Below are 56,044 nucleotides of genomic sequence, written 5' to 3'. Positions count from 1 at the left end.
CGACGGTTACGTGCGCGAGGGCATCGACCGGCGCCGGCCCGACGTCTCGCCGCTCTACGCCGACCTGAAGGGCCTGCCGCCGGCCCTGTTCACGGTCGGCACCGCCGATCCGCTGCTCGACGACACGCTCTACATGTCGGCCCGCTGGGCGGCGGCCAACAATGGCGGTCACACGGCGGTCTATGCCGGCGGTTGCCACATCTTCGTGCGCTATCCCGGCGCGCTGACCGAGCGCGCCTTGGAGCTGATCGACCGCTTCCTGATGGCGCTGGCGTGACGCGGTGACGCCGCGCCGCGCACGTCGTACCTGAGCCGGGTGCCACCGCCCCCCGACCTCCCGCCGCGCTTCTCCGCGTGGTTCGCCTCCCGCGGCTGGTCACCCCGCCCGCATCAGCTCGAACTGCTCGCGACCGTCCAGGGCGGACGCTCGGCGTTGCTCGTCGCTCCCACGGGAGCGGGCAAGACGCTGGCCGGCTTCCTGCCGAGCCTGGTCGAGCTGAGCGAGCGGCAAGGAAGCGCGAGCAAGGGCGGCAAGGCGAAAGGATTGCACACCCTCTACGTCTCGCCGCTCAAGGCGCTGGCGGTCGACATCGCCCGCAACCTCGACGCGCCGATCGAAGGCATGGATCTGCCGGTCACGGTCGAAACCCGCACCGGCGACACCCCCGCGCACAAGCGCGCACGCCAGATCCAGCGCCCGCCCGATATCCTGCTTACGACGCCCGAACAGCTCTCGCTGCTGCTCGCCCACCGGGAGGCGGAGGCCTTCTTCGCCGGCCTGAAGACGATCGTGCTCGACGAATTGCACGCCCTCGTCACCTCGAAGCGCGGCGATCTCCTCTCCCTCGCGCTCGCCCGCGTTCGCCGGTTGGCGCCGGAGGCTCGCGCCATCGGCCTCTCGGCCACCGTGCGCGAACCGGAGGAACTCCAAAAGTACCTCGTCGGCCAAGTGCCGGGCGAGGACCGCCGGGCCGAGCTCGTCGTGGTGAAGGGCGGTGCCAAGCCCGACCTGCACATGCTCGAAGTGAACCGGACGCTCCCGCTCGCCGGCCACACCGCGTGGCACTCGATGCCGGCGATCTACGACCTGATCCGGGCACACCGGATGGTGCTCGTCTTCGTCAACACCCGCCTCCAGGCCGAGTACACGTTTCAGGAGCTGTGGCGGCTCAACGACGACACGCTGCCGATCGCCCTGCATCACGGCTCGCTCGACGCCACGCAGCGCCGCCGGGTCGAGGCGGCGATGGCGGCGGGGCAGCTGCGCGCCATCGTCTGCACCGCGACGCTCGATCTCGGCATCGATTGGGGCGACGTCGATCTCGTGGTCAATCTCGGCGCGCCGAAGGGCGCGAGCCGGATCATGCAGCGGATCGGCCGGGCCAACCACCGCATGGACGAGCCGTCGAAGGCCTATCTCGTCCCCGGCAACCGCTTCGAGATGCTGGAATGCCGCGCCGCCCTCGACGCGGTGGAGGAGGCGGCCCAGGACACGCCCGACGCCCGCCTCGGCGCCCCCGACGTGCTCGCCCAGCACGTGCTCGGCATGGCCTGCGCCGACGCCTTCGATCCGCTCGAACTCTACGACGAGGTCATCTCGGCGGCACCCTACGCGACCTTGTCGTGGGAGGATTTCGAAGCGGTGGTCGATTACGTCGCCACCGGCGGCTATGCGCTTCGCGCCTACGAGCGCTTCGCCAAAATCCTGCGCGGGCCCGACGGCAAATGGCGGGTGCGCGACGCGCGGGTGGCGCAGCAATACCGCATGAACATCGGCACCATCGTCGAATCGACGCACATCAAGGTGCGGATGGCCCGCAGCCTGCGCTCCAAGCCCGGCACCGTGCTGCCGAAGGGCGGACGGACGCTCGGCGAGATCGAGGAGGATTTCGCCGAGACGCTGACCGTCGGTGATACCTTCCTGTTTGCGGGCGAGGTGCTGCGCTTCGAGGGGCTCGCCGAGGACGAATGCCTCGTCACGCGGGCCGGGCCCGGCACCGATCCGGCGATCCCCTCCTATGCCGGCTCGAAATTCCCGCTCTCGACCTTCCTCGCCGCACGGGTGCGGGCGATCATCGCCGACCCGTTCGAGTGGGACCGCCTGCCGCGCCAGCTCGCGGACTACCTTGCCCAGCAGCGCCGCCACTCCGTGCTGCCGGGCGAGCGCGACCTCTTGGTCGAGACGTTTGCGCGGGCCGGGCGCCACTACCTCACCGCCTTCCCGTTCGAGGGGCGGCTCGCCCACCAGACGCTCGGCATGCTGCTGACCCGCCGCCTGGAGCGCGCCCGCCTGCGCCCGCTCGGATTTGCCGCCAACGATTACGGCATCGCCATCTGGTGCACCAAGGATCTGAGCGAGCGCGCCGCGCTCTCGCCCGGTTTCATGGAGGCCTTGTTCGACGAGGACATGCTCGGCGACGACCTGGAGGCCTGGCTCGACGAGTCGGCGATGATGAAGCGCACCTTCCGGCAATGCGCGGTCATCGCCGGGCTGATCGAGCGGCGCTTTCCCGGCCAGAAGAAGACCGGCCGACAGGTCACGATCTCGACCGATCTGATCTACGACGTGCTGCGCCGCCACCAGCCCGACCACCTGCTCCTGCGCGCCGCGCGGCAGGATGCGGCAACCGGACTCCTCGACGTGACCCGCCTCGGCATGATGCTGAGGCGTATCCGGGGGCGAATCACCCACAGGGCGCTCGACCGGGTCTCGCCGCTCTCCGTGTCCGTCATGCTCGAAATCGGGCGCGAGCGGGTCTACGGGGAGGGGGCCGACGAGATCCTGGCCGAGGCCGAAGCCGAGCTTCTCCAAGAGGCGCTCGGCTGACGCGGCGTGCCGCCTCCTCCGCGAAGCTTGGGACAAAGACGTTGGCACTCGGCCAGAGACTCGAGAAGACCGTGAAGGGCACCGACCTTGCGCTTGCCGGCGAGGCCTTGAGCCTCGACCGCACCGGCGTCCTGTGGCTGCCCGAACACCGCACCCTGGTGGTGTCGGACCTCCATCTGGAGAAGGGCTCGTCGTTCGCCGCCCGCTCCGGCCAATTCCTGCCGCCCTACGACACCCGCGAGACCCTCGCCTGCCTGCACGAGGTGGTTCAGCGGCTCGATCCGGCCTGCGTGGTCGCGCTCGGCGATTCCTTCCACGATGCCCGCGGCCCAGAGCGGATGGAGCCCGGCGACCGGGCGATGATCGCCGCGCTTCAGGAAGGCCGCGACTGGGTCTGGATCGCCGGCAACCACGATGCGGCGGTGAGCGAGGGCGTCGGCGGACGCTACTGCGAGACGGTTTCCATCGGCGGCCTGACGCTGCGCCACGAGCCGCTGGCGGGGGCCGAGGCGGGCGAGATCGCCGGCCATCTCCACCCCTGCGGCAAGGTCAGCATGCGCGGCCGCTCCGTGCGCCGCCGCTGCTTCGTGAGCGACGGCCACCGCCTCGTCATGCCGGCCTTCGGGGCCTATACGGGCGGCCTCAACGTGCGCGACGCCGCCTTCGAGCCGCTCTTCCCCAAGGGGTTCACGGCCTACCTGCTCGGCGACGGGCGCGTCTTTGCGATCGGCCGGACCATGCTCGGGCGGGATTGATACGATCTTTGCTTCGATCGAAGCGGAGATCGTATCACCGAGCCCGCGCGGCATTTGAGCGAAGTCCGAAATCCGCATTGCGAAGCAATCGATCGGATTTCGGTTGAACCGGGTCACGCTGCCACGAGCAGCGCCGCCCCGGCGACCGCCGACAGGGCCAGCCGCAGGCGGCCCATCCAGACCGGGACCATGCCGCGGCGGGGAAGATCCTGATCGACGATGCCCCACAGCAGCACGAGCGCGCCGAGGGTCCGGAGATCCCAGGGGCGGCGGCGCGGCGAGCGCCGCCCAGGCGAGCAGCGAAGGCACGATCGCGAGCCCGTAATCGCGCCAGCCCGCCCCCCGTGCCGCCGCCGCCCCCCAGCGAATGCCGCCGAGGAACGAGGCGATCACCGCGCCGTAGGCCGAGAGGATGGTGCGCGGCGACAAGCCGATGGTGCCGAGCCCGACATCCGTGCCGCTGACCGATAGGGCCGCAAAGCCCACGAACGGAATCAACCCCGCGATGCCGAGAAGGACCGCGCTCGCGGGTACCGTGGTCAGCCGCCCCATGCCGTCTCCCTGGCTGATTGCCGCGTGGCCCGGTTCCCCGGATTCACGCCTCGCCCGCGTCGACCGCCGGCCGTTCGGGACCCGGCATGGGTCACGGCAAGCCGGAGGTGTCATGAAGCATTCTAAACGCGCAGATCCTCATCCATCTCGCAACCGAGACCATTTGTTGCAGCGCCCGGCCTCGCCTTCCACACCGGAAGGGACGTTCGCGCCGGATCATCGCGCCGCGGCGATGGCTCCGCGCCGATTTCACCGCCAGGGTGCAGGCGACACGGCCCATCCCTTGCGTGATCCGCCCCCATGCCGCTGCGACCCACGGACCTGAGACCCGCCCTGTCGCGGCTGCGCGGTGCCTCCGGCGATGCATGGACGACCTGGCGCAGGCGGAGCCTGTTCCTGGTGGGCGGCGTCTGCGTTGGCTTGGCGGCCGTGCTGATGGCCAAGGCGGCCGATGCGGCGCAGGAACTCTTCCGGCACGGGCTTCACACCTCGCCGGCCCTGGCGCTTCTGCTGTGCCCGGCCGGCTTCGCGCTTGCCGCGTGGCTCGCCCGCACCGTCTTCCCGAATGCCCAGGGCTCGGGCATCCCGCAGGTGATCGCCGCGCGCGCCCTGGATGCCGGGCCGGCGCGCCGTGCGCTGGTCTCGCTCAAGGTCGCCGCGGGCAAGATCGTCGTGATGTGCCTCGGGCTGCTGTGCGGCGCCTCGATCGGCCGCGAAGGGCCGACCGTGCAGGTCGGCGCGGCGATCATGGCCGCCTTCGGGACTTTGAGCCCGGAGCGGATGCGCGGCCTGCTTCTGGCGGGCGGCGCGGCCGGGGTGGCGGCGGCCTTCAACACGCCGCTGGCCGGCATCGTCTTCGGCATCGAGGAACTCGGCCGGGCCTATGACAGCCGCGGAAGCGCGCTGATCGTCGCCACCATCATTGCCGCCGGCCTGACCTCGCTGGCGATCCTCGGCGACTACACCTATTTCGGCACGTCGGACGCGCGGCTCTCGCTGGCCGCCGGCTGGCTCGCGGTGCCGCTGCTCGGCGTGGCGGGCGGCCTCGCGGGCGGGCTGTTCAGCCGCATCGTCATCGCGTTCGGCCGCGGCCTGCCGGGACGGGTGGGCGGGATGATCGGGCGCCGTCCCGTCCTGTTCGCCGGCCTGTGCGGGCTCGGCGTCGCCCTGTGCGGGCTCGCCTCCGGCGGCACCGTCTACGGCACCGGCTACGAGGAGGCGCGGGCGCTCCTCCACGCCGGCAACGACCCGCGCTGGGATTTCGCCCCGCTCAAGTTCCTAGCGACCGTCCTGTCCTCGATCAGCGGCATCCCCGGCGGCCTGTTCGCGCCGTCGCTGGCCGTCGGCGCCGGGCTGGGCGCGGAGGCGAGCCTGTTCCTCCCGGACGTGCCGGTCGGCGCGCTGGTGCTGATCGGCATGACCGCCTACCTCACCGGCGTGCTCCAGGCGCCGATCACCTCCTTCGTCATCGTCACCGAGATGACCCAGAACCACGCGATGATGATTCCGCTGATGCTCGCAGCGCTGGTCGCGGATGCGGTCTCGAAGCTGGTCTGCCGCGGCGGCCTCTATCACACCTTGGCGGAGGTGCTGGTGCGGCGGGCGGCCGGAGAACGAAGCGCGTAAAGCGCGGACCGCGACGGAACGCCGCCGGGTCGTTGGCCGTTACTGCTCCGCTTTTGTTTCGGAGTGAACTGCCATGACGCTTCTCAAGTGGGCTGCTATCGCCTTCGTTATCTCGCTCGTCGCCGGCGGCCTCGGCTTCACCGGCATCGCCTCCGGCGCGAGTTCGATCGCCCGCATCCTGTTCGGCCTGTTCCTGGTGGTCGCTATCGTCATCGTGGTGATCGCACTGGCCGTCGGTCAGGTGGTGTTCTAGCCGCCGGCTCCAACCGTGCGCCTCGACGGTCGCACCGCCCTCGTCACCGGCGCCTCCTCCGGGATCGGCGCCGAGACGGCCCTCGGGCTGGCCCGCCTCGGAGCGCGCGTCGGCCTCGTCGGGCGCGACCGCGAGCGTACGGAACGCGCCGCCGCGCAACTGCGCCGGGAGACCGGCGGCGCGGCGGACGTCTTTCTTGCCGACCTGTCGAGCCAAGCCGAGATCCGCCGGCTCGCGGGCGAGGTGAGGGCGCGCTACCCCGCCCTCGACCTCCTCGTGAACAATGCCGGCGCGATCTTCTCGGAGCGCCACGTCACGGCCGACGGGATCGAGCGGACCTGGGCCATCGACCATCTCGCCTACGTGCTGCTGACGCACGAGCTGCGTCGCCCGCTCGAAGCCGCGCCCCGTGCCCGCATCGTCAACCTCGCCTCCGCCGCCCATACCCGCGGGCGCATCGACTTCGACGATCTCGGCGGCGAGCGCCGCTACGCGGCGATGAAGGCCTATGCCCAGGCCAAACTCGGCAACGTGCTGTTCACCTACGCGCTCGCCCGGCGGCTGGCCGGAACCGGCATCACCGTCAACGCGGTGCATCCGGGCGTCGTGGCGAGTGACTTCGCCAAGAACACGAGGGGCGGGCTCGGCTTCGCCTGGAGCTTGATCCGCCCGTTCCTGATCTCGACCGAGGCCGGCGCCAGGACCTCGCTCCACGTCGCCACTGCGCCCGAACTCGACGGCGTGAGCGGGCGCTACTTCGCCAAGAGCCGCGAGACCGCCTCGTCCGCCCGCAGCCGGGACGAGGCTTTGCAGGAGCGGGTCTGGGCTCTGAGCCGGCGCCAGACCGGGATCGAGGCCTGAACCGGCTTGCCATTGGTGGCCGTGGTGTCCCTCATGCAACGCCCGCTGCGACGCCGTGATCGGGCGTTTTTTGGGCCGCGATCAGGCTTCAGGCCGCCAAGCGGAGAGGACGCTTCAGAAGTGGCTGAACGAGGCGCGGGCGACGTCCATCGCGCGCCCGTGCGCGTCGTGAAAGCGAGGCGGTGCGTCGCCGGCTTCCACGCTACCGATCTCGGCAACGGGCACCCCGGCGGCCCGGGCCTCGGCCAGGAACGCGCCTACGGAACCGGGCGGCACCGCGCAGAGGATCTCGTAATCGTCCCCGCCGGTGAGAGCCGTATCGAGCCGGCTGGCGTCGCCGGAGATGGCCGCCTGCGCCGCCGGGGAGAGCGGCACCGCCGGCACGTCGATCCGCGCGGTCAGGCCGGTGCCAGCGAACATCTTCGTCAGATCGCCCGCCAGTCCGTCCGAGACGTCCATGGCCGCGCGGGCGTGGGCGCCGCAGCACGGGGGCGAGCGCCAGCCGCGGGCGCGGGTGAAGGTAGCGATCGAGGAGCGCATCACGGTGGACGGGCGCCAGCGCGGGATCGGGCGCGAGCCGCAGGGCCAGGCCCAGAGCCGCGTCACCGATGGTGCCGCTGACGCAGAGCCGGTCGCCGGCCCGCGCCGCCTGCCGCCGCAGGATCGCACCGGCCGGCACCTCGCCGAAGGCGGTCACGCCGATCAGCGCCGGGCCGCCGGAGCGCACGGTGTCACCGCCTAGCAGCGGGCAGCCATGTGCGCGGCTTGCTTCACCAAGACCCTCGGCGAAACCCGCGAGCCACGCCTCGGTCCAGTCGTCCGGCAGTGCGAGGGTGAGGAGGAAGCCGCGCGGAGTGGCGCCCTTGGCGGCGAGATCCGACAGGTTCACGCCGAGCACCTTGCTGGAGATGGAGCCGGGCGGGTCGTCGGGAAAGTAGTGAACGCCGGCCACGATGGCGTCGGCGGTCACCACGAGGTCGTGGCCGGGCGTCGGCGTCAGGCTCGCGGCGTCGTCGCGCAGGCCCTCGGCGCCGGGGCCGCTGAGCGGCGCGAAGTAGCGCGCGATCAGCGCCTCCTCGCCCGCGCGGGCCATTCCGGTCAGCCCTTCTTCGCCGGGCCGGGAGCGGCCGGGATGCCGAACTCGGTGGAGCGCACTTCGCGGCCGACCCGGTCGAGCACGGCATTGACCATGCCCGGCTCGTCGCCGCCGTAGAAGCTGTAGGCGACCTCGACATATTGCGAGATCGCGGCGCGGGCCGGCACGTCGCGGCGGAACATCAACTCATAGGCGCCCGCCCGCAGGATGGCGCGCAGCACCGCTTCCAGCCGGCGCAGCGGCCAGCCCTTCGCCAGCGCCGTATCGAGCTTCGGGTCGATGGCGCGCTGTTCCTCCACGGCACCACGGAGCACGTCGCGGAAGAACGCGATCTCGGCCGGCGGGTGGACGACGCCATCGACCTCCTGACCGATCCAGAAGGCCTCGAACTCGGCGAGCGCCTCGATCACGCCCTTGTCCGAGATCTCCATCTCGTAGAGCGCCTGCACCACGGCGAGGCGGGCGCCGGTGCGGGCGTTCGGCTTCGGTTGGGCCGGTGTCGCGGCGGGGTCTGTCATCGGGCGGGTTCCAGATTGGCGGCGCGCTTGATGGCGAGGAGGCTCAGGGCCGCCTCCGCTGCACCGCCGCCCTTGTTCATGTCGGAGACCCGGGCGCGAGCGAGCGCCTGCTCCATGGTCTCCACGGTGAGGATGCCGTTGCCGAGCGGCAGGTGCTCAGCCACGGAAAGGTCCATCAGCGCGCGGGCGCTCTCGCCGGCGACGATGTCGTAATGGCCGGTCTCGCCGCGGATGACGCAGCCGAGCGCCACCGCCGCATCGTAGGGGCCGCCGGCCTTGCGGCCGGCATCCATCAGGATCGCGATGGCGGCGGGGATCTCGAGGGCACCCGGCACCGTAAAGACCCGCGCCTCGGCGCCGACCGCTTCGATCGCCGCGCGGGCGCCCGCCAGCAATTCGTCGGCGATGTCGTCGTAGTAGCGCGCCTCGACCACGAGCACGCGGGTGCCGGCGAGGCTTTCGAGGATGCTTTTGGGGCTGTCCTTGGGCGCGTCCGCGTCCCGGCGTTGGGAGACCATGCGACTGTCGTTCCGGGGCGAGTTCACGAATGTTCGGGGCGGGCCGGAGGGTTAGCCCAAGTGCCGCGGGCTCCACAAGCGGCACGGGGCGCGGCGGGTGCGCGACCGGGGCGCATGTTCCGGCCCGGAGAAGCTTCGCCTTTCGGTTGGCCCGGGAAGGTTTGATCAATCAAATCAGGCGGAAGTACCGCCGCCACAACCTGCGGTGCCCCTTATTAACCGGACCGAAGTCTGTCCCGGCAATAGACTGTCGAACGCAAGTTTGCGGGCCTTCGACCATCGATCCCGCACTGGAAACGGGGGTTATCCAGCATGGCGACGGCGCATGCGCGAAGGGCGGAGGCGGCCCCCATCCTGATCGAGGACGCGGCCTCGGCGTTGCGGCCGGTGCCGCTGGTGATCGACCTCGACGGCACGCTGCTGCGCACGGACCTGCTTCTGGAAGGGATCATCGCGCTGCTGCGGCGCAACCCGCTGATGCTGCTGGTGATGCTGCTGTGGCTGCCGCGGGGGCGGGCCTTCTTCAAGCGCCGCATCGCGGAAGGCGCCGTGCTCGACGTCGCGACCCTGCCGTCCAACGCGGCTTTGCTCGCCCATATCGAGACGCAAAAGGCGGCGGGCCAGGAGATCGTGCTTGCCACGGCCGCCGACGAGCTGATGGCCCTGCGCGCCCTGCGGCGTTTTCCCGTCTTCGACCGTGTGGTGGCGAGCGACGGGGTGCGGAACCTCAAAGGGGAGGCCAAGGCCGCGCAGCTGCGGGCGCTCTACCCGCAGGGCTTCGATTACGCGGGGGACGCCGCGGCCGACCTCCCGGTCTGGGCCGCAGCCCGGCGGGTGATCGTTGTCGGAGCCTCCGGTTCCGTGCTCCGCGCCGCCCGGCGGCTCGGCAAGCCGGTCGAGGAATTTCCCGCCGCCTCGCGTTCGCGCGCATTGCTCAAGGCCCTGCGCCTGCACCAATGGGCCAAGAACGCCCTGGTCTTCGTGCCGCTCGTTCTCGGCGGCCGGGCCGGGGACGCGCAGGCCTGGGGGAGCGCCGGCCTGGCCTTCCTCGCGCTCGGACTCGTCGCCTCGGCGAGCTACCTGCTGAACGACCTGCTCGACCTCTCCCACGACCGGGCGCACTGGTCGAAGCGCGAGCGCCCCCTTGCGAGCGGCCGGCTTCCCATCGCCACCGGTCTGGCGGCAATCGTGCTCGGCCTCGCGGGCGGGCTGGCGGTTGCGGCCTGGGCCGGGGCGGCGGTGCTCACCGGCGTGCTCGCCTATCTCGCCCTGACGCTGACCTACTCCGCGTGGCTGAAGCGAGTGCCGATGCTCGACGCGCTGACGCTCGGGAGCCTGTTCTCGCTGCGCATCGCGGTCGGCGTCGCGGCGGTCGCGGTGGCGTGGTCGCCCTGGCTCCTGACCTTCTCGATGTTCCTGTTCACTTCGCTGTCCTTCGCCAAGCGCCACACGGAGCTGCGCGGGGCCGCGCGGCGCGGCCAGGCCGGCACCATCGCCGGGCGCGGCTACGAGCCGGCGGACGAGCCGGTGGTGCTCGCCTTCGGCATCGCCTCGGGGCTCGCCAGCGTCGTCATCTTCATCCTGTATCTAGCCAACGAGGCGTTCCGCCACGCGGCGCTCGCCGCGCCGCTGGCCCTGTGGAGCTTCCCGCTGATCCTCGTCCTGTTCATGGGCCGGGTCTGGCTGCTGGCGGGCCGCGACGCGCTCCACGACGACCCAGTCGCCTTCGCGGTCAGGGACCGCCCGAGCCTCGTGCTCGCGGGTGTGGCCGGGCTCGCCTTCGCGGTAGCAGCCTTCGGTTTACCGCCCGGCCTCCTGCCACAAGGGTTCGGGCTGTGATGCGAAGCGAGGTCGTCCGCTTCCTGATCGCCGGCGGCTCGGCGGCGGCGATCAACTGGCTCGCGCGGATCCTGCTTTCGTTGGTGCTGCCGTTCGAGGCCGCCCTGATCGTGGCCTACGGCATCGGCATGGCCGCCGGCTTCTGTCTCTACCGCGCCTTCGTGTTCCGGGCGGCCTCGCACGGGTCGCTCTCCGGGCAGCTCGCCTCGTTCCTCGCGGTCAACGCCGTCGGCGCCGCGGTGGTCCTCGCGGTAAGCACGCTGATGATCGACGGCCTGACCGGCCTGCTGCCGGATCTGAAGCCGGCCGTGGCGCAAGCCCTCGGCCACGGCGTCGGCATCGCCGTCGGCGCCGTGGCAAACTATCTCGGCCACCGGCTTCTCACCTTCGGCGCAACCCTGCGGCCTCAGCCTCAGAGCCGGTAGAGGGCCAGCAGCGTCACCACGGCGAGGTTGGCGACGACGCCCCAGGTGACGAGGATCGGCAGGGCGGCGAAAGCCGGCGGGCGTTCCCCACGCGCCATCAGCACGATCAGGATCGGCAGCCAGTCGAGGGCGTAGCGCTGGGTCGCGATCTGCTCGGCGCCGTTCGAGTGGTAGAACAGGGTGATCCCGGCGATGACCGCGATGGTTGCCGCCCCGGCGGCGAAGACCCGGTCGAGCCGCGCGTAGAAGGCCAGCAGCAGCCACGGGCTCGCCACGAGGAGTGCCGTACCGGCCTTGTCGAAGCCGACGAGTTCCGTCAGCCGGGGGCCGCCGAACTCGAAATGGATCCCCTGCAGGAACAGGTAGAGCGTGTTGAACAGCAGGTAGTCGCGCGAGAACAGGCCGCCCTCGGTGATGCGCCGCCAGATGAAGCTGTCCTGGCCGGGATTGTGGATGAAGGCGTAGCCGGTCTCGAACGGGCTTCCGAAGCGCGCGGCGTTGTAGGCGCAGTAGACGGCGATGGCCGCCGCGACGGACAGGCCCGCCAGCATCGCGGATTTCGCCACCGAAGCCGGATTCGCCAGCAGCGGGCGCCCGCGGGGCAGGGCCAGAACCAGCAGGAACAGCGGATAGAAGATCGCCATCTGCCGGCACAGGAAGGCGAGGCCGACGAACAATCCGGCGAGCGGCAGCGAAGCCCGGCAGATCACCGCCCACAGGCTCAATGTCATAATCAGGAAGCCGACGGTCTGGGAGAAGAACCAGACGCCGTCGGAGCGCAGCGTGACCTGATAGAGCGGGCTCGCGAAGGCGAGCGCGGCAAGCAGCCACAATGCCTGCCCGCGCTCGATTTCCAGCGCGCGGAAGATGCGGCTCCAGGCGAGCAGGCTCAGGGCCGACAGGCCCAGGCCGAGGAGCACGAAGCCCTTGAAGCCGGGAAAGCCGAACAGGGCGACGAACGGCGTCAGCAGCAGTGCCGGCAGCGGCGGAAAGATGATGTAGGTCCGCCCCTCGAACACGGCGCAATCGATCTCGGGGCATCGCTCGACCCAGAGCCGGCCGTGCAGGAATGCGTCGGCCAGCGCCCCGTGCGAGTTGAAGCCAGCATCGCGCAACGCGCCCCGTCCCAGAAGGACGGCGAGGAGGAGGGCACCGCTCAGCGCGGTCAGCGCCGCCAGCACCCGGTCGCGGCGTCCTGTAACCGTCATGGTGGCGACCGCCCTTTCACGAAGCGAATCCGAATCGACGCGGAGGATTCGATGGGAAGGGTTAAGTCTTCCTCACAAATGATCCGGTGACCTTCTCACGAAAACTTGTCGAACCGGAGAGGCATCCTGCGGGCACCCAATGCGGAGACCCAATCGACACGATTTTCGGGGCGCTCGGTCGCGGCGAAAAGGTTTCTGTCGATTTGGGACGGTCGTGCATTGCCGAAAACCGCGACCAACGGCAAGTCTAACGCCGGCTCGTTCACAACGAGGCGGGCCGACAGGGGATATTTATGACAATCGGATCGCCGAAATTCTTGGCCGGCGCGGCACTCGCCTTCTTTCTGCTGGCCGGCAGTGCCGCCCTCGCCAAGAAGGTCACGGTCGTCCCCGGAGATCGACCGATTTCCGTCGAGATCCCGGCCGCGTGGAAGGTGACCACGATCGACCGTGGCGTCCAGGCGCGGACCGCGGACGAGGAAATCTACCTCTGGTTCGAGAGCTACAAGCCGGCCCAGTTCGACACCCTGCTCGGCGAGCACAACGCCTACTTCAAGGAACAAGGTGTCAAGGTAACGGGCGAGGGCCAGTCGAAGGAGGTCGATTTCCCGACCTACGCCCTCAAAGTCACCGAATATCCGGCGACCTATGAAGGCAAGCCGACGGTGCTGCGCTACCTCTCGGTCGTGCCGAAAGCCGAGAGCCATCTGCTGGTGAGCTACTGGGCCTCGCCGGAGGGTGACAAGAAGTACGACGCCGAGACGAACCAGATCATGAACAGTCTCGCCGCCTCCTACGACGGCAAGTAAGCTGGACCGGTCCTTACGCCGGCAACAACCCGCGCGTCTCGGCGAGGCGCGCGGCGTAGCGGGGCGAGCAGATCGACCTCCAGATTGATCCGATCCCCCTCGCGGCGCTCCTCCCAGGTCGTGACCGAGAGGCTGTGCGGGATCAGCAGCACCGAGAAATCGTGGCCCGAGACCGCGTTGACGGTGAGTGAGGTGCCGTCGAGGCAGATCGAGCCCTTCTCGGCGATGAAACCTGCGAGCGCGGCCGGCGCCCGCAGAGTGAAGCGCTCGCTCGCGCCCCAGGGGTTGTCCTCGCCGGTCACCGTCTCGCGGGCGAGGATCTCGGCGACGCCGTCGACATGGCCGGTGACGAGGTGGCCGCCGAGTTCGTCGCCGAGCTTGAGCGAGCGTTCGAGGTTGAGCCGCGTGCCCTCGCGCCACGCGCCCACGGTGGTGCGGGCGAGCGTCTCGGCGGCGGCATCGACCGAAAAGCGGCAGCCCGCCCCTTGCGGCTCCACCGCAACGGCGGTGAGGCAGGGGCCCGAGCAGGCGATCGAAGCGCCGAGCGCGATGCCGGCAGGGTCGTAGGCGCTCTCGATCACGATCCGGCGCAGGCGCTCCGAGCCCTCCACCGAGACGACGCGGCCGACATCGCTGACGAGTCCGGTGAACATGTCAGATCCTCTCGTAGGTGACCGCCGTGTCGGGGCCGTAATCGCGGGTCTCGACCATGCTCAGGGAGCCGTCGGCGAGGCGGCGGGCGAGGTTGGCCCCGAGCGCCGGCAAGCCGCCGGCCTCGCCCAGCGTGACGGAGCCGGTGATGAGCGTGCAGGCATCGATGACATCGTGCGCCGCGAGCGCGTCGGCAAGCGCCGGCCCGCCCTCGCTGCAGATCCGGGTCAGGCCGCGCTCCGCCAGCGCTTTCAGCGCGGCGGGCAGATCGATGCGGCCCTGCGCGTCGGTGGGGACGAAGGCGATCTCGACGCCGAAGGAGGCGAGCATCCGCCGGGCATGGGCCGGGGCGCCGCGCCCGGTGAGAACCAGGGTCGGCAGGTCGCGGGCCCCGCGCACGAGGTGGCTGGCGGGGTTGAGGCGCAACGTCGAGTCGAGCACGATCCGCAGCGGCGAGCGCGCGGCGAGCCCCGGAAGCCGGACGGTCAGCGAGGGGTCGTCGGCGCGAGCCGTCCCGATGCCGACCATGATCGCGTCGGCATGGGCCCGCCACAGATGCACCGCGCCATCCGCGACCGAACCTGTGATCTTCAGCCGCTCGCCAGTCGAGGGCGCGGCGAAGCCGTCGCGGGTCCGGGCGAGCTTGAGGTGCAGGCTCGGGCGCCCGCGCGTCACGCGGGAGAAATGGCCGCGATGATCGCGGGCGGCCTCTTCGCGCAGCAGGCCGGTTTCCACCGTGATCCCGGCGGCGCGCAAACCTGAATGGCCGCGCCCGGCCACCCGCGGATCGGGATCTTCGATCGCGGTGACCACGCGGGCGATCCCGGCGGCGATCGTCGCGTCGGTGCAGGGCGGCGTGCGGCCGTGATGCGAGCAGGGCTCGAGGGTGACGTAGAGCGTGGCCCCGCGCGCGGCCTCGCCGGCCATGGCGAGCGCCAGCGGCTCCGCATGCGGGCGACCGCCGACCGCCGTCACCGCCTGCCCGACGATGCGGCCCTCGGCCACGACGACGGCGCCGACGCTCGGATTCGGCCAGGTCCGGCCGAGATTGCGCCGCCCCAGGGCGAGGGCGAGGCGCATGGCGCGCCGGTCGAGGGCTTGCTGCTCGGACAGGTCCACGGCTCGCCCCGTCACGCCCGCTTCCGGGCCGGACGGCCGCGGCGTGGGGCGGCAACCGCCTCGTCGGGAGGGGTGGGCACAGCGTCCCCCTCTTCGGGCAGGTCGCCTTCGCCCTCCAACCGCTCCCCGAGAGTGCCGAGCAGATCCTGGAAGTCCTGCGCCTCGCGAAAATTCTTGTAGACCGAGGCGAAGCGGACATAGGCGACGTCGTCGAGCCCCTTAAGGCCCTCCATCACCGCCTCGCCGATGGCCTCGCTGGTGACCTCGCCCTCGCCGCCGCTCTCCAGGCGCCGGGTGATGCCGCTGACGAGGCGCTCCACCCGCTCGGGATCGACCGTGCGCTTGCGCAGCGCCACGTCGATCGAGCGCTGGAGCTTGTCGCGATCGAACGGCACGCGCTTGCCCGAGCGCTTGAGCACGACGAGTTCGCGCAACTGCACCCGCTCGAAGGTCGTGAAGCGACCGCCGCAATCCGGGCAGACGCGGCGGCGGCGGATCGCCGAGGAATCCTCGCTCGGCCGCGAATCCTTCACCTGGGTGTCGGGACCTCCGCAGAACGGACACCGCATCGCGCGCTCACCACCTCATCCCGGACGCTCTCAAAAGCCGCCCCTCTCTGCCCCACCCGCCGCTCAATTGCCAGGAGCCGCTCAATTGCTAGGAGTCGGATCGGTCGGAACGGGCGCGGCGGGCGTCGCCCCCCCGTCTCCCGGCTCGGCGCGGAAGAGGGCGCGGAGTGCGGCTGCTGTCGGCCCGGCCACCACGTCGGCGAGGGTGAGGCGGTCGAGTTCGAGGAAGAACGCCTGCTCCGCCGCGTCGAAGGCCCATTTGAGACGGCACCGGCCCAGGAGCGGGCAGGGGTCGCGCCGGCAATCGACCACGGTACCGACCCCCTCCAGATCGGCGACGAGCCGTCCGAGCCGGATCTCGCGCGCGTCCCGTGCGAGACGCACGCCGCCGGAACGACCCTGCCTCGCCTCGACGACACCGGCGCGGACCAGCGTCTGGGCGATCTTCTGGAGGTGGTGCACCGAGATGTCGAAGCGTTGCGCGACGGCCGGGGTCGCGACCCAGACGCCCCGCTCGGCCAGCGTCAGGTGCATGAGCAGACGCAGGCCGTAATCCGTGTGAAGCGAGAGATGCAGGGTCGCCCTCCCGAGCGGTGCCGCGCAACCTTCAGGTGAAGGATGGCTCGACCCACATCATTTCAAGGATGCAACGACGTGTACACTCCCCGGAACGACAAACCTTACGTGGATTAACTTTGAGGCGGCTCCGAAACGACAGCGGCCGCGGATCGGGAGATCCGCGGCCGCACCGGCCCGCGTCACGGGCCGGAGGTGTTTTTCGTCAGGCTCAGGCGTAGATCGGGAACCGATCGGTGAGGGCGTGAACCTTCTCCTTCACCGCCGCCTCGACCGCCGCGTCGCCGCCATCGCCCTTCTCGGCGATGCCATCGAGCACCTGAACGATCAGCGAGCCGACCTGCTTGAACTCGGCGACGCCGAAGCCGCGGGTGGTGCTGGCCGGCGTGCCGAGACGGATGCCGGAGGTGATCGTCGGCTTCTGCGGGTCGAACGGCACGCCGTTCTTGTTGCAGGTGATGTCGGCCCGGGAGAGCGCCGCCTCGGCCGCCTTGCCGGTGAGGCCCTTCTTCTGAAGGTCGACCAGCATCAGGTGGTTGTCGGTGCCGCCCGAGGTGATGTCGTAGCCGCCGGAGATGATGGTGTCGGCCAGCGCGCGGGCGTTGTCGATCACCTGCTTGGCGTAGATCTTGAACTCGGGCTTCAGCGCCTCGCCGAAGGCCACCGCCTTGGCGGCGATGACGTGCATCAGCGGGCCGCCCTGGAGGCCGGGGAAGATCGCCGAGTTGAACTTCTTGGCCAGCGCCTCGTCGTTCGTCAAGATCATGCCGCCGCGCGGGCCGCGCAGGGTCTTGTGCGTCGTCGTGGTGGCGACGTGCGCGTGCGGGAACGGCGAGGGATGCAGGCCCGCGGCGACGAGGCCGGCGAAGTGGGCCATGTCGACGAAGAAGTAGGCGCCGACGGAATCGGCGATCTCACGGAACTTCGCGAAGTCCCAGTGACGCGGGTAGCCCGAGCCGCCGGCGATGATCACCTTCGGCTTGTGCTCCTGGGCGAGGCGCTCGACCTGCTCCATGTCGATGCGCTGGTCCTCGCGGCGCACGGTGTAGGAGACCGGCTTGAACCACTTGCCCGAGACGTTCGGGGGGGCGCCGTGGGTGAGGTGGCCGCCGGCCGCGAGGTCGAGGCCGAGGAAGGTGTCGCCGGGCTGCATCAGGGCCATGAACACGCCCTGGTTCGCCTGGGAGCCGGAATTCGGCTGCACGTTGGCGAAGCCGCAGCCGAACAGGCGCTTGGCCCGGTCGATGGCGAGTTCCTCGGCGATGTCCACGAACTGGCAGCCGCCGTAGTAGCGCCGGCCCGGATAACCCTCGGCGTACTTGTTGGTCAGGACCGAGCCCTGCGCTTCGAGCACGGCGCGCGAGACGATGTTCTCGGACGCGATCAGCTCGATCTCGTGCTGCTGCCGGCCCAGCTCCTGCGAGATGGCCTTGGCGATCTCGGGATCGGTCTCGGCAAGATGAGCCGAGAAGAAGGAGTCGAGGTCGGTGGTGTCGGTCGCAGTTCCGGCGCTCATGAGCGTAGCCTCTTTTCGTTGTTTACGGGCAAACCCACCCGCTCTCCCGTCGGCGTTCACGGGGGTGTTTTTCAGGCACTATTCGTACACGCCGCGGCAGCACAGGCCAAGCACAGGTGATTTTTCGCCTGTCTTCAAAATTTTTAACGGGATCAGCCCCGTTCTGCGGCACCGCAGCGCATTCGGCTACCCCCACACGCGAAAACACCCGGCAGGGCCGGGTGTCGCAGGACCGATCAAGTCGGTAACAGGCCGGCCCGCGAGCACGTCCGCGAACCGTAGCGGCTCCGATCGCTGCCGCTTGCCGATTTGCGCCGTGCCCTTACCGAAACCCGGCAAGGGCACGTTCGATCGGAAGCGTCAGGCTCAGGCCTGAAGGCGGCTCTTCACGTCGCCGAGGCTGGCCCGGAGGAGATCCTGTGCCGCGGCGCCCTGGAGGCGCTCACGCAGCAGGGTCTCGGAGACCTTCACGGCCGCGTCGGCCGCCGCGGCCCGAACCTGGGCGGAGGCCTGCGCCTCGGCCTGGGCGATCTTGGCCTCGGCGCTCTTGGTGCGGCGCGCAACGAAATCGTTGAGGCGGGCATGGCCCTCGGCGGCGATGCGCTCGGCATCCTCACGGGCACCGGCGATGATGGCCTCGGCCTCACGCTCGGCCTCGGTGCGGCGGCGCTTGTAGTCGGCGAGCACGGCCGCGGCTTCTTCACGCAGGCGGCGGGCCTCGTCGAGCTCGTTGCGCACGCGCTTGGCGCGGCTGTCGAGCCCGTTGGTCATCATCGAGAAGCCGCCGACCCGCCAGACGATGACCAGGAACGCCACGAAGGCGACGGCGACCCAGAATTCCGCGGTCAACAACATGTCGGTCTCAAACCCTTGATCGGCCCTCCGCCCGGCGGGCCGGGGCGGGGTCGGATGGGAGGGGCCGGCAACGGGCCGGCCCTCGGATCAGTGTACGGCGGGCGTCGCGTCGAGGGCGCGGTTCAGGCTCGCCTGGTCGGGGGCCTGGCCGGTCAGCCGCTCGACGATCGCCGAGGCGGTCTCGCCGGCAATCGCGCGGACATTGCCCATGGCTTCCGTCGTGCGCGTGCGGATGGTCGCCTCGGAGGCGGCGAGCCGCTGGTTCAGCTCGGCCTCAAGCGTCTTGCGCTTGGCGTCGGCCTCGGCCGAGAGGGAGTTGCGGGTCTCTTGGGCGATGGCCTGTGCCTTCGCTTGGGCCTCGCGCAGAGACTTCTCGTAGGCGGCGCCGGCGGCGTCGGCCTCGGTCTTCATGCGCTGCGCCTCGGTCAGATCGGACGAGAGCCGGCCGGCGCGGTTGCCGAGGATCGCCTCGATGCGCGGCAGCGCAACCTTGGACATCAGGTAGTAGAGCAGGCCGAAGGCCAGCGCGAGCCAGATCAACTGCGAGAGGAAGGTGTGGCTCTCGAAGGGCGGAAAGGCACCGCCATGGCCGCCGGAGGGCTGCTCGGTATGGGTGTGCGGGCTTCCCGCCGGGACAATCGTCGTGTCCGCGTTCGGGGAGGGGGTCGTGAGGGGATTCTTCTGCTCGGCCATGGCCCTGTCCGGTGACGTCGGAAGGCCGGCTCCGCGGGCGGAGCGGCCGGATCGGTGTCTCTCACGAAACCTCCTCTGCGCCGCCGTGACGAAGGACGGACGACAGCGCAGAGGAGGTTTCGCGAGGCACTCTCAACGAGCGGGGGAGCGCGGGGCGGACTCTCTAGCCGGCCCGCGCTCCCCCGAAGAACGACGCGTCAGACGGCGAAGAGGAGCAGCAGCGCGACGAGCAGCGAGAAGATGCCGAGCGCCTCGGTGAGCGCGAAGCCCAGGAGGAGGTTGGTGCGCTGGCTATCGGCGGCCGACGGGTTGCGCAGAGCGCCCGCGTAGAACTGGCCGAACAGGTTGCCGAGGCCGATGCTGGCGCCCGCCATGCCGAGGCAGGCGAGACCGGCGCCGATGTACTTCGCAGCGACGGGATCCATGAAACACTCCTGAAGTTCGAACGGGGTTCGTTGAGGGCGGAAGGGTCCGGCCGGGACGGATCAGTGGCCGGGGTGGAGGGCGTCGGCGAGATAGACCGCCGTCAGCGTCGCGAAGACGTAAGCCTGAAGGGCCGCGACGAGGAACTCGAGAGCCGTCAGCGCAATGGTGAGCGCAAGCGGCAGGGGCGAGAGCACGCCCCAGGCGCCGGCAACCAGCAGCTGGACCACGAAGAAGGCGAAGATCTTCAGCGCGATGTGGCCGGCCAGGATGTTGGCGAAGAGACGAACCGAGAGGCTGATCGGCCGCGACAGGAACGACACGATCTCGATCGGCACCATGATGAGCAGCAGCGGCTTCGGCACGCCCGACGGCACGAACACGCCGAGGAAGTGGGTGCCGTGCTTGGCCACGCCGTAGATCACCACGGTCAGGATCACGACCAGCGCGAGGCCGAAGGTGACGATGAGGTGGCTGGTCACCGCGAAGGCGTAGGGGATCATCCCGAGCAGGTTCAGGATGAGCACGAACATGAACAGGGAGAACACGAGCGGCAGGAAGCGCTTGCCGTCCTCGCCGGTCGCTTGGTGCACCGTATCGGCGATGAATTCGTAGAGCGTCTCGGCCAGCGCCTGGAGACGGCCCGGAACCACGGAACGCCCGGAGGTCGCCACGATGGTCAGCAGCGCGATGATGCCCACCGCGGCGAACATGTACAGAGCCGATTGCGTGAACGCGAGCTGCTGGTTGCCGATGTGACCCAGCGAGACGAGCGGCTGCAGCTCGAACTGGTGGATCGGGTCGATACTGACCGCCATGTGCCCGCTTCCGCCCCTTTGTGTGTCGCGCGAGGAAGCCTTTGCGGCTCCCGTCTGTCGCGCGTCGCCCTTACACGATGCCGGGCGAGTCTCAAGACCCCTGAGGCGTCTTGGAGACCGTTACCGGCGATCTTTCTCAGTTTTCTTGGTGCTGAAGCCGCTGACCCGCATGACGTTGTAGATCCCCGTCACGAAGCCCAGCATCAGCAGCACGATCATGCCCCACGGCTTGGAGCCGAAGAGATGATCGACGATGTAGCCGAGGATTCCCCCGGCGATCACGCCCGCGATGAACTCGGTCGAGAGCCGCATGGCCTGACCGAGCGGGGCAGACCCGCCGGACGTGCCGGTGCGCGCAAGCTTGTCGGGCCCGGCGCTGGGCCGCTTGCCTTCGAGCTGCGTCTCGAGACGCTTGAGCCTCGCGGAGAGATCGCCGTCGGCGGGAGCCTTTTCCGGCCCGCTCCCATCATCTGCCGGGCCGCCACTCACGGGCGACCCCACATGTCGTCGGGAGCGGAGGGAAAGGTTTCACCCCCTCGGCGCGGCGCACCATAGTTTCGCCAACCTTGAGTGTCAAGGCGGCCAAACTGCCTGTTAAGCTGTTGATGAAACAACATAATTCTTCATTTTTCCACGGCTTTCGGAAGCCGGATCAGGCCCCCAGGATCGGCTTGATGATCTTCTCCATTTCCTCGATCGAGAGGGCGCCGGCGCGCTTCTCGCCGTTGATGAAGAAGGTCGGCGTCGATTCGACCTTGAGGGTGTCGAGGCCGCGGGTCTTGACCGCGTTGATGGCGGCGTAGGTCTTCTGGTCCTTCAGGCAGGCCTCGAACTTCTCCTTCGAGAATCCGGCCTGACGCAGGAGCTGCTCCAGGGCATCGACGGGCGATTGCGGCTTGCGCACGAAGGCCCAGTTCTGCTGCTGGTCGAACAGCAGATCGGTGATCGGGTAGTATTTCGCCTCGCCGTCGCAGCGGGCCAGCATGAAGGCGGCGGTGGCGAGCGGATCGAGCGGGAACTCGCGCAGGGTGAAGCGCACTTTGCCGGTGTCGATGTAGCGCTCCTTCAGCACCGGCCACGTCGTCGCGTGGAAGTGCGCGCAGTGCGAGCAGGTCATCGAAGCGTATTCGATGATCGTCACCTTGGCGTCCGCCGGCCCGAGCCAGACATCGCCGAGGGGGCCGGGCTGCATCAGCGCGGCCGTGTCGGCCGATTGCGCCAGCGCCTCGAAGGTCAGGCGGGGGAGCAGGGCGGCGGTGCCGAGGGCAAGGCCGGTCAGTTTCAGGGCGTCGCGCCGGGTGATCATGGCAGGGGCGGGCTCCGTTCGCGGGCCGCATTCGGCCCGATACCGCGCAGGATAGGACGGAACGGCTCCGTCCGGCCGGGGGACGCGTCGCCGCACGGCCTTTCGCGAGCCGCTTATCACGCCGCGCCGCCGCCCGCACGTCCTTGCATTGATGCGCCGTCAAAGCATCGGTCCGAAAGGTGGTGCCGGCTTTCGGCAGAAAGACGGTGCCACAACGAGAGTCCCGAGCCTCGTCCCGGCTCAGGTCCTCCGCACGAGGCTCCGGCCCGCGTCGCTATCGTCGCGCGACCACGGCGATGCCGAGCCGGTCGAGAGCGTCGCGCAGGCGCTCTTCCTCGATGCGCGCCACTGCCAGCGCCACCTCGCCGCGCCGCGCCGGGTCGAGGGTTTTCTGCGGGACGCGGCGTGTGGCCCGATGCACGCGGTCCTGGCGCATGACGATCTTGCCGATGCAGGCCCAGCCGTAATGCGCGTTGACGCGCTGGATCACGATCGGCGCGAGATGCTGGAGTTCGAGGGCGAAGGCACCCTCCACCCGCACCACCAGGGTGCCGGGCTCCGGCCGGCCCTCCGCGTCGCGGCGGGCCCGGCGCGGCCATTCGAGCTTGACCGGCTGGCAGGCCTCGGAGAGCCGTGCGCCGACGATGTCCGGCCACGCGGCGAGGATGTCGGAGGAGGCGAAGCCCTGCGCGGCGAAGGCCGGGCCGATGCAGCCCTCGATCAGTTCGCTCAGCGGTTTGACGCGCGCCATCGGCACTCCGGAACACAAGGGCCGCATAACGGACGCGCCCCATTCACAACCTACCCGAATTGCGGCCGGCACGGGAGTCGGGAGCGCCGCACGAGGGAGCGAGGACGCCGCCGCGTCACATTTCGGCAAGGCGCTGTTTTCGCAGCCGCGCTCCCGCTATGGACGGGCCATGCCCGCCGCCTCGGCCGCCGACCTCCTCACTTGGTACGACCGCCACCGCCGGGCATTGCCTTGGCGGGCGCTGCCGGGTGAGACACCCGACCCTTACCGGGTCTGGCTCTCGGAAGTGATGCTGCAGCAGACCACCGTCACGGCGGTCAAACCCTACTTCGAAAAATTCCTGACGCTGTTTCCCAGCGTCGCGGCGCTCGCGGCCGCGCCGGAAGAGGCGGTGATGGCGGCCTGGGCCGGGCTTGGCTACTATTCCCGCGCCCGCAACCTGCATGCCTGCGCCAAATCGGTCGCGAGCGCCGGCGGGTTTCCCGACACCGAAGACAGCCTGCGCAAGCTGCCCGGCATCGGCGCCTACACGGCCGGCGCCATCGCCGCGATCGCCTTCGACCGGCCGGCGGCGGCGGTCGATGGCAATGTCGAGCGCGTAATGAGCCGTCTCCACGCCATCGAGACGCCGCTTCCCGCCGCCCGCGCCCAGATTCGCCTGTTCACCCAGGCCCTTGTGCCAGACCGCCGGCCGGGCGATTTCGCGCAGGCGCTGATGGATCTCGGCGCGACGCTGTGCACCCCGAAGCGGCCAGCCTGCGCCCTCTGCCCCTGGATGCTGCCCTGCCGCGCCCGCGCCGAGGGTTTGCAGGAGACATTTCCGCGTAAAGTGAAGAAGGAGAAGGGGATTTTGCGAAAGGGCGCGGCCTTCGTCGCGCTGCGGGCCGGCGACGAGGCGGTCCTGCTACGCACGCGGCCGCCGGAAGGCCTGCTCGGCGCCATGGCCGAACCGCCGACAAGCGATTGGCTGCCCGATTACGATCCGGCCAAGGGCCTGCTCGACGCGCCGCTCGATGCCCGCTGGAAGCGCCTGCCCGGCGTGGTGAAGCACGGCTTCACCCATTTTCCGCTCGAACTGACGGTGTTTCTCGCCCGCGTCGCGGCGGACACGAAGCCGCCGGAGGGCATGCGCTTCACCCCCCGCGATGCGCTCGAGACCGAGCCGCTGCCCGGTGCGATGAAGAAGGTGCTCGCCCACGCGCTCACCGGCCCGGTGCCCGTGGTGGCGCCAAAGCCGGTTCCGGTCCGCGAACCCGATCTCGCCACGATCCCGGAGCCCGAGCCGCCGCCGCGGCGTGGGCCGATCCCGAAGCTCGCCTCGTCGCGGCCCTCGGATCTGGCGCGGATCGTGAAGAAGGCACCGAAACCGGTTCGAACACGATAAAAAGATGCAGGGCTCTGCCCTGCACCCGCGAAAGGACTTGTCCTTTCGAAACCGAGACGAGCGCTAAGCCCCGGCTTGGCCCCGCATCTCAGTCCGAAAATCGTCGATGCAGACGAGTTTTCCGCCGCGCTCGGCGTGCCAGAAGGTCCAGCCGTTGCAGGCGGGCAGGCCCTGCACCAGGGCGCCGACCTTGTGGATCGAGCCCATCGCCGGCCCGACGCTGAGCTGGCCGTCCGGCCGCACCGTCGCCCGGAAGCGGCGGCGCTCGTCGGTCAGCGTCTCGCCGGGGCGGACATGGCCCGCTTCGACCACGCTCAGGAACGGGATGCGCGGCTCCGCCCGCTTGGGCGTCGCGAGCGCCAGCGAGGCGGCGGACAGCTTCTCGATGCCGTCGATCCGAGCCCGCGCCGCGGTGGCGTAAGTCGGGTCGCGCTCGCAGCCGATGAAGTGGCGGCCAAGGCGCTTGGCCACCGCGCCGGTCGTGCCGGTGCCGAAGAACGGGTCGAGCACCACGTCGCCGGGATTGGTCGCCGCCAGCAGCGTGCGGGCCAGAAGAGCTTCCGGCTTCTGGGTCGGGTGGACCTTGCGGCCCGCCTCGTCCTTCAGCCGCTCCTCGCCCGTGCAGAGCGGGATGAACCAGTCCGAGCGCATCTGAAGGTCTTCGTTGCCGGCCTTCAGGGCATCGTAATGGAAGGTGTACTTCGCCTGCGGCGAGCGCGAGGCCCAGATCAGGGTCTCATGCGCGTTGGTGAAGCGCTTGCCACGGAAGTTCGGCATCGGGTTGGCTTTGCGCCAGACGATGTCGTTCAGGATCCAGTAACCGAGATCCTGCAACGCGCTGCCGACCCGGAAGATGTTGTGGTACGAACCGATCACCCACAGCGTGGCGTTCGGCTTCATCAGGCGGCGCGCGGCTTTCAGCCAGGCGCGGGTGAAGTCGTCATAGGCGGAAAAGCTGGAGAACTTGTCCCAGTCGTCGTCGACGGCATCGACCACGCTCTGGTCGGGACGGGTCAATCCCGCCTCGCCGAGCTGGAGGTTGTAAGGCGGGTCGGCGAAGACACAGTCGACGCTTTCCGCCGGCAGACGATCCATCGCGGCGATACAGTCGCCGATCAGGATTTCGTCGAGGGGTAAGGTGCTGGGAAGACGCTGAACGGAGGGTGCAAGACCCATCCGCGGCGCCGACGCGATCCGCCCGGTACGCGAGACTTGATTCCGGGCGGTGGCGCCGACGACCGCGGTACGCGGGGAAGCCATGGCAAACACCGGTTACGCGACTGACAACCGGACCATGGCCCGATCACGGTAAAGGTCGCGTTTGCCGTCGCCGTACGGTTGCGTCTCGATATGGGGCGGCAGTTTTTGCCGGGTTTCGCCATGCATCAAACGCAAGGGTGCGCTGCCGCTCGGGCAAGCGCGCCCGAAGCTTTGTCAAGGCTTTCCCGGCCGCGTGCGGAGCGGCGCTGAATTCTTTCGCGACAAGTTTTGTGGATATCGAGAGACCGAGCGCACGCGTCGAGCCAAGTAATCAATTCTTGCCGCGACGGGAAACCCCGAAACCGCGCTCGATAGTCTGATTCAGGGCTCATGCCGCGGCGCAAAATCCCGGTCTTATTTTAGCCGGGATCGGGCTCATTTTCCGCGGCGCTCACAACACGTCGCAAAAACAAGGGAATGCGATCCTCGATGAAGGTTTCTATCCGGACCGCTGCCGTCTGCCTCGCCACCGTCATCGGCGCCCTCTCGGCGCTGCCCGCCCAGGCCCAGGGTGGCCGGGCCTCCTGGTACGGAAGCGGCAAGAAGACGGCCAATGGGGAGCGGTTCAACCCCAACGGCTACACCGCCGCCCACCGTAGCCTGCCCTTCGGCACCCGCGTCCGCGTCACGAACCAGTCCAACGGCCGCTCGGTCGTGGTGCGCATCAACGATCGCGGCCCGTTCATCGGCGGCCGGGTGATCGATCTGGCCCGTGGCTCCGCCCGCGCCATCGGCATGTCGGGCGTCAGCTACGTTTCGCTCAACGTGGTGCGCTGAGGCGAACACCGCCTCCGTTCCATCCGGCGTTGCCGGGGAACCGCCCCCTTCCCATCTTCGTCTCAATCGATGACGCGCAGGCCCGGAACGCATTTCGATCCGGGCTGCAAAGGGATGAGGAGCCGAGATGGCGAAGCCGATGGTGGTCGAGATTCCGCATGAACTCGGCCGCGACGAGGCCCGGCGGCGCATCGACGAGGGCACCGTTCGCGTGCGCGAGGCGCTCGGCAAGAGTGGCATCGCCATCAACACCCTGGCCTGGACCGGCGACCGGCTCGACTACTCGGTCACGGCCATGACCCAGACCGTGGACGGCCAGATCGATGTCGGCCAGGACGTGGTGCGCGTCGAGGTGCGCATGCCGTTGCTGCTCTCCATGTTCGCTCAGAAGATCCAGAAGATCGTCGGCAAGGAGGGCAACAAGCTCCTCCTGACCAAGAAGTAGCCGGAGCCGGGAGGTCGCGGGAACCGAGCCACGGGAACCGGCCCGGCGACGCCTCGTTGGCGTGACACGGCGGCACGGTGCCCGCCGCCAGCGAGGCTTCGACCCCTATGGCCAATCCCGGATCGATCCCGGAGACTCCCGTGCCCGGCCCCGAGACGCCTGGACCGGAAACGCCCGACTCGCCCCAGATCCCCGAGCCCGGTCCCGGCCCTGAAATCCCCGGCGGAACGCCCGCCGAGGCTCCCAGCACCACGCCGACCGAGATTCCCGTCGAGAGCCCCGGCCTGCCGGATTCGATCCCGACCGGCCCGGCCAACCCGACCGCTTGAACGCGTCACCCGAAGCAACGCCGGCCCCGCGCGACGCGAAAGCCTGAATCGGCGGAGGCGGGTGCTGACAACCGGGGCCGGTAAACAGTCAGGGCTATCGCTTTCCGGCGATCGCCCTGAAGGCCCGGCCCACTTGCGTTGTTCCGAAGTGCGGCTGCTGCCATAAGCCCGGCATGGCCGCTCCCCCGCTTCTCACCCTTCAAGACGTTGCGCTCACCTTCGGCGGAACCCCGCTGATCGAACGCGCCGAGCTGACGATCGCGCCCGGCGAGCGCGCCTGCCTCGTCGGCCGCAACGGCTCGGGCAAGTCGACCCTGATGCGCATCGCCGCAGGCTTGGTCGAGCCGGATCGCGCCGTGCGCTTCGTGCAGCCCGGCACCACCATCCGCTACCTCGCGCAGGAGCCGGACTTTTCCGGCTTCGAGACGACGCTGGCCTTCGCGGAATCCGGCCTCGCGCCGGGCGACGACGCGCACCGCGCCCGTTATCTCTTGGAGAGTCTAGGTCTCGACGGCACGGAGAACCCCCAGCGCCTGTCGGGCGGCGAGGCGCGCCGGACCGCACTCGCCCAGGCGCTCGCGCCCGAGCCCGACATCCTGCTGCTCGACGAGCCCACCAACCATCTCGACCTCCCCGCCATCGAGTGGCTGGAATCCGAGCTGAAGCGCACGCGCTCGGCCCTCGTCATCATCAGCCACGACCGCCGCTTTCTTTCGGCCCTGTCGCGCTCCACCATCTGGCTCGACCGCGGCGTGACCCGCCGCATCGAGCAGGGCTTCTCGAGCTTCGAGGCGTGGCGCGACGCCTTCTTCGAGGAGGAGGAGCGCGACAAGCACAAGCTCGACCGCAAGATCGCTGACGAGGAACACTGGCTGCGCTACGGCGTGACCGCCCGGCGCAAGCGCAACGTGCGTCGCCTCTCCGACTTGCAGACCCTGCGCAAGCAGAGCCGCGACCACCGCCGCCCGGTGGGGCAGGCGGTGCTGACGGCGAGCGAGGGCGAAGCCTCCGGCACGCTCATCGCCGAAGCCAGGCACGTCTCGAAGTCCTACGGCGGGCGCCGAATCGTCCACGACCTGTCCCTGCGCGTCCTGCGCGGCGACCGGCTCGGCATCGTCGGCCCGAACGGGGCGGGCAAGACCACGCTGATCAACCTGCTGACCGGTGCCCTCGCGCCCGATTCGGGCGAGATGCGCCTCGGCACCAGCCTCAACATGGTCCATCTCGATCAGGCCCGTGCCGTGCTGGAGGGGAGCGCGACCGTCACGGAGGTGCTGACCGGCGGAAGCGGCGACAGCGTCACGGTAGGCGGGCGCAGCCGCCACGTCATCGGCTACCTCAAGGACTTCCTGTTCGCGCCCGAACAGGCGCGCACGCCCGTGAGCGTGCTCTCGGGCGGCGAGCGCAACCGGCTGCTGATCGCCCGAGCGCTCGCCCAGCCCTCCAACCTCCTCGTGCTCGACGAGCCCACCAACGACCTCGACCTCGAAACCCTGGACCTCCTCCAGGAGATGCTCGGCGACTATGCCGGTACTCTGATTCTGGTGAGCCACGATCGCGACTTCCTCGATCGGGTGGCCGGGACCGTGCTGGTCAGCGAGGGGGAGGGGCGCTGGGTCGAGTATGCCGGCGGCTATTCCGACATGCTGTCCCAGCGCGGGCGCGGCGTGGAGGCCCGCAGCGACGGGCGGGAGAAGCCCGCCCGCGAACGGGCCGAGCCGCGGGAGAAGGCGACGCGGGCGGAGGCTGCTCCGGCGCGCAACAAGCTCGGCTTCAAGGAGCAGCACGAGCTGAAGACCCTGCCCGTCCGCATGGCCGAGTTGGAAACGGGAATCGCCAAACTGCGCGAGGTTCTGTCCGATCCCGGCTTGTATAGCCGCGATCCCGGCCGCTTTCAGAAGGCGACCGCCATGCTCGGTGCGGCCGAAGCCGAACTGGCCGCGGCCGAGGAACGCTGGCTGACTCTGGAGATGCAGCGCGAAGCACAAGGCGGCTGACCATCCCTCGACGGACCTTCTACGATGCCTCGATTCGTGGAAAACTTTTGCTAGCGGACGGGGATTAAGTTGCGATGCTGCAACAGAGTGCAGCGGAAGCAGCTTTGTGTCAGCTCCAAGACAGTCATCTCTGTTGCCCGTAAGGCCACGCTCGCTCATGGTGCCGCTGCGGACGGGATAACCCCGCTGCGGCTTGGCCGATAACCCGGAAGGGAAGGGCCAAGCTCCAAGGGAAAAAGGACAAGCCGGAACGACCACGGAATGGTGGGCGCCCGGCCAAAACAGAAGTCCGATCCCGTGGGTCTCGAAACTTCTGGAGGGTATACCATGAAGCTCGTGAAGAGCCTTCTCCTTGGATCGGCAGCGGGGCTGGCCGTCGTGGGTGGGGCTCAGGCCGCCGACCTGCCGGTGAAGAAGGCCGTTCCGATCGAGTACGTCCGCGTCTGCACCGCTTACGGCGCCGGCTTCTTCTACATTCCCGGCACCGATACCTGCCTGCGTGTCTCCGGCCGCGCCCGCGCCGAGTACGGCTATATCGGCACCGACAATCGCAACGTCCCCGGCGGCGGCGATATCTCGGGCTTCACGGGCCTTGCCCGCTTCAACTTCGATGCCCGCACCCAGACCGGCTACGGCACCCTGCGCGCCTTCCTGCGCCTCGACGCCGCGAGCCGTACCGGCAACACGAAGTATTCCTCCGGCACGAACCTGCGCGGCGCCTACGCCTTCTCCGGCACCGGCCAGGACCAGCTCGGCCGCGTTCAGAACTTCATCAACGTCGACAAGGCGTTCGTGCAGTTCGCCGGCCTGACCGCCGGTCGCGCCTCCTCGTTCTTCGACTTCTACGCCCACGACTTCGAGATCATCGGCTCGTCGCTGGGTTCCGACCTGCCGTCCACCAACCTGCTCGCCTACACCCAAAAGTTCGGTGAGGGCTGGTCGGTGACGCTGTCGATGGAAGACCCGAACTACCGCAAGAACCCGCTCTACTCCGACGCGGCCGGCAGCACGGCCCTCGTTCCCGGTCAGGCTGGTCTGAACAACGTGTTCACCACGGCCCCGACCCCGATCATCCTCGGCACCAACGCCGCCGGTAACGCCACCGCCGTGGCCTTCATCGACGCCGTCCAGCGCTCGCGCCTGCCCGATTTCGTCGGCTCGCTGCGCTACGACGCCGCCTGGGGCTCGGCTCAGCTCTCGGCCGCCGTCAAGGACATCAACACCGGCGGCTTCATCGCTGGCTCGTCGATCGGCGTTCCCGGCACGGGCGCTGCGCTCGCCGGCAACACGGCAGCGGCTCTGGCGGCGCGCGGCATCAACGCCGGCGCGCAGACGGAGTACGGCTGGGCGATCCAGGGCGGCATGAAGTTCAACCTGCCCTTCATCGCCCCCGGCGACGGCCTCTACCTCCAGGGCGCCTACGGCGAGGGTGCTTCGTTCTACACCGGCATCAACCGCTTCACCGCCGGCTACCTGAGCAACGCCTCGGTCTACGCGGGCAACCCGTTCAACCAGTACCTCTCCGACGCGATCGTCAACCCGCTGACCGGCCGCATCGAGCTGTCCAACAGCTTCACGGCGGTGGCGTCCTACCTCCACTACTGGTCGCCGGAATGGCGTTCGGCCTTCTACGCCAGCTACGGTGAGATCTGGTTCTCGCAGGGCGCCCGCCAGGCGGTCAGCCAGGCGAACTCGGTGGTCGGCGCGGCCTCGACCGTGGCACCGCCGTCCTACCTCACCAACGCCGTCGGCTACAGCCTCAGCCCCGCCCTGCGTGACACCTATCAGGTCGTCACCGGCGCGAGCCTGATCTGGTCGCCGGTCAAGGATCTCGATATCGGCGTCGAGGGCCAGTACATCAAAACGGGCGTCAAGAACGGTCGCGTCTCCGACAGCGACAAGGGCGGCTTCGTGAACAACATCCCGACCCGCACGGTCAGCAGCGAAGACGTGTTCCAGGCCCGCTTCCGCGTGCAGCGCGACTTCTAAGCCGAACCGCCCCCCGCCCGCGCGGGAGGCTGGACACGACGAACACCTTCCAGACCCCGGCCTCACGGCCGGGGTTTTTTGTTGGCCCGGGACGAGTCGGACCCACGGGCCGCACGAATCACCGCCCGTCGGCGCGCAATGGGTGCGGCCTTCAAAGCGCCCCGATGGGCCTGTCTTCTGGCCATCATCGCCGGCCGCCGAGGAGGTCGAGCCCATGTCCACGCCTTCGATGCCTTCGCAAGTACCGCCGCACGGCCGCGCGCTCCGGTCTCGCCTGATTCGGGCCGGCTGGATCGTCGGCCTTCCGCTTCTCGCCGTGATCGCCGCAGCGGCTTATTTCGGCATGCTGCGCGTCACGGAACGCCTCGAGCGGGAGGCGACGGCGATCGCCGCCGCGACCGGAGAGGGGCAGCCCGAGCCCTGGCTGCGGGTTTCGGTGGCGGGCCGCGACCTGACCGCGACGGGCGAAGCGCCGGGGGCGTCCCAGCGCGAGGCAGCCGTCGGCCGGCTCGCCGCCATCGATGGCATCCGCCGCCTCACCGACCGGACCGGCGTGGTCGAGGAAGTTTCCCCCTTCGTCTGGTCGGTGGAGCGGCCCGCCGCCGGCCGCGTCGAAGCTACCGGCAGCCGCCCGGCCGAGGTGGGTGCCTTCGAACTGGCCCAGCGCCTGAAGCCGGCCCTGCCGCGTGACGCCACCTTGAGCGACAACGCCCGGGCCGCACGGGGCGCACCGCGCGACTTTCCCGATGCCGCGGCCTTCGCCGTGGAGCGGCTTCAGGATCTCACCACCGGCGCCGTCGCCACGCTCAACGACACCGTCATCTCGATTCGCGGCGAAGCGGCGAGTCTGGCCGCCTACGATGCCCTGCGCACGGCGCTGGCAACCCTGCCGCAGGGCTACACCCTCGGCACGATCGAGATCACGCCGCCCGTCGTCGGCGACTTCCGGTTCGGTGTCTCCCGCCGGCCGGACGGCAGCCTCGAACTGAACGGCCATGTCGCCTCGGAAAGCGCCCGCGAAGAGATCCGGGCCGCCGCCGCGGAGGCCGCGGAAGGGGCGGCCGTCGATGATCGCCTGCGCGACGCCCGCGGCCTGCCGCCGGGCATCGACGGCCCGGCCCTGGCGCGCTTCGTGTTCCAGCTCGCGGGGCTCCTGCACGAGGGGCGCGTCAGCTTCGAGGGCGAGGCGGTCTCGGTCGAGGGCAATGCGCTGGATGCCAGTGCGGTCGCCGAGGCGCAGACGCTGATGCGCGACGCCCGGCCCCCCGGAATCGCCGCGGGCCGTGTGGCCCTCTCCGCCCGTCCCATCGTCCCCTACGTCCTGCGCATCCGCCGCGGCAGCGACAGCGTCACGGTGAGCGGCCATCTGCCGGATCGGGCGACGCGTGAGGCGCTGCTCGCCCGGCTCAACCCGCGTTTCTTCCGCGAATCGATCCACGATCGCACGCGGCTGGCCGAAGGTGCGCCGGCCGCTCTGGGTGCGGCTCTTGCGGCGGCGGTCGATCCGCTCTCGACGCTGGCGAGCGGGGAACTGACGATCACCGGCACCAGCCTGCGCCTGACCGGCACCAGTCTCTATCCCGAGAGCGCCGCCCGCCTCGCTCAATCCCTGCCGAAGGCGATGCCGGCGGGCTGGAGCGCCACGGTCGCCGTCACGTCGGACGCGGCCCCCTCGGCGGCGGCCGATTTGGGCCCGTGCGGACAGCGCCTCGCCGAGCGCACCGCCGGGCATACCCTGCGCTTTGCCCCGGGCAGCACGGCGCTGGCGCCCGAGTTCTATCCGGTGCTCGACGCGGTGGCGGCGCTGGCACGCGCCTGTCCGGCGGAGCGGATCGAGGTCGTGGGTCATCTCGACCCGGCGGGCGTGAAGCCCGAGACCCAGGCCGACCCGGTCGCCGACGAGGCCGCGAAGGAGACGGCCCCCAAGCCTGCCAAGGCGGACACCAAGAAGGACGCGAAGGCCAACAAGGGCAAGGCCAAGGCCGAGACGAAGCAGGAGGCGTCCAAATCCGAACCAAAGCCCGAGGCGAAGCCCGAACCGAAGCCCGAGAAGACAGAGCCCGAGCGGGCGGATGCCGGCGCCGACCTCGCGCGGGCACGAGCGCTCGCGGTGGTGGATTACCTCCAGAAGGCCGGTGTGCCGCTGGAACGCGCGGCCGCACCGACGGGCGTCGCACCGCTCTCCGACCGCCAGGGAATCGGCCTCAGCCTGCGCTCGTGACGCGCCCGTCGTCTCGCTCCGGGCGGGCTCGGGCGCTCCGCCTCACGCCATCCCCTCCGATTCCGGGGCCAAACCCCAGATCCGCTGCTTGCGCCCGACGCCGCGCAGGGCGAACTCGCCAACCGGGACGAGCGAGGCCCCGCAACGCCGGGCGAAGGCATCGGAGAGGAGCAGCGAGCGATCCAAGCCGTCGCAGAGCCGCTCGATCCGGCTCGCCTCGTTGACCGCCCGGCCGATCACCGTGAAGTCGAGGCGCCGGTCGGTGCCGACATTGCCGGAGACGACGCGCCCGTAATGCAGCACGATGTCCGCCTCCAGGGGCGGCAGCCCATCCTGGCGGCGGGACGCGTTCAGCCGGTCGTTGCGCGCGAGCGCCTCGCGCGCCGCATCAAGCGCCCCCGTACAGGCCGGGCAGGTGAGGGCGTCCGGCTCGGCGACGGGGAAGACGGCGAGAAAGCCGTCGCCGAGGAATTTCGAGATCTCGCCGCCATGGCGCTGCACCGGCTCGCCGAGCGCATCGAAATGCTCGTCGAGCCAGCCCACCACCTTCAGCGGATCGTCGCGATCCGCCACCGCCGTGAAGCCGCGCAGGTCGGCGAGCAGGATCGCGGCGTGGACCACCGTGCTCTGTCCGCGCCGCATCTCGCCCGCAAGCACCCGCGCCCCCGTCGCCGGGCCGAGATAGGTGTCGAGCATCTCGCGAATCGCGTGCGACAGGCTGAGCTTGGCCGTGACCAGGGCGATCACCGGCACGAGTCCGGCGACCACCGCCTGCTCCGCTTGCGAGAAGCCGCCGGGCCGGTCGGTGGCAAACGAGATGCCGACGCCCTCCATGGCGCTGCCGGGCGCGAAGGCCGCGGCATGGAGCAGATAATCGGTCCCGCCCGCCTGCCTCAGTGCGTCGAGAAGCGGGAGATCGGGACAGCCGTTCGATTGCTCGAGGCGCCAGCGCACGAAGGAGAGGTCGTTCGCCCGCAGCCAGCCGACGGGGCTGCGCAAGAAGGTGTCCTCGCCCTCCGGCCCATGCACGGTCGGGAACACCGCCATGCCCTGCCCACGCCGCCACGCGACGCTCACCCCGCGGAACAGGGGATCGATCACCGGCACCGCGAGGCTGAGGCGCCAGAGCGGGAGACCGGCCGCGGCCAGCGCCTCGCAGAACTCCGCGATGATGGCCTCCGCCTCGTCCGACGCGGTCGCGCGCGCGATCAGGTGGGCTTCGATCCTGCGGAGGTCAGAGGCTGAGATCGGGTCCGTGATGGCCATGGCGGACCCACTCTATCGGCGCCCCGGCGGCGATCCAAAAGCACCGGGCAGGCGATGTCTGTGGGAAATCGACCGCATAGCCGCCTTGCCCGGGCGTTCCGAACCCTTCAACCGTGCTGGCAGATGCCGGGACCAACGACATGGACGACGTGACCGACGACACTTCCACCCTCGCGCACCGATTCGCGTTTCTCGCCGAGATTGATGGGCTCAAGGCCGTGCTGCGCCAGAACCGGACCATCGGCGAGCGTCGCCGCGAGAACTCGGCCGAGCATTCGTGGCACTTGGCGATGTTCGCGCTCGTTCTCGGCGATCGCGCGCCCGGCCTCGACCTGAACCGCGTCATCGCGATGCTGCTGGTGCATGATATCGTCGAGGTCGATGCCGGCGATGTGCCGATCCACGGCGCCTACGACGCCGCTGCCCTGGCGCTGGTCGAGGAGGCTGCGGCCGCGCGGATCTTCGGGCTCCTGCCGGAGCCGCAGCGGGACCGCTTCATCGCGCTATGGCGGGAATTCGAGGCAAGCGAGACGGCGGAGGCGCGCTTCGCGAAGGCACTCGACCGGCTCCAGCCGCTGCTGCTCAACACGCTGACCGAGGGCGGCACCTGGGTCGAGAACGGCCTCACCGAGGCGCAGGTGATGGCGCGATACCAGCCGGTGATCGAGCGCGGCATCCCTGGTCTCTGGCCTTTCGTGGAGGCGCTGGTTCGCAGTCACTACCAGAGGCACGCCACAACGGCGTGACCGGCACTACCAGGGTCACGCCACTAAGGCGTGACCGGCTGCGCCTCCGCGCTGACGGCGGTGCGGGCACCGCGGGCGAGGTCGCGCTCGATCATCAGCGCGCTCTTGCCATCGAGGCGGTTGCGGTAGACCTGCAGGTTCTCCATCACCCGCTGCACGTAGTTGCGCGTCTCGGTGAAGGGGATGCGCTCGACCCAGTCGATCGGATCGACATCGGGCCGGCGCGGGTCGCCATAGGCATCGACCCATTTCTTCACGTTGCCGCCGCCCGCGTTGTAGGAGGCGAAAGCGAGGATGTAGGAGCCCTTCCAGTCCTCCATCAGCTCGCCGAGATGGGCTTGGCCCAGCCGCGCGTTGTAGGCGGGATCGCTGGTGAGCCGGTCCGTTTCGTAGGAAGTCGAGACGCGCTTGGCGGTGCGCTGGGCGGTGGCCGGCATCATCTGCATCAGCCCCCTGGCGCCGACGCCGGATTGGGCGCGGGGATCGAACTGGCTTTCCTGCCGGGCGATGGCGAAGACCATGGCGCGCTCGACCTGCGGCACCGCGGTGAAGGTCTCGTAATTCGGGATGCCGATGGTCGGGTAGGCATGGGTGTCCAGTGCCAGCCCCCGCTGCGTGGCGAGCTTGCCGATGGAGACCAGCGCCCGCGCATCGCGCATCTCCACCGCGGTCTCGCCGAGCGCGTTGACCTGCGCCTCCTCGGTCAGCGAGCGCGCGGCGTCGATGTAGAGCGGCAGCGCCAAGTCCTTCATCTGGGCGGCGGCCAGAAGCTTCAGGCCGCGCATGAAGAGCCGGTCGTCGAAGGCGGCGCGCGCCGTCGGGCTCAGCTCGGCGGCCCGGCGCAGGGGCAGGCTGTGCTGGCCGAGACGGGCACGGGCGAGCTGCCCGTAATAGGCGATCGGCTGAAGCGCGGCGCGCTCGTAGAAACCCTTCGATTCGATGGTCTTGCCCGCGGCTTCCGCCGCACGGCCCTGCCAATAGGCGGCCCGCGCCAGGGAGATCGGCGTCTCGGCGACACTCGCGGCTTGCGCGAAGTGCCGCTCAGCCGCGGCGGGGTCGGCCATGAAGCGGAGCGCGATCCAGCCGGCATGGAACTCGGCTTCGATCCGCTTCTCGGAGGTGCGGGCGGAATGCGCGGCGGCCACGGCGTAGGCGGTCTTGGTCTCGCCCGCATCCATCAGCTTGCGGGCGACGATCCGGCGCTCGACCCACCACGTGTCACCGTCGGCGAGAACCTCCGGGTTGGTGGGCGCGGCGAGCAGCACCTTGGCCGCCTCCGGCGCCTTGTCGGCGCGGCGGAAATACTGGGCGCGCGAGAGCAGGTAGGACGAATCGTTGCGCAACGACGGCGGCACCGCCGCGAGCGCGGCCGCCCGCCCCGGCCTTGCCCTGCACCGACCGGCGGGCGCGCACGAGGCTGGCATAGGAGCCGCCGGCATAGTCGGCCGCGCGCGCGGCGGTGGCCCAATCCTCCTTCAGGAGGGCGCGCTCCATCCGGTAGCGGTGGTCGATCACCGTGAGCACGCCGGGGAAGGCGTCGGTGACCTTGGCCTCGAGGCTGCGCCCGAAACTTTCCTCGCGCCACAGATCATGCACGAGTTCGGCCGCATCCGCGTCGAGCCCGTCGGCGCGCAGGGCCAGGGCCAGGGCGAACTTGCCCGGCGCGCTCGCCGGCTTGGCGCTCGCGAAATAGGCGCGCACGATCGCAGGGCTCTTCTTCTCCGTGAGCAGCCGCTCCTCGGCCCGGCGGCGCAGCAGGGGGCCCGCCGGCCAATCGGGATTGGCGCGCGAGAAGGCGACGACCCGCTCGAAACTGACGCCGGCGCCCGCACGGATCGCGACCCATTCGAGCAGCGCCCGTGCCGCCGGATCGGAGAAGCCTGCGGCGAGCCGGTCGCCGTCGGAGACCTTGCCCTTGCGATAGAGGTCGATCGTCTCGCGGAGTTGGCCGAGATCGGTCTCGCCGAACGCGACCGGCCGGGCCGGGTCCGGCACTTCAGGGGAGGGGGCGGCCGGCGACACGGCCGCATCGGGCAGCGGGAAAGCGACAGGGCCATCCGATTCGGTGGAAGCGTAGGAGGACGCCGCGGCGGGCAGCGGCTTGTCGGAGGCGGCCTCGCCGGAACTCGGATCGAGGCGCAGCGCGTCCGCCGCGACGGGATCCGAGGCGGGGCCCTGGCCGTCGCTCGGCTGCCCGGCGGGCGCGGTGGCGTCGCTCGCGGGGGCGGCGGGGGCGGAGGCCGGCTGCGGGTTGCGGAGTTCGATGGCCCCGCCGCGCTGTGGCAGCACGGCCGTGCCGGACAGCAACAGGCCGAGGAGCAGGGGCAGGGAGCGTGTGGGCAACGCCATGATCTGAGACACCCCGACCGGAGGCCAAGCCTTAAGCTGGGCCTCGGTCCGTTAAGATGGCATTAACTGCGCAAGCGAAGCGTTTGCGCGCGGACGGGGGAGGGCCTATGTCTCGCGCGTCCCAAGCGCGGCCCGTACGCGGCCGCAGCCACCGGGGCACGCCAGAAAACAGGCAAGAAGAACGGCCGGGAACGCCAGGATGACCGATACCCACGCCCGCCTTCGCGGCTCGATGACCGCGCTCGCGACCCCGTTCCGCGACGGCGAGTTCGACGAGTTGGCCTTCCGGAAATTCGTGAACTGGCAGATCGATCAGGGCACCCACGCCCTGGTGCCGACCGGCACGACGGGCGAGAGCCCGACGCTGAGCCACACCGAGCACGACCGCGTGGTCGAGGTGTGCGTCGCCGAGGCCGCCGGCCGGGTGCCGGTGATCGCGGGCGCCGGATCGAACTCGACGCGGGAGGCCGTCGCGCGGGCGCGTCATGCCGAGAGTGTCGGCGCGGATGCGGTGCTCACCGTCACGCCCTACTACAACAAGCCGACGCAGGAGGGGATGTACGCCCACTTCAAGGCGGTGAACGACGCCGTCGGCATCCCGATCATCATCTACAATATCCCCGGCCGGTCCGTGGTCGACATGAGCGTCGACACCATGAAGCGGCTGTTCGAACTGAAGAACATCGCCGGCGTGAAGGATGCCACGGCCAAGATTGACCGTGTCAGCCTCCAACGACAGGCTTTGGGAGAAGACTTCATCCAGCTTTCTGGCGAAGATGCGACGGCGCTCGGCTTCAATGCCCATGGCGGGGTCGGCTGTATCTCCGTGGTCTCGAATGTCGCACCCCGGCTCTGCGCCGATCTTCAGGAGGCGACGCTGGCGGGCGATTACGCCAAGGCCCTGAAGATCCAGGACCGGCTGATGCCGCTGCACGTGCAGATGTTCTACGAATCGAACCCGGTGCCGGCGAAATACGCTCTCTCGCGCCTCGGGCTGATGTCGGAAGAGGTGCGCCTGCCGCTGGTGCCGGCGACCGAAGGCTGCCGCCGGGCGGTCGATGCCGCGCTCGCCCATGCCGGCCTGATCTGAAGCCGTCGGATTGATCCGAGAAGATCCGGCGGGAAGCCTCGCCGGAGAACGCGGCGGTCCCCATATCGGTGGCAATCCCCACACCGGTGGACTGTCGCCTGACCACGAACCTGAAGACGAATGGCACCCAAACCCGATCCCGGCCGGCGCGTCGTCGCCGACAACCGCTCCGCCCGCTACCACTACGCGATCGAGGACACGCTCGAAGCCGGCATCGCGCTGACCGGCACCGAGGTGAAATCGCTGCGCGGCGGCAAGGCGACGATCGGTGAGTCCTATGCCGGGCCGTCTGGCAACGACCTGATGCTGTTCAACGCCTATATTCCGGAATATCTGGAGGCGAACCGCTTCAACCACGACACCAAGCGGCCCCGCCGCCTGCTGCTGCACCGCCGCCAGATCAACAAGCTGATCGGCGCCACCCAGCGCCAGGGCTACACGGTGATTCCGTTGAAGATCTACTTCAACGACAAGGGCCGGGCGAAGGTCGAGCTGGGCCTCGGCAAGGGCAAGCAGCTCCACGACAAGCGCGAGAGCGTCAAGCAGCGCGACTGGGATCGCGACAAGGCCCGCCTGATGCGTGACAAGGGCTGAGTTCAAGCCCTCGGCGTTTTCGGCACCGGGGCATGCCGTCGCCGTCCGTACGGCGATGCCCTCAACCGAGCCCGACGCGCTCCGCCGTCACCGCAAGACGAAGCGCGTCTTATCTTGATAGGGTAGGGCGCTGGATGATTTCGGCGCAGCCTCGCCATCGACGGCGACGGGCCTTCGCCCGTCACCGCGATCCGAGCATCAAGGCTCCGCTCAGCCTTCCGCTTCCTCGTCGGTCGCACCGGGGCGGATGCCGTAGCGGCTCTCGAGACCGGGATTGGGGCGGGGCGCGCGCTCAGCGAAGTCGCGGCGGGGGCCGTCGCCGGGCGCGCGGGTGGTGCGCTCGCTCGGGTCACGGCCGATCCGGCTCGCGAGATGGGCGAGATCGATGAACTCGTCCGCCTGACGCCGCAGATCGTCAGCGATCATCGCCGGCTGGGTCTGGATGGTGGAGACGACGGAGACGCGAACGCCGCGGCGCTGGATTGCCTCCACGAGCGAGCGGAAATCACCGTCGCCGGAGAACAGCACCATGTGGTCGATGTGCGGGGCCAGTTCGAGCGCGTCGATGGCGAGCTCGATATCCATGTTGCCCTTGATCTTGCGGCGCCCGGCGGAGTCGGTGAACTCCTTCACCGGCTTGGTGACGACCCGGTAGCCATTATAGTCGAGCCAATCGATCAACGGGCGAATCGAGGAATACTCCTGATCCTCAATCATTGCGGTGTAATAGAAAGCGCGAATGAGATTATCGCGGCTCTGAAAATCCTTGAGCAGTCGCTTGTAGTCGATGTCGAAACCGAGCGCCTTCGTGGTCGCATACAGATTTGCGCCGTCGATAAAAAACTGCGGTACGTTGCTTATCACTCATCGATAGGTCCGTGTGCTTGAGATAAAAAAGTTTGTTTCTAGAAATTCAGACATGAATGCAGTACATGAAACCGTGGATTCAATGCGCTGCCGAAGTTCAGCATCCCTGCACTCTCGACGCATAGCAATTCCTGTATGCCGAGACACACTTTCCGTTCGGAAGAGCGTAATCCGGCCAACAAGATTGCGGTGTCTGAAAGGTGCAGGACTCGGAACAGCGTAGCAGAGTCCGGCCCGAATCCCCCTTGTGGTGGCCGAGCCGGCAATCCCTGTCAAGCGCCAGAAAGAGTTAAGGCCGCCCGCGCCAAATCCAAACGAAGATGATTTTGACGCAACCCAGAGCGTATTCTGCGCGATAATTTTCGCACTAGCGGTTGCGACACGGCGTAAACAGGGATCGGCCGCAGTATTTACATACCTGAAGTTGCCGCGGCGAGGGAATTGACATGGGCTGCCGGCGCGGAAACTTCGCAGCCGAACCAGGGCCCGTCCCGCGCCGGCTCAGGGCTTCGGCAAGGCTCGGCTGCCCGGCTTGACCGGGGGGATGGCGGCCAGCTCAGCGGGCAGGGCGTCCGGCGCATAAGTCGGGATGTCGAGCGTGACCAGGGACAGGAGCGGCAGGCCGATCGCGCCGCGTCCGCCCGAACGGTCGATCAGGCAGGCGGCCCCCACCACCTCGCCCTCTTCATCCTTCAGCGAGGCGAGGCATTCCCGGGCCGAGAGGCCCGTCGTCACGATGTCCTCGACGATGACGGCACGGGTGCCGGCGGGGATCGAGAAGCCGCGGCGCAGGGTGAAGGGACCGCCGGGGTCGCGCTCGACGAAGATCGCCTTGGCGCCGAGATGGCGGGCGGTCTCGTAGCCGGGGATGATGCCGCCGATGGCCGGAGAAACCACGATGTCGATCCGGCCGAAGCGGGCCGTGATCACCTCGGCCAGCGCCCGGCACAGCCGCTCGGTGCGCGCGGGATCGGAGAAGATCGTCATCTTCTGCAGGAAAGTGGGCGAGCGCAGGCCGGAGCTGAGGATGAAGTGTCCCTGCAGCAAGGCCCCTGCGGAACGGAACTCTTCGAGAACTTCTTCCGGCGTCATGATCACCTGCTCGCCAAACCGTGTTCCGCTGCTTCTTGCAGCGGCGCAGGCAGCGCGCAAGCCGACGGCCAAACGCATCAACCGGGAGCGCATCGACCGCGATGACGGCTGCCGGTCTTCGGACGATGACGACTCGACGGGCAGGATCGGGCTTCGTCGGACCTCGCCGTACGTCGCCGAACCGCCATTCCCCTCGGTGACGCAGCTCCGAAACGCTAGTTCCGCGCGCGAAGCGGCTCATGGCGCCGATCAGGACGGGTCTCGTAGGCGGGCGGGGGATAGGACGGATCGTAGTCCGGCCCGTCATAGGGATCGTAGGCGCGGGGCAGCAGCGCGCCGAGCTGCACGCCCTCGCTTCCGCCGCGCTGGATCATCGTGCGCATGCCCGGCTGCAGCTTGCTGTCATCCAGATCGTCGGGATGGACGGGGACGAGCGGCAGACCCTCGGCGCCGCCCCGCTGGAGCATCGTCCGCATGCCGGGCTGCAGATCCTGCGCGCCGGCCTCTTCAGCGAGCGGGATGCAAGCTGCGAGGATGACGGCAGTGACCAGGGAAAGCTTCATGGGGGTCGCTCCGGAAAAGCGCGTCGCAGGCCCAGCCGTCCATAGACCGATCCGATGACGGAATGACGTGTCCCGGCATCGGTTCCGGCACGCGGCGCCCACAGGATCGACCGTCAGCCGTTCACCCGCTCGACACGGCTCACCGAGCGCTTGCCGCGCAGGTCCGCAACGATGGCGGTCAAGTGCTTCAAGTCCGGCACTGAGAGATCGATCGAAATATCGGTGAAGTCCTGCGTGCGACGCTTCATCGAAACATTGTCGATGTTGCCGTCATGCTCGGCGATGACCTGGGCGATCTGCGCCAGCGTACCGGGCTCGTTGATCGATTCCAGCGCGAGCTTGGCGGGGAAGCGCTCCTGCGAGCCCTCCACATCCCAGCGCACGTCGAGCCAGCGCTCGGGCTCGTTGTCGAAGGCGGCGAGCGCGGCGGACTGGATCGGGTAGATCGTCACGCCGACGCCGGGCGTGAGGATGCCGACGATGCGATCCCCCGGCAGGGCGCCGCCGTTCGGGGCAAAGCTCACCGGCAGGTCGCCGGCGAGCCCGCGAATCGGGATGCTCGCCAAGGCCGAGGCCGCCTCGGCCTCGCCCGAGAAGGTCAGCCGCATGGTCTGATCCTTGGAACGGGTGAGGCGCCCCGCCGCGCCGTTGGCCGCCGGACCGCCGCTCGCCCCCGCGCGCCGCTCCTCCTTGAAGTCGGGATAGACGGCCTTCACCACATCGCCGGAGAACATCTCGCCGCGCCCGACGGCGGCGAAGACGTCCTCGGTGCTCGCGCGGGCGAGCCGGGGCAGCGCACCACGCAGCTTCTCCTCGGAGAAGCTCTTGCCGGCCCGCTCGAAGGCCCGGTCGAGGATCTGGCGGCCGAGACCGGCATATTGGCGCCGCACGGCGGCGCGGGTCGCCCGCCGGATCGCAGACCGCGCCTTGCCGGTGACGACGAGCGATTCCCACGCGGCCGGCGGCGAGGCGCCGTCGGAGCGGGCGATCTCGACCTCGTCGCCGTTGGCGAGTTCGTGCAGCAGCGGCGCGAGCCGTCCGTTGATCTTGGCGCCGACCGCCGTGTTGCCGACATCGGTATGCACCGCGTAGGCGAAGTCGATTGGCGTGGCGCCCCGCGGCAGGGCGATCAGGCGGCCCTTGGGCGTAAAGCAGAACACCTGATCCTGGAACAGCTCCAGCTTGGTGTGCTCCAAGAACTCTTCCGGCGAATCGCCCTCGGCCAGAAGCTCGATGGTGCGGCGCAGCCATTGGTAGGCACCGCTCTCGGTGGCGAGCCGGGGGTGGACCTCGCCCTCCACGCCCTCCTTGCCGGCTTCCTTTGTAATGGGCGTGGGCGGCGATGCCGTACTCGGCGATCTCGTCCATCTCGGCGGTGCGGATCTGCAGTTCGACGCGCTGGCGCTTCGGCCCGATCACCGTGGTGTGGATCGAGCGATAATCGTTCTGCTTCGGCGTCGAGACGTAGTCCTTGTAGCGGCCCGGCACCATCGGCCAGCTCGTATGCACCACGCCGAGCGCCGCGTAGCACTCGGCCAGGGTGCCGACGATCACGCGGAAGCCGACAATGTCGGAGAGTTGCTCGAAGGCGACCGACTTGCGCTCCATCTTCGACCAGATCGAGAACGGCTTCTTCAGGCGCCCTTTCACGTGAGCGGCGATGCCGCGCGCGGCGAGCCGGGCGGTGAGGTCGTGCTCGATGCTCTCGATCACGCTGCCGGACTTGGCCGAGAGGTCTTCGAGCCGCTTGGTGATGGTGGCGTAGACTTCGGGCTTCAGCGTGCGGAACGAGAGGTCTTCCAGCTCGTCGCGCAGCTCCTGCATGCCCATACGGCCGGCGAGCGGCGCGTAGATGTCGAGGGTCTCCTCGGCAATCCGTGCCCGCTTGTCGTCGCGCATGAAGTGGAGCGTGCGCATGTTGTGCAGGCGGTCGGCAAGCTTCACCAGAAGCACCCGCACGTCCTCGGCCACCGCCAGGAGGAGCTTGCGGAAATTCTCGCCCTGCACCGCCCGCTTCGAGACGAGGTCGAGGCGCTTGAGCTTGGTCAGCCCGTCCACCAGTGCGCCGATCTCAGGCCCGAAGATCTCGCGGATCTCGTCGAGCGTGGCGGCGGTGTCCTCGACGGTGTCGTGCAGGACGGCCGCGACGATGGTCGCATCGTCGAGGCGCAGGTCGGTGAGGATCGCGGCGACTTCGAGGGGATGGGCGAAGAACGGATCGCCGGAGGCGCGCTTCTGCGTGCCGTGCGCCCGCATGGCGTAGACGTAGGCGCGGTTGAGAAGCGCCTCGTTCGCGGCAGGATTGTAGCGCTTGACCCGCTCGACGAGTTCGTACTGGCGCATCATCCGCCGAAGGATCCTGCTCTCGATCTGCTCGGTGTCGCTCGCAAGACGCCCGCTCCGCCGCCGTGCCTCAGAAGGGCGAGGATCGGCGGTCGGGCGTTTCGTGCGGCACTCTCAAGGGGGCCCGGCCCGGACGGACGCGGTCGCTCGTCCGACACCTTCCTGCATCGGCGCGCATTTGCCCAGACCCATGGCGTCGCGGCGAAAGCGCGACGGCTCCGCCTCCCTCGCATGGACGCCAGGATGGGGCTTCACCCCGAAACACGCGAACGCCCGCCACTCGGGGACCGAGGGCGGGCGCGAAGCGTCAGGTGGAGCGCGAAAAGAGCTTACTCGTTCTCGTCGTCGGTCTCGGTCGGCGGTGCGAGGTTCTCGAGACCGCGGAGGAGATCCTCCTCGCTCATGAAGTCGAACTGCACGTTCTTGTCGTCCGAGGAGGACTGGGGCGCCACCGCGGCAGCGGCGGGCGAACTCGACAGGAGCGGCACGGTCTCGGCCTCGGGCTCGTCCACCTCGACGTATTTCTGCATCGAGTGGATGAGCTGCTCCTTGAGATCCTCCGCCGTGATGGTCTCATCGCCGATCTCGCGAAGGGCCACGACGGGGTTCTTGTCGCGGTCGCGCTCCACGGTCAGCGGGGCGCCGGCGGCGAGCAGGCGCGCCCGGTGGCTGGCGAGCAGGACCAGCTCGAAGCGGTTCTCGACCTTCTCGATGCAGTCTTCGACGGTGACGCGAGCCATGCGAGGCGGCTCCTTCCTCAGGCGCGGATACGAACGATATGCGTGATGAACGGGCTTCCTACACCGGTTATCGCTGTCCAACAAGTCGCGGGAGCGGTTGAGAATCCGTCCCTGTCGGTCCACATGGAAAGCGGTGCCGGTCGAACCCGGCACCGATCCCGGCCGGCCTTGAACCGGCGCCAGCGGACCCGAGGATTCTTCACATGTTCATTCAGACCGAAGCCACGCCGAACCCCGCCACGCTCAAGTTCCTGCCCGGCCGGGTCGTGCTCACCGATGGGACCTTCGAGGCCCGCGACACCGCGAGCGCCGAGCGCTCGCCACTCGCCACCGCCCTGTTCGCGGTGCCCGGCGTCTCGGGCGTCTATTTCGGGCACGACTTCATCTCCGTCACCAAGGCCGACGGCGTCAACGAGTGGCCGCAGGTGAAGCCCGCCGTGCTCGGCGCGATCATGGACCACTTCCAGTCCGGCCGCCCGGTGCTGGCCGAGGGCACGGCGCTCGCCGAGGACGAGACGGAGGAGTTTTACGACGAGGCCGACCACGACACCGTGGTGACCATCAAGGATCTGCTGGAGACCCGCGTGCGCCCGGCGGTGGCGGGCGACGGCGGCGACATCACCTTCCGCGGATACCGCGACGGCATCGTCTACCTCGAGATGAAGGGCGCCTGCTCGGGCTGTCCGTCCTCCACCGCGACCCTGCGCCAGGGCGTGCAGAACCTGTTCCGCCACTTCCTCCCCTCTGTGCGGGAAGTGCAGGCGATCTGATCGGCGGCCCCGCCGCGCGTTTTCCCTGACATCGGCGCAACACCGCACCGCTTCCTTGGGGAGTCCGGTCGCGGATGCGCTGACGGGGAGGGCGGTTTCGTCCTAAGAAGAGCCGGAGGGCGGGCGCTCGAGGCCCGCCGCCGGATGGAATCGACGTTTGCGGATCCTTGCCATCGATACGGCGCTCGAAGCCTGCGCTGCCTGCGTGGCCACCGACGACAGCGACGACCTGCTCGCCGAGGAGTCGATGCCGCTCGTGCGCGGCCATGCCGAAGCGCTGCTGCCACTGATCGAGCGGGTCATGGCCCGGGTCGAGGGCGGCTTCGAGGGACTCGACCGGGTCGCGGTCACGGTCGGGCCCGGAAGCTATACGGGCTTGCGCGTCGGGCTTTCCGCCGCCCGCGCCATCGGGCTCGCCGCTGGCCTTCCGGTAGTGGGCGTGACCACCTTGTCCGCCCTGCTCGCGCCGCAACTCGCCCTCAACGGCGACGATACGGTGGTCGCCGCGATCGATGCGCGCCACGGCGCCGTCTACCTCCAGGCCATGAGCGTGACGGAAGGCACGGTGATTCCGCCCCGGCACATCGCTTTGGAAGAAGCGGTGACCCTGCTCGGCAAGCGACGGGCGATCCTCACCGGCTCCGGCGCTCCCGCGCTCGCGGCGGCGGCCGCTTCCGCCGGCATCGCCGTCGAGGTCGCCGAGACCGGCGCGCCGCAGATCGCCTGGGTCGCCTCGCTCGGGCTCGTCGCCGATCCGGACCAGGCGCTGCCGCGCCCCCTCTACCTGCGTGGGCCCGACGCCCAGCCGCAGCATCATGCGAGGCTCGCAAGGGCATGACGCGGACCGTCTCCCCGTTCTGGCCGCTCGATTGGTGGTCCGCATGGTGGGACGCCTGGGGCTCCGTGCCCTACGTCGCGCCACTGCGGGACGCCGGTCAGGCGTCCGACCTGGAAAAGCTGCACGCCACCGCCTTCGCCCGCCCCTGGGCGGCTCACGAGTTCGAGCGGATGCTGTGCGAGCGCTCGATCGAGGCGCATGCCCTGCGCCGGGGCAACGCGCTGCTGGGCTTCGTGTTGTCGCGCAAGGCCGTGGACGAGGCGGAGATCCTCACGATCGTTCTGGCACCCTCCGCCCGCGGCGGCGGCCACAGCCACCGGCTCCTGCGCGAGCACCTGAATGCGCTGACCTATGCCGGCATCCGCACGGTCCATCTCGAAGTGGACGAGGGCAACACGCCGGCCCTGAAGCTCTACACCCGCCATGGCTTCCTCAAGGTCGGCGAGCGCAAGGGTTACTACCCGCTGCCCGACGGCAGCCGGGCCACGGCGCTGACCATGAGCGCGACGCTGTCGTGAGGCTTTGCGAGAGCGCATCCGCCCGATGACGCGCGTCGGCATCGGCCTCCGCCTCTTCGTCCAGGCGCTGGCCTTCCTGATCGTGATCGGGCCGCACTGGCTCAGCCTGCGCTTTGGCCGGGGCTGGGTCGCGGCGCGCATCGCGATGCTGTTCCACCGCCTGTTCTTGCGCCTGTTCTCCGTTCGGGTGACGCAGAGCGGCACGCCGCCGCAGCCGGGCGAGCCGGCGCTCGTGCTCTCGAACCACGTCTCCTGGCTCGACATCGTCGCGCTCGGCTCGCTGCGCCCGCTCTCCTTCGTGGCCAAGTCGGAAATCGCGGGCTGGCCGCTGATCGGCCTGCTGGCCAAGCTCCAACGCACCGTCTTCATCGAGCGGTCCAAGCGGACGGCGACCGCCCGCGTCAACGCCACGGTCGGGCAACGGCTCGCGGATGGCGACCTGATCGTGCTGTTCGCCGAGGGCACCACCGGCGATGGCCTACGCCTGCTGCCGTTCCGCTCCTCGCTGGTCGGCGCCGCCCGGACGGCGCTGACGGCGGAGACCGGCGGACTCGCGCGCATCCGGCTCCAGCCCCTGGCGCTGGGCTACCCGCGCCGCAATGGCCTGCCGGTGACCCGCGCCGAGCGGCCGGAGATCGCGTGGTACGGCGACATGGAACTGCCGCCGCATCTCGCCCTGTTCGCCAGCCGCGGCCCCATCGACGTGCACGTGAACTGGGGCGCACCGATCGCCTTCGAGGCCGCCACCGACCGCAAGGTCGCGACGCTGCAGGCCGAGGCCGCCGTGCGGCAGGGCCTGCGCCAGATCCACCTCGGCGGGGCCGCCCCCCGTCCGGTACCGGCGGCGCCGGAAACGATCGGGGAGGGCGCCGACGTCTCGGCGCCGGGCATCGCCGCGGTGTGACTGGTCAGGCCGGCAGCGGGAAGGTCGCCGCCTGGCCGCGAACGATCCCGCCCTCATCCACGAGTTGCCAGACGATGCCCGCGGTGACCGGGAAGCGCCGCCCATCCTTGGCAACGCGAATGCCTGCATAATCCGAGACGAAACCGTCGCGGGCGACCGCATCGAGCAGGCGCTGGCGCTCGGCCCGCTCCGGCGCCTCGGCCGAGAGCCGAGACGGCATGCCGACGATCTCATCCCAGCCGTAGCCGAAGGCTCGCTGCGCCGCCCGGTTGGCGTAGACGAAGAGCGGGTCGGCGCCCGTATCGTGGGCCAGCACCGCGAAGGGCGCCTGCGCGTAGAGCCAGTCCGGCCCGAGATCCGGCTCAGGCACGAGCGGGCGGCCGACGAGGCGCAGGAAGCTCCCGGTCAGCAGGGCGAAGAAGGCGGGGTCTTCGGCAAGCCTCACGGGCGGACCTTTTCGAAGGGGCGAAAGTTCAGACCGCTGAGAGAATCGTGTCGGCGGCCGAACCGTGATAGAGGGCCTGTCGAGCAAAAAATCGTCAAAAATCGCCGCCCGCCGGCGGCAGGGTTGCGATCTTGAAGAAAGCCTACGTCAAGTCCTACGGCTGCCAGATGAACGCCTACGACGCCGGCCGCATGGCCGACGTCCTGGCGGCCGAGGGCTACAGCGCGACGGACACGGTCGAGGAGGCCGATGTCGTCGTCCTCAACACCTGCCACATCCGCGAGAAGGCCGCCGAGAAGGTCTATTCCGAACTCGGGCGCCTGCGTGTGCTCAAGGGCGAGCGGGCCGAGAGCGGGCAGGAGACGCGCATCGTGGTCGCGGGCTGCGTCGCCCAGGCGGAAGGCCGCGAGATTCTTTCGCGCGCACCGGCGGTCGATGTCGTCGTCGGCCCGCAGAGCTATCACCGCCTGCCGGACCTGCTGCGCCAATCGCGCGAGACCCGCGTCGTCGACACCGAATTTCCGGCTGAGGACAAGTTCGACCACCTGCCCGCCCGGCGCAACCGCGGCGTCACCGGCTTCCTCACCGTGCAGGAAGGCTGCGACAAGTTCTGCGCCTTCTGCGTGGTGCCCTATACCCGCGGTGCGGAGGTCTCGCGCTCGGTGGCGGCGGTGGTGGACGAAGCGCGCCGCCTCGTCGAGGGCGGGGTGCGCGAGATCACCCTCATCGGCCAGAACGTCAACGCCTATCACGGCGACGGGCCGGACGGCGCACCCGCGACGCTCGGCCACCTGATGGACGCGCTCTCCGCGGTGCCGGGCCTCCTGCGCCTGCGCTACACCACGAGCCACCCGAACGATTTCGCCGACGATCTCATTGCTGCCCATGCGACGAACCCGCTGGTGATGCCCTACCTGCACCTGCCGGTGCAGTCAGGCTCGGACCGCATCCTCCAGGCGATGAACCGGCGCCACACGGGTGACGCCTACCGCCGGCTGATCGAACGTATCCGGAATGCGCGGCCCGACATCGCCCTGTCCTCGGACTTCATCGTCGGCTTCCCCGGCGAGACCGATGCCGATTTCGCCGAGACCATGCGGCTCGTCTCCGATATCGGCTTTTCGGCGGCGTTCTCGTTCAAGTACAGCCCGCGGGCCGGCACGCCCGCTGCGGAACGCGAGGATGCGGTGCCGGAGGCGCTGAAGACCGAGCGGCTCGCCGCCCTCCAAGACCTCCTCGACCGCCAGCGCCACGCCTACAACGCGGCGAGCGTCGGCACGCTCACCGAGATCCTGGTCGAGAAGACCGGTCGGCATCCCGGTCAGGTCGCGGGCAAGACACCGCATCTCCAGGCGGTGCAGTTCGATGCGCCGGCCTCGACTATCGGCACAGTCGTGCCGGTGCGGATTACGCGTGCGGGCTCCAACAGCCTGTTCGGCGAAGCGCTGGAGGGTGCGGCGGCGGCCGCGTGACCTATATGAGGCCCATCACCATGCCGGATCTCTCGCGTGCCGATTGACGTTGCGTCCGCCCGTGGCCCTGCCGGCCGCAACAACCGCCCCTCACCGGGGCGTCCGGGTCTCGCCGAGGCCGTAGAGGTCTCGCTCACCTTCGACGACAACCGGCTCGCCAGCCTCGTCTTCGGCCAGTACGACCAGAACGTCGCCCATATCGAGCGGCGCCTCGGCATCACCGGCACGGCGCTCGGCAACCACCTCGTAGTCAAGGGCTCGCCCGAGGCCGCCGAGAAGGCGCGGCGGGTGTTCGAGCGGCTCTACACGCGGGTGCAGAAGGCCGGCACGACCCTGACCCTCGGCGACGTGGACGGGGTGATCCAGGAGGTCACCGTCCAGGGCAACCTGTTCCCCTCCGCCGAGATCGCGACGGATAACGGCCGCGAGCAGTTCGAGCAGATCGCCACCCGCAAGCGCGGCGCCGTGCGCGCCCGCAACGCCGCGCAGAGCGACTACATCAAGCTGCTGCGCGCCAACGAACTCGTCTTCGCCGAAGGGCCCGCCGGCACCGGCAAGACCTGGCTCGCGGTCGGCCACGCCGTCTCGCTGCTGGAGCAGGGCCATGCCGAGCGGCTGATCCTGTCGCGCCCGGCCGTCGAGGCCGGCGAACGGCTCGGCTTCCTGCCCGGCGACATGCGCGAGAAGGTCGATCCGTATCTTCGCCCGATCTACGACGCGCTCTACGATTTCATGGAGGCGCGTCACGTCGATCGCGGCCTCCAGACCGGCATCATCGAGATCGCCCCGCTCGCCTTCATGCGCGGGCGCACGCTGACCAACGCCGTGGTGCTGCTCGATGAGGCGCAGAACACCACCTCCATGCAGATGAAGATGTTCCTGACCCGGTTGGGTGAGAACTCCCGCATGATCATCACCGGCGATCCCAGTCAGATCGACCTGCCGCCGGGCCAGAAGTCCGGCCTCGTCGAGGCGGTCAACGTGCTCGACGGCGTCGAGGGCATAGGCCGCGTGCGCTTCCGCGACGTGGACGTGGTGCGCCACGACCTCGTGCGCCGCATCGTCACCGCCTACGAATCCGCCGCCCACGGCGAGGGCGAGGCCGACCGCAACCCGAACCCGCGGCGGCGACCGCTGGCGTGAGCGACGACATCAATCGCGGCGGCCCACGGGGCACCGCACGGCCGTTGACGGTACCGACCAGAACCCACACATGAGCGACAACGAGATCGACATCGCCGTCGAGGATGCGCGCTGGGAACAGGCGATCCCCGAGCTGGAGGCGTTCACGCTGCGGGCCGTCGAGGCGGGATTGGCGATTCTACCCGATTCGGCCGCCGGCCCCGTCGAAGTGAGCGTCCTGCTCGCCGACGACGCCACCGTCCAGGAGCTCAACCGCACATGGCGGAACAAGGATAAACCCACCAACGTGTTATCGTTTCCGGCCGCGGAGCAACCGTTCCAGCCGGGCGTGGCGCGACCCCTCGGCGATGTGGTTCTTGCGTATGACACGCTCGTGCGCGAGAGTGCGGAGCAGTCGAAGCCCTTCGAGCACCATTTCGCCCACCTCCTCGTCCATGGCACCCTTCACCTTCTCGGACAGGACCATGAGACCGGCGAGGCTGAGGCCGACGCCATGGAGGCGCTCGAGGTCGCCGCGCTCCGCGCACTCGGCGTTCCAAACCCGTACGACGACTGATCTCCGGCACTCCCGCCGAATCCAACCTAGAGACCCATGACCAACGACCGAAGTCGCGGCGCGGCCCTGGCCGCGCCAGCCGCGGACGCCGAACCGCCCCCACGCGAGGCGTGGTACGATCGTCTGCTGAACGTCTTCCAAATGCGTCCGCGCGACTCTCTGCGCACCGACATCGAGGAGGCCCTGGCCGAGCCCGACACGGGTGAGGACGCCTTCTCTCCCCTTGAGCGCGCCATGCTCAAGAACGTGCTCGGGCTGCACAAGGTGCGCGTCGACGATGTGATGCTGCCCCGCGCCGACATCGTGGCGGTGGCCAGTGACACCAGCCTCGGCGATCTCCTGAAGCTGTTCCGCACCGCCGGCCATTCGCGCCTGCCGGTCTACGGCGAAACCCTCGACGATCCCCGCGGCATGGTCCACATCCGCGACTTCGTGGAATACCTCGCCACCCAGGCGGAAGCCGCCCCGCGCCGGGCCGCGCCGCAGCCTGTGGTCGCCACCGGCGCCGAGGCCAAGCCCACGCCGCGCCCGCGCCGCACGGCCTCCGCCCGCGGCGCCCTGCGCAGCCTCGATCTCGGCAAGGTCGATCTCACCGCGACCCTCGCCTCCACCCGCATCCAGCGCCCGGTCCTGTTCGTGCCCCCCTCCATGCCGGCGATCGACCTGCTGGTGCGGATGCAGGCCACGCGCACCCACATGGCGCTGGTCATCGACGAGTATGGCGGCACCGACGGGCTGATCTCGATCGAGGATCTGATCGAGATGGTCGTCGGCGACATCGAGGACGAGCACGACGTGGCCGAGGGCCAGCTCGTGAACCGCATGGAAGGCGAGACGGAGGCCTATATCGCCGACGCCCGCGCCGGGCTCGCGGAAGTGTCGGCGGCCACCGGCCTCGATCTCGCCGCCGCCTTCGGGGAACTCGCCGAAGAGATCGACACGATCGGCGGCCTGATCGTGACGCTGGCCGGCCGGGTTCCGGCGCGCGGCGAGCGGATCCCCGGTCCCGACGACATCGAGTTCGAGGTGCTCGACGCCGATCCCCGGCGGGTGAAGCGGATCAAGCTCCAGCGCGCGCCGGCCAAGATCGGCACCGTCGTGCCGCTCGCCCTGCCGCCGCCCCGCCCGGCGGCGCCGCAGGCACCCGACACGGACGCAGCGCAGGCCGCCGAGGCCGGGCGCTGAAGACACAACGGAATCGAAGCGACACGGCATGACCGCTCCGCTGGGCCGCGCAGCCGGCGCCGGAACAGGCCCGGCTGCGGCGCGGATCGGCCTCTTCGAGGCCATCGCGCACCGGATCATCCTGAGCCAGGGATGGACGCGGGCCGCGATCGCCGTCGCGGCCGGCGCCTTCGGCGCGCTGGCGATGCCGCCCTATGGGCTGTTCCCCGCACTCGTCGTGTCGCTCTCGATCGCCGTCTGGCTGATCGACGGCGCGGCGATCGATGGCTCCGGCCGGCGCACCCTGGGCGTCTGTGCCGGAATCGGCTGGGCCTGGGGATTCGGCTACTTCACCGCCGGTTTGTGGTGGCTCGGCGCCGCCTTCCTCGTCGAGGCCGACCAGTTCGCCTGGGCGCTGCCGCTCGGCGTCGTCGGCCTGCCGGCGGTGCTCGCCCTGTTCTTCGCCGCGGGCTTTGCCCTCGCCCGCCTCGTCTGGTCGCGGGGGGCCGCCCGCATCGCGGCGCTCGCCTTCGGGCTCGCCGCCGCAGAATGGCTGCGCGGGCATATCCTGACGGGCTTTCCCTGGAACACCCTCGGCATGGCGCTCGGGGGCAACCTCTGGACGATGCAAGCCGCCTCGCTCGTCGGCCTCTATGGCCTGACGCTGCTTGCGGTGCTGATCGCCGCCGCGCCCGCGACGCTCGCCACCGGCGCGACACCGCGGGGCCGGTTCGGGCCGGTACTGGCAGCCCTCGTCGCGCTCGCGGGGCTGGCCGCCTACGGCGCCGGGCGCTTGCCTTCCGCGCCCGATCCGACGGTGGCGGGCGTGCGCCTGCGGCTGATCCAGCCCAACATCCCGCAGGACGACAAGTTCGGCTCGGAGAACCGCGAGCGGATCGTCGGCAAGTATCTCGAACTCAGCGACCGCGCGCTCTCGCCCGACCGCACCGGCATCGCCGACGTCACCCACCTGATCTGGCCGGAATCGGCCTTCCCGTTCCTGATCCAGCGCGATCCGCAGGCGCTCGGCCGGATCGGCGCGGCGCTGCCCGAGGGCAAGCAGCTCATCACCGGCGCCGCGCGGGTGCGCGAACTGCCCGATGGCGAGCGGCTGACCCGCGAGAACGCCGTCTTCTTCAATTCAATCCTGACGATCGGCGCGGGCGGGCGCTTCGGCGACCTCTACGACAAGGTCCACCTCGTCCCCTTCGGCGAATACCTGCCGGGGCCGCTCGATGCGCTGCTGCGAGCTCTGGGTCTGCGCCAGTTCGTTTCCATCCCCGGTGGCTTCACCGCCGGAGATCGCGCCGGCCAACGCATCCTCAACGTGCCGGGCCTGCCGCCGGTGGCGGCGACGATCTGCTACGAGGCGATCTTTCCCGGCGCGATCCTGCCGCCCGATCCGGCCGAGGGTGCGCCCGCCGTGCCGGGGCTGATCCTCAACCTCACCAACGATGCGTGGTTCGGCGATACGCCGGGCCCGCGCCAGCACTTCGCGCAGAGCCGGCTCCGGGCGGTGGAAGAGGGGCTGCCGCTGGTGCGCGATGCCAATTCCGGCATCTCGGCGGTGGTCGACGCCCATGGCCGGGTCATCGCGAGCCTTCCGCTCGGGATCGAGGGCGTGCTCGATGCGGGGCTGCCGGCAAGGCTGCCGGGTCGCACCCTCTACGCCGCCTTCGGCGATCTTCCCTTCGGGGCCGGCCTCATCGGCTGCCTCCTGATCGCGCTCGCCGCCCGCCGCCGCCGGACGTAACGGCCAAGGTGAGGCTGCGGAGCTTTCGAGACGACCGCGCGTGAATTGCAACGCATACGCGACATTCGCGCAATCTTGGCCGTAGGATCATCCGTCATCGCCCGGCGTTCTTAAGATAACGGCCCATTTTTCGCCGGTGGAAACCGGTGCAGGCCATTCTCTCGAATTCCAAGGGAATGACGATGAAACAGATTTTCCTGGCCTCGGCCGTCCTTGCGGGCGCCCTGGCCTATCTTCCGGCCAGCGCGGATGCGCGCCCGATCGGTGTCGGCGGCTCCGGCGGCCTCGGCGGCGGCAATTTCCGTAGCGCGCTCGGTGCAGGCGGTGTGAGCGGGTTCGGTCGCGGCGGCGGCTTTGCCGGGGGCGGCTTCCGCGGTGGTGGAGCCGGGCTCGGCGGTGGTGGTTTCCGAGGCGGCGGAGCCGGTCTGGCCGGGGGCGGCTTCCGCGGTGGCGGAGCGGGTCTCGCTGGCGGCGGGTTCCGGGGCGGCAGCGTTGGCCTCGCCGGTGGCGGCTTCCGTGGTGATGGCTTTGGCGGCCGCCCTGGCTTCGGCGCAGGTCGTCCGGGCTTCGGCAACGGCGTGGCGGGCGTGCGACCGGGCTACGGCGGCCAGCGCGGCTGGTACGGCGGCAACCGCTGGCGCAATGCCGGCTACTATCGCCGGGGTTACGGCTACGGTGGTGTTGGCCTCGGGCTGGGACTCGGCGCCGGTCTCGGACTCGCGGCGGGCAGCCTCTACGGCAGCTACGGCTATCCGGGCTACGGCTATGGCGGATACGGCTACGATGACGGTTACTACGCACCGGCTGGCTATTACGGCACCGAGACGGTGACCACCGGTGTCGCGCCCGGCGGTGACGAGGACTTGGTGGCCGAGTGCGCGCGCCGCTTCAAGACCTACGACCCGCAGACGCAGACCTACATCGTCCGCCGCGGCGTGCGTCGCTCCTGCCCGTAAGGCTTTGAGATGATGGGAGCCTCAGCTTGGGGCTCCCGCCCTCTTCCAAAAAGAAACCCCGCCCGACCGGATGGTCGAGCGGGGTTTTTTACGTCGTTCGGCCGTTCGCCTTACTCGGCGGCGACCTTGTGCGCGGCGGTGCTGCCATCGGTGTAGGTCTCAGCCTGGAGGCGCTTATGCGGGGCGGCACGGCCCGGCAGCGGCGGCAGGGCCTTGGCCTTCTCCAGATCGATCCCGGCGCCCTCGGCAACGCGGCGGCCGTAATCCTCGTCGGCGTGCCAGAAGTGCCAGACCATCCGAAGCTGGATCGGCTCGGGGCACTGCTTCATGTCGGCCACGAGGTTGGCGATCAGATCCTCACGCTCCCAATCCTGGAACGAGCGGTAGCGAACGCCGGCCTGGGTGTAGTCGTCCTCGGTCCGCGAGGTCTGGTAGCGGCCGAGATTGCCCTGGACCGGCTGGTGGTAATCCTTGGCCGGCTTGGGCGCCTCGCGCAGGCCCTCGGCGAGCGTCGAGGGCTCGTAGTTGATGTGGCGGTTCGGGCCGGTGCCATCGACGCTGTAGGTCATCTGGCCGTCGCGCTGGTTCGAATAGACCTTCACGCCGGGCTGCGGCGCGTTGATCGGCAGTTGCAGGTAGTTGGCGCCGACGCGGTAACGCTGCGTGTCCGAGTAGGACAGCGTCCGGCCCTGGAGCATCTTGTCGTCCGAGAAGTCGATGCCGTCCACGAGCACGCCCGTGCCGAAGGCCGACTGCTCGACTTCCGCGAAGAAGTTGTCCGGCACGCGGTCCAGCACCATGCGGCCGACCGGCAGCAGCGGGAAATCCTCGACCGGCCAAAGCTTCGTGTCGTCGAGCGGATCGAACGACAGGTGGTCGTTCGGGCCGTCCGGCATGATCTGCACGCAG

Annotated in this window: 50 protein-coding genes and 6 pseudogenes (2 of these 56 cut by a window edge); 29 read left to right on the top strand and 27 right to left on the bottom strand. The window is 69.5% G+C overall.

Annotated elements, in window-relative coordinates:
• The 3 genes in view from M2437_RS17595 to pdeM are tightly spaced (at most 41 nt apart) and all read left to right on the top strand, a layout consistent with a single transcriptional unit that may run on beyond the window.
• Positions 1-277 carry the 3' end of an alpha/beta hydrolase gene (locus tag M2437_RS17595; RefSeq protein ID WP_003597918.1) on the top strand. It extends 674 nt beyond the left edge of the window, so 277 of the gene's 951 nt are visible here — the last part of the coding sequence; its start codon lies beyond the left edge, outside the window; the stop codon is at positions 275-277.
• 39 nt (positions 278-316) lie between these two features.
• Positions 317-2,827, top strand: a complete 2,511-nt coding sequence (locus M2437_RS17590) for a ligase-associated DNA damage response DEXH box helicase (protein WP_085857421.1) — start codon at positions 317-319, stop codon at positions 2,825-2,827.
• A gap of 41 nt (positions 2,828-2,868) precedes the next feature.
• Positions 2,869-3,582, top strand: a complete 714-nt coding sequence (gene pdeM, locus M2437_RS17585; protein ID WP_253388211.1) for a ligase-associated DNA damage response endonuclease PdeM — start codon at positions 2,869-2,871, stop codon at positions 3,580-3,582.
• 113 nt (positions 3,583-3,695) lie between these two features.
• Here the strand turns inward: pdeM and M2437_RS17580 are convergent.
• A pseudogene (locus tag M2437_RS17580) lies at positions 3,696-4,134 on the bottom strand (DUF3429 domain-containing protein).
• 300 nt (positions 4,135-4,434) lie between these two features.
• On the opposite strand from M2437_RS17580, the gene M2437_RS17575 reads away from it, so the two are divergent.
• The 3 genes from M2437_RS17575 (at position 4,435) to M2437_RS17565 (ending at position 6,874) form a co-directional block, all read left to right on the top strand.
• Positions 4,435-5,760, top strand: coding sequence for a chloride channel protein (locus tag M2437_RS17575; protein ID WP_253388210.1), 1,326 nt, complete (start codon positions 4,435-4,437; stop codon positions 5,758-5,760).
• A gap of 73 nt (positions 5,761-5,833) precedes the next feature.
• Positions 5,834-6,013 (top strand): DUF1328 domain-containing protein, encoded by a 180-nt coding sequence (locus M2437_RS17570; RefSeq protein WP_003597909.1) that lies wholly within the window; start codon positions 5,834-5,836, stop codon positions 6,011-6,013.
• Between the two features lie 15 nt (positions 6,014-6,028).
• Complete coding sequence (locus M2437_RS17565) at positions 6,029-6,874, top strand: SDR family oxidoreductase (protein ID WP_253388209.1); 846 nt, start codon at positions 6,029-6,031, stop codon at positions 6,872-6,874.
• Between the two features lie 114 nt (positions 6,875-6,988).
• Here M2437_RS17565 and thiL read toward each other — a convergent pair.
• The 3 genes and pseudogenes from thiL to ribH form a co-directional block, all read right to left on the bottom strand.
• A pseudogene (gene thiL / locus M2437_RS17560) lies at positions 6,989-7,967 on the bottom strand (thiamine-phosphate kinase).
• Positions 7,968-7,972: 5 nt separating this feature from the next.
• Positions 7,973-8,488: a transcription antitermination factor NusB gene (gene nusB, locus M2437_RS17555; protein ID WP_003605627.1), complete on the bottom strand. Its 516-nt coding sequence runs from the start codon at positions 8,486-8,488 to the stop codon at positions 7,973-7,975.
• Positions 8,485-9,006, bottom strand: a complete 522-nt coding sequence (gene ribH / locus M2437_RS17550) for a 6,7-dimethyl-8-ribityllumazine synthase (protein WP_003605626.1) — start codon at positions 9,004-9,006, stop codon at positions 8,485-8,487. The genes nusB and ribH overlap by 4 nt, the downstream gene beginning before the upstream one ends.
• 312 nt (positions 9,007-9,318) lie before the next feature.
• On the opposite strand from ribH, the gene M2437_RS17545 reads away from it, so the two are divergent.
• Both M2437_RS17545 and M2437_RS17540 read left to right on the top strand, forming a co-directional pair.
• Complete coding sequence (locus M2437_RS17545; RefSeq protein ID WP_253388207.1) at positions 9,319-10,845, top strand: UbiA family prenyltransferase; 1,527 nt, start codon at positions 9,319-9,321, stop codon at positions 10,843-10,845.
• Positions 10,845-11,270 (top strand): GtrA family protein, encoded by a 426-nt coding sequence (locus M2437_RS17540; protein WP_253388206.1) that lies wholly within the window; start codon positions 10,845-10,847, stop codon positions 11,268-11,270. Before M2437_RS17545 ends, M2437_RS17540 begins: the two co-directional genes overlap by 1 nt.
• On the opposite strand, the gene M2437_RS17535 is transcribed toward M2437_RS17540, so the two are convergent.
• Entirely contained in the window at positions 11,258-12,478 is a 1,221-nt protein-coding gene (locus M2437_RS17535; RefSeq protein WP_253388205.1) for a hypothetical protein, read from the bottom strand. The two genes, M2437_RS17540 and M2437_RS17535, sit on opposite strands and share 13 nt — an antisense overlap.
• A gap of 293 nt (positions 12,479-12,771) precedes the next feature.
• On the opposite strand from M2437_RS17535, the gene M2437_RS17530 reads away from it, so the two are divergent.
• Entirely contained in the window at positions 12,772-13,287 is a 516-nt protein-coding gene (locus tag M2437_RS17530; RefSeq protein WP_253388204.1) for a hypothetical protein, read from the top strand.
• A gap of 13 nt (positions 13,288-13,300) precedes the next feature.
• Here M2437_RS17530 and M2437_RS17525 read toward each other — a convergent pair.
• The 12 genes and pseudogenes from M2437_RS17525 to M2437_RS17470 form a co-directional block, all read right to left on the bottom strand.
• Positions 13,301-13,940: pseudogene (locus M2437_RS17525) on the bottom strand (riboflavin synthase).
• 1 nt (position 13,941) lies between these two features.
• Positions 13,942-15,018, bottom strand: a complete 1,077-nt coding sequence (gene ribD, locus M2437_RS17520) for a bifunctional diaminohydroxyphosphoribosylaminopyrimidine deaminase/5-amino-6-(5-phosphoribosylamino)uracil reductase RibD (RefSeq protein WP_253389639.1) — start codon at positions 15,016-15,018, stop codon at positions 13,942-13,944.
• A gap of 50 nt (positions 15,019-15,068) precedes the next feature.
• On the bottom strand, positions 15,069-15,626 hold the full coding sequence (nrdR, locus tag M2437_RS17515) for a transcriptional regulator NrdR (protein ID WP_056118099.1): 558 nt from the start codon (positions 15,624-15,626) through the stop codon (positions 15,069-15,071).
• A gap of 81 nt (positions 15,627-15,707) precedes the next feature.
• Positions 15,708-16,202 (bottom strand): RrF2 family transcriptional regulator, encoded by a 495-nt coding sequence (locus M2437_RS17510; RefSeq protein WP_082490285.1) that lies wholly within the window; start codon positions 16,200-16,202, stop codon positions 15,708-15,710.
• Between the two features lie 211 nt (positions 16,203-16,413).
• Complete coding sequence (gene glyA, locus M2437_RS17505; protein WP_003601128.1) at positions 16,414-17,718, bottom strand: serine hydroxymethyltransferase; 1,305 nt, start codon at positions 17,716-17,718, stop codon at positions 16,414-16,416.
• A gap of 366 nt (positions 17,719-18,084) precedes the next feature.
• Positions 18,085-18,570 (bottom strand): F0F1 ATP synthase subunit B family protein, encoded by a 486-nt coding sequence (locus tag M2437_RS17500; protein ID WP_173390183.1) that lies wholly within the window; start codon positions 18,568-18,570, stop codon positions 18,085-18,087.
• 90 nt (positions 18,571-18,660) lie between these two features.
• Complete coding sequence (locus M2437_RS17495; protein WP_012254465.1) at positions 18,661-19,266, bottom strand: F0F1 ATP synthase subunit B; 606 nt, start codon at positions 19,264-19,266, stop codon at positions 18,661-18,663.
• A 197-nt stretch (positions 19,267-19,463) separates the two neighbouring features.
• A complete protein-coding gene (locus M2437_RS17490) occupies positions 19,464-19,691 on the bottom strand; it encodes a F0F1 ATP synthase subunit C (protein ID WP_003601125.1) in 228 nt (75 codons plus the stop codon).
• Between the two features lie 60 nt (positions 19,692-19,751).
• The gene (locus M2437_RS17485) at positions 19,752-20,507 is read right to left on the bottom strand and encodes a F0F1 ATP synthase subunit A (RefSeq protein ID WP_003601124.1); all 756 of its coding nucleotides are present in this window, start codon (positions 20,505-20,507) and stop codon (positions 19,752-19,754) included.
• Positions 20,508-20,627: 120 nt separating this feature from the next.
• Positions 20,628-20,996 (bottom strand): AtpZ/AtpI family protein, encoded by a 369-nt coding sequence (locus M2437_RS17480; RefSeq protein ID WP_003601122.1) that lies wholly within the window; start codon positions 20,994-20,996, stop codon positions 20,628-20,630.
• Between the two features lie 163 nt (positions 20,997-21,159).
• On the bottom strand, positions 21,160-21,813 hold the full coding sequence (locus tag M2437_RS17475; RefSeq protein WP_003601120.1) for a DsbA family protein: 654 nt from the start codon (positions 21,811-21,813) through the stop codon (positions 21,160-21,162).
• Between the two features lie 274 nt (positions 21,814-22,087).
• Positions 22,088-22,564 carry a DUF721 domain-containing protein gene (locus M2437_RS17470; protein WP_012254466.1) on the bottom strand — a complete coding sequence of 159 codons (477 nt, stop codon included), beginning with the start codon at positions 22,562-22,564 and terminating at the stop codon, positions 22,088-22,090.
• Between the two features lie 169 nt (positions 22,565-22,733).
• Between M2437_RS17470 and mutY the strand changes: the two genes are divergently transcribed.
• Positions 22,734-23,948, top strand: a complete 1,215-nt coding sequence (gene mutY / locus M2437_RS17465; RefSeq protein ID WP_253388202.1) for an A/G-specific adenine glycosylase — start codon at positions 22,734-22,736, stop codon at positions 23,946-23,948.
• Between the two features lie 63 nt (positions 23,949-24,011).
• Here mutY and M2437_RS17460 read toward each other — a convergent pair whose 3' ends face one another.
• A complete protein-coding gene (locus M2437_RS17460; protein WP_277570358.1) occupies positions 24,012-25,208 on the bottom strand; it encodes a site-specific DNA-methyltransferase in 1,197 nt (398 codons plus the stop codon).
• A 429-nt stretch (positions 25,209-25,637) separates the two neighbouring features.
• Between M2437_RS17460 and M2437_RS17455 the strand changes: the two genes are divergently transcribed.
• The 6 genes from M2437_RS17455 to M2437_RS17430 all read left to right on the top strand — a co-directional run bounded on the left by M2437_RS17455 (position 25,638) and on the right by M2437_RS17430 (position 32,966).
• A complete protein-coding gene (locus tag M2437_RS17455) occupies positions 25,638-25,985 on the top strand; it encodes a septal ring lytic transglycosylase RlpA family protein (protein WP_003601112.1) in 348 nt (115 codons plus the stop codon).
• A gap of 127 nt (positions 25,986-26,112) precedes the next feature.
• The gene (locus tag M2437_RS17450; protein WP_003601110.1) at positions 26,113-26,430 is read left to right on the top strand and encodes a polyhydroxyalkanoic acid system family protein; all 318 of its coding nucleotides are present in this window, start codon (positions 26,113-26,115) and stop codon (positions 26,428-26,430) included.
• A 107-nt stretch (positions 26,431-26,537) separates the two neighbouring features.
• Positions 26,538-26,759, top strand: coding sequence for a hypothetical protein (locus tag M2437_RS17445; protein ID WP_003601109.1), 222 nt, complete (start codon positions 26,538-26,540; stop codon positions 26,757-26,759).
• 173 nt (positions 26,760-26,932) lie between these two features.
• The gene (locus M2437_RS17440) at positions 26,933-28,756 is read left to right on the top strand and encodes an ABC-F family ATP-binding cassette domain-containing protein (RefSeq protein WP_253388201.1); all 1,824 of its coding nucleotides are present in this window, start codon (positions 26,933-26,935) and stop codon (positions 28,754-28,756) included.
• Between the two features lie 327 nt (positions 28,757-29,083).
• A complete protein-coding gene (locus tag M2437_RS17435; RefSeq protein ID WP_012254471.1) occupies positions 29,084-30,745 on the top strand; it encodes a porin in 1,662 nt (553 codons plus the stop codon).
• Positions 30,746-30,959: 214 nt separating this feature from the next.
• Entirely contained in the window at positions 30,960-32,966 is a 2,007-nt protein-coding gene (locus tag M2437_RS17430; protein WP_253388200.1) for an OmpA family protein, read from the top strand.
• 42 nt (positions 32,967-33,008) lie between these two features.
• On the opposite strand, the gene M2437_RS17425 is transcribed toward M2437_RS17430, so the two are convergent.
• Complete coding sequence (locus M2437_RS17425) at positions 33,009-34,232, bottom strand: adenylate/guanylate cyclase domain-containing protein (protein WP_253388199.1); 1,224 nt, start codon at positions 34,230-34,232, stop codon at positions 33,009-33,011.
• Between the two features lie 140 nt (positions 34,233-34,372).
• Here M2437_RS17425 and M2437_RS17420 point away from each other — a divergent pair, with 140 nt between their 5' ends.
• On the top strand, positions 34,373-34,978 hold the full coding sequence (locus M2437_RS17420) for an HD domain-containing protein (protein ID WP_253388198.1): 606 nt from the start codon (positions 34,373-34,375) through the stop codon (positions 34,976-34,978).
• A gap of 23 nt (positions 34,979-35,001) precedes the next feature.
• Here M2437_RS17420 and M2437_RS17415 read toward each other — a convergent pair.
• A pseudogene (locus tag M2437_RS17415) lies at positions 35,002-37,327 on the bottom strand (lytic transglycosylase domain-containing protein).
• A gap of 199 nt (positions 37,328-37,526) precedes the next feature.
• Between M2437_RS17415 and dapA the strand changes: the two are divergent.
• Together dapA and smpB are read left to right on the top strand one after the other, a co-directional pair.
• Complete coding sequence (gene dapA / locus M2437_RS17410) at positions 37,527-38,417, top strand: 4-hydroxy-tetrahydrodipicolinate synthase (protein ID WP_056118077.1); 891 nt, start codon at positions 37,527-37,529, stop codon at positions 38,415-38,417.
• Positions 38,418-38,537: 120 nt separating this feature from the next.
• On the top strand, positions 38,538-39,011 hold the full coding sequence (gene smpB, locus M2437_RS17405; RefSeq protein WP_003602874.1) for an SsrA-binding protein SmpB: 474 nt from the start codon (positions 38,538-38,540) through the stop codon (positions 39,009-39,011).
• 210 nt (positions 39,012-39,221) lie between these two features.
• Here smpB and M2437_RS17400 read toward each other — a convergent pair.
• The 5 genes and pseudogenes from M2437_RS17400 to rpoZ all read right to left on the bottom strand — a co-directional run bounded on the left by M2437_RS17400 (position 39,222) and on the right by rpoZ (position 44,616).
• Positions 39,222-39,879 (bottom strand): annotated as a pseudogene (locus tag M2437_RS17400) (LabA-like NYN domain-containing protein).
• A 500-nt stretch (positions 39,880-40,379) separates the two neighbouring features.
• A complete protein-coding gene (gene pyrE, locus M2437_RS17395; protein WP_015823403.1) occupies positions 40,380-40,970 on the bottom strand; it encodes an orotate phosphoribosyltransferase in 591 nt (196 codons plus the stop codon).
• A gap of 215 nt (positions 40,971-41,185) precedes the next feature.
• A complete protein-coding gene (locus tag M2437_RS17390) occupies positions 41,186-41,533 on the bottom strand; it encodes a hypothetical protein (RefSeq protein ID WP_253388196.1) in 348 nt (115 codons plus the stop codon).
• Positions 41,534-41,646: 113 nt separating this feature from the next.
• Positions 41,647-43,879 (bottom strand): annotated as a pseudogene (locus M2437_RS17385) (RelA/SpoT family protein).
• 326 nt (positions 43,880-44,205) lie between these two features.
• On the bottom strand, positions 44,206-44,616 hold the full coding sequence (rpoZ, locus tag M2437_RS17380; protein ID WP_253388195.1) for a DNA-directed RNA polymerase subunit omega: 411 nt from the start codon (positions 44,614-44,616) through the stop codon (positions 44,206-44,208).
• 203 nt (positions 44,617-44,819) lie between these two features.
• On the opposite strand from rpoZ, the gene M2437_RS17375 reads away from it, so the two are divergent.
• The 4 genes from M2437_RS17375 to M2437_RS17360 all read left to right on the top strand — a co-directional run bounded on the left by M2437_RS17375 (position 44,820) and on the right by M2437_RS17360 (position 47,646).
• On the top strand, positions 44,820-45,386 hold the full coding sequence (locus M2437_RS17375; protein WP_003602880.1) for a NifU family protein: 567 nt from the start codon (positions 44,820-44,822) through the stop codon (positions 45,384-45,386).
• Positions 45,387-45,543: 157 nt separating this feature from the next.
• Positions 45,544-46,224 (top strand): tRNA (adenosine(37)-N6)-threonylcarbamoyltransferase complex dimerization subunit type 1 TsaB, encoded by a 681-nt coding sequence (gene tsaB, locus M2437_RS17370; RefSeq protein WP_015823406.1) that lies wholly within the window; start codon positions 45,544-45,546, stop codon positions 46,222-46,224.
• Entirely contained in the window at positions 46,221-46,742 is a 522-nt protein-coding gene (locus M2437_RS17365) for a GNAT family N-acetyltransferase (protein WP_182568114.1), read from the top strand. The genes tsaB and M2437_RS17365 overlap by 4 nt, the downstream gene beginning before the upstream one ends.
• A gap of 25 nt (positions 46,743-46,767) precedes the next feature.
• A complete protein-coding gene (locus M2437_RS17360; RefSeq protein WP_253388194.1) occupies positions 46,768-47,646 on the top strand; it encodes a lysophospholipid acyltransferase family protein in 879 nt (292 codons plus the stop codon).
• Positions 47,647-47,650: 4 nt separating this feature from the next.
• Here the strand turns inward: M2437_RS17360 and M2437_RS17355 are convergent, their stop codons facing one another.
• Positions 47,651-48,091 (bottom strand): MEKHLA domain-containing protein, encoded by a 441-nt coding sequence (locus tag M2437_RS17355; protein ID WP_253388193.1) that lies wholly within the window; start codon positions 48,089-48,091, stop codon positions 47,651-47,653.
• A gap of 131 nt (positions 48,092-48,222) precedes the next feature.
• Here M2437_RS17355 and miaB point away from each other — a divergent pair, with 131 nt between their 5' ends.
• The 6 genes from miaB (at position 48,223) to M2437_RS17325 (ending at position 55,135) form a co-directional block, all read left to right on the top strand.
• Positions 48,223-49,563 (top strand): tRNA (N6-isopentenyl adenosine(37)-C2)-methylthiotransferase MiaB, encoded by a 1,341-nt coding sequence (gene miaB / locus M2437_RS17350; RefSeq protein ID WP_253388192.1) that lies wholly within the window; start codon positions 48,223-48,225, stop codon positions 49,561-49,563.
• Positions 49,564-49,599: 36 nt separating this feature from the next.
• Positions 49,600-50,706, top strand: coding sequence for a PhoH family protein (locus M2437_RS17345; RefSeq protein WP_015823411.1), 1,107 nt, complete (start codon positions 49,600-49,602; stop codon positions 50,704-50,706).
• 70 nt (positions 50,707-50,776) lie between these two features.
• Positions 50,777-51,262, top strand: a complete 486-nt coding sequence (gene ybeY / locus M2437_RS17340) for an rRNA maturation RNase YbeY (protein WP_056455963.1) — start codon at positions 50,777-50,779, stop codon at positions 51,260-51,262.
• Between the two features lie 36 nt (positions 51,263-51,298).
• Positions 51,299-52,447 (top strand): hemolysin family protein, encoded by a 1,149-nt coding sequence (locus M2437_RS17335; protein ID WP_012254488.1) that lies wholly within the window; start codon positions 51,299-51,301, stop codon positions 52,445-52,447.
• Between the two features lie 28 nt (positions 52,448-52,475).
• Positions 52,476-54,179: an apolipoprotein N-acyltransferase gene (lnt, locus tag M2437_RS17330; RefSeq protein ID WP_253388191.1), complete on the top strand. Its 1,704-nt coding sequence runs from the start codon at positions 52,476-52,478 to the stop codon at positions 54,177-54,179.
• Positions 54,180-54,361: 182 nt separating this feature from the next.
• Positions 54,362-55,135 (top strand): BA14K family protein, encoded by a 774-nt coding sequence (locus M2437_RS17325; RefSeq protein WP_253388190.1) that lies wholly within the window; start codon positions 54,362-54,364, stop codon positions 55,133-55,135.
• 110 nt (positions 55,136-55,245) lie between these two features.
• Here the strand turns inward: M2437_RS17325 and M2437_RS17320 are convergent, their stop codons facing one another.
• Positions 55,246-56,044, bottom strand: the 3' portion of a protein-coding gene (locus M2437_RS17320) for a catalase (protein ID WP_003606859.1). The gene runs 794 nt beyond the window's last position; 799 of the gene's 1,593 nt are visible here — the last part of the coding sequence; the start codon falls outside the window, past its right edge; its stop codon occupies positions 55,246-55,248.

Origin of the sequence: Methylorubrum pseudosasae (genome assembly GCF_029504475.1) — a bacterium.
Lineage (GTDB): Bacteria > Pseudomonadota > Alphaproteobacteria > Rhizobiales > Beijerinckiaceae > Methylobacterium > Methylobacterium extorquens.
Note: the sequence above shows the minus strand (reverse complement) of the source record. Positions and strands in the feature narration are given on the sequence as shown.

What these genes read in the sequence shown, in the direction of transcription:
- M2437_RS17575 (WP_253388210.1), top strand. Translation starts at nt 4,435, where the DNA reads ATGCCGCTGCGACCCACGGACCTGAGACCCGCCCTGTCGCGGCTGCGC.
- M2437_RS17570 (WP_003597909.1), top strand. Translation starts at nt 5,834, where the DNA reads ATGACGCTTCTCAAGTGGGCTGCTATCGCCTTCGTTATCTCGCTCGTC.
- nusB (WP_003605627.1), bottom strand. Translation starts at nt 8,488, where the DNA reads ATGACAGACCCCGCCGCGACACCGGCCCAACCGAAGCCGAACGCCCGC.
- ribH (WP_003605626.1), bottom strand. Translation starts at nt 9,006, where the DNA reads ATGGTCTCCCAACGCCGGGACGCGGACGCGCCCAAGGACAGCCCCAAA.
- M2437_RS17545 (WP_253388207.1), top strand. Translation starts at nt 9,319, where the DNA reads ATGGCGACGGCGCATGCGCGAAGGGCGGAGGCGGCCCCCATCCTGATC.
- M2437_RS17540 (WP_253388206.1), top strand. Translation starts at nt 10,845, where the DNA reads ATGCGAAGCGAGGTCGTCCGCTTCCTGATCGCCGGCGGCTCGGCGGCG.
- M2437_RS17535 (WP_253388205.1), bottom strand. Translation starts at nt 12,478, where the DNA reads ATGACGGTTACAGGACGCCGCGACCGGGTGCTGGCGGCGCTGACCGCG.
- M2437_RS17530 (WP_253388204.1), top strand. Translation starts at nt 12,772, where the DNA reads ATGACAATCGGATCGCCGAAATTCTTGGCCGGCGCGGCACTCGCCTTC.
- ribD (WP_253389639.1), bottom strand. Translation starts at nt 15,018, where the DNA reads ATGCGCCTCGCCCTCGCCCTGGGGCGGCGCAATCTCGGCCGGACCTGG.
- nrdR (WP_056118099.1), bottom strand. Translation starts at nt 15,626, where the DNA reads ATGCGGTGTCCGTTCTGCGGAGGTCCCGACACCCAGGTGAAGGATTCG.
- glyA (WP_003601128.1), bottom strand. Translation starts at nt 17,718, where the DNA reads ATGAGCGCCGGAACTGCGACCGACACCACCGACCTCGACTCCTTCTTC.
- M2437_RS17495 (WP_012254465.1), bottom strand. Translation starts at nt 19,266, where the DNA reads ATGGCCGAGCAGAAGAATCCCCTCACGACCCCCTCCCCGAACGCGGAC.
- M2437_RS17490 (WP_003601125.1), bottom strand. Translation starts at nt 19,691, where the DNA reads ATGGATCCCGTCGCTGCGAAGTACATCGGCGCCGGTCTCGCCTGCCTC.
- M2437_RS17485 (WP_003601124.1), bottom strand. Translation starts at nt 20,507, where the DNA reads ATGGCGGTCAGTATCGACCCGATCCACCAGTTCGAGCTGCAGCCGCTC.
- M2437_RS17475 (WP_003601120.1), bottom strand. Translation starts at nt 21,813, where the DNA reads ATGATCACCCGGCGCGACGCCCTGAAACTGACCGGCCTTGCCCTCGGC.
- M2437_RS17470 (WP_012254466.1), bottom strand. Translation starts at nt 22,564, where the DNA reads ATGGCGCGCGTCAAACCGCTGAGCGAACTGATCGAGGGCTGCATCGGC.
- mutY (WP_253388202.1), top strand. Translation starts at nt 22,734, where the DNA reads ATGCCCGCCGCCTCGGCCGCCGACCTCCTCACTTGGTACGACCGCCAC.
- M2437_RS17460 (WP_277570358.1), bottom strand. Translation starts at nt 25,208, where the DNA reads ATGGCTTCCCCGCGTACCGCGGTCGTCGGCGCCACCGCCCGGAATCAA.
- M2437_RS17455 (WP_003601112.1), top strand. Translation starts at nt 25,638, where the DNA reads ATGAAGGTTTCTATCCGGACCGCTGCCGTCTGCCTCGCCACCGTCATC.
- M2437_RS17450 (WP_003601110.1), top strand. Translation starts at nt 26,113, where the DNA reads ATGGCGAAGCCGATGGTGGTCGAGATTCCGCATGAACTCGGCCGCGAC.
- M2437_RS17445 (WP_003601109.1), top strand. Translation starts at nt 26,538, where the DNA reads ATGGCCAATCCCGGATCGATCCCGGAGACTCCCGTGCCCGGCCCCGAG.
- M2437_RS17440 (WP_253388201.1), top strand. Translation starts at nt 26,933, where the DNA reads ATGGCCGCTCCCCCGCTTCTCACCCTTCAAGACGTTGCGCTCACCTTC.
- M2437_RS17435 (WP_012254471.1), top strand. Translation starts at nt 29,084, where the DNA reads ATGAAGCTCGTGAAGAGCCTTCTCCTTGGATCGGCAGCGGGGCTGGCC.
- M2437_RS17430 (WP_253388200.1), top strand. Translation starts at nt 30,960, where the DNA reads ATGTCCACGCCTTCGATGCCTTCGCAAGTACCGCCGCACGGCCGCGCG.
- M2437_RS17425 (WP_253388199.1), bottom strand. Translation starts at nt 34,232, where the DNA reads ATGGCCATCACGGACCCGATCTCAGCCTCTGACCTCCGCAGGATCGAA.
- M2437_RS17420 (WP_253388198.1), top strand. Translation starts at nt 34,373, where the DNA reads ATGGACGACGTGACCGACGACACTTCCACCCTCGCGCACCGATTCGCG.
- dapA (WP_056118077.1), top strand. Translation starts at nt 37,527, where the DNA reads ATGACCGATACCCACGCCCGCCTTCGCGGCTCGATGACCGCGCTCGCG.
- smpB (WP_003602874.1), top strand. Translation starts at nt 38,538, where the DNA reads ATGGCACCCAAACCCGATCCCGGCCGGCGCGTCGTCGCCGACAACCGC.
- pyrE (WP_015823403.1), bottom strand. Translation starts at nt 40,970, where the DNA reads ATGACGCCGGAAGAAGTTCTCGAAGAGTTCCGTTCCGCAGGGGCCTTG.
- M2437_RS17390 (WP_253388196.1), bottom strand. Translation starts at nt 41,533, where the DNA reads ATGAAGCTTTCCCTGGTCACTGCCGTCATCCTCGCAGCTTGCATCCCG.
- rpoZ (WP_253388195.1), bottom strand. Translation starts at nt 44,616, where the DNA reads ATGGCTCGCGTCACCGTCGAAGACTGCATCGAGAAGGTCGAGAACCGC.
- M2437_RS17375 (WP_003602880.1), top strand. Translation starts at nt 44,820, where the DNA reads ATGTTCATTCAGACCGAAGCCACGCCGAACCCCGCCACGCTCAAGTTC.
- M2437_RS17365 (WP_182568114.1), top strand. Translation starts at nt 46,221, where the DNA reads ATGACGCGGACCGTCTCCCCGTTCTGGCCGCTCGATTGGTGGTCCGCA.
- M2437_RS17360 (WP_253388194.1), top strand. Translation starts at nt 46,768, where the DNA reads ATGACGCGCGTCGGCATCGGCCTCCGCCTCTTCGTCCAGGCGCTGGCC.
- ybeY (WP_056455963.1), top strand. Translation starts at nt 50,777, where the DNA reads ATGAGCGACAACGAGATCGACATCGCCGTCGAGGATGCGCGCTGGGAA.
- M2437_RS17335 (WP_012254488.1), top strand. Translation starts at nt 51,299, where the DNA reads ATGACCAACGACCGAAGTCGCGGCGCGGCCCTGGCCGCGCCAGCCGCG.
- lnt (WP_253388191.1), top strand. Translation starts at nt 52,476, where the DNA reads ATGACCGCTCCGCTGGGCCGCGCAGCCGGCGCCGGAACAGGCCCGGCT.
- M2437_RS17325 (WP_253388190.1), top strand. Translation starts at nt 54,362, where the DNA reads ATGAAACAGATTTTCCTGGCCTCGGCCGTCCTTGCGGGCGCCCTGGCC.